This is a genomic window from Pseudomonas sp. LBUM1648, from assembly GCF_059716145.1.
This window is the reverse complement of the sequence record NZ_CP166808.1, coordinates 1107706-1164938: the sequence shown is the minus strand read 5'-3', so window position 1 is coordinate 1164938 and position 57233 is coordinate 1107706. Positions and strand designations below refer to the sequence as shown.

Sequence of the window (57233 nt, the reverse complement as noted above, 5' to 3'; positions counted from 1 at the left end):
CCTCGAGTTCGAGTTTTTCCAGGCTTTGACGAATCGCTTTGTCGGCCGCGTCATCGGCGACGGCAAAGGTACTGACCAACGCAATGGCTGCGGCGGCGAAAATCTGGGTCAGACGCATGAGAACTCCTGAAGGCGGACAAATGGATCGATCAGAACGCCCGTGCCGGAACACCGGGTCATAACCGTCCATCGTGCAAACCGGCAAAGCCTAACACATAAGGTCACGGTGGCCGAATGCGCCTGTCGCAAGAGACCACACCCTCTTCCTGCATGATCTTTGTTCAGCCACGCGGGTGATGTTTGGCATGCAGATCCTGCAACCGCGCCCGGGCGACGTGGGTGTAGATCTGCGTGGTCGACAGATCGCTATGCCCGAGCAGCATCTGCACCACGCGCAAGTCAGCGCCATGGTTGAGCAGATGCGTGGCAAATGCATGTCGCAAGGTGTGCGGTGACAGCGACTTGCCGATCCCGGCGACCTTGGCCTGATGCTTGATCCGGTGCCAGAAGGTCTGGCGGGTCATCTGTTCACCACGCTGGCTGGGGAACAGCACATCGCTGGGGCGCCCGCCAAGCAACTCGCCACGGCCGTCACGCATGTAGCGCTCGATCCAGACTATTGCCTCTTCGCCCATCGGCACCAGACGCTCCTTGCTGCCCTTGCCCATAACCCGCAATACGCCCTGGCGCAGGTTGACCTGTTCCAGCGTCAGACTGACCAGTTCGGTCACGCGCAAACCGCAGGCGTACAAGACTTCCAGCATGGCGCGGTCGCGCTGGCCGATGGCTTCGCTCAGGTCGGGCGCCTTGAGCAGTGCTTCGACATCAGCTTCTGACAGCGATTTGGGCAGCGGCCTACCCAGTTGCGGCATATCGACGCGCAACGTCGGGTCGACGGTGATCAGCTTTTCCCGCAGCAGATACCGATAAAAGCCACGCACACCGGAAAGAAATCTCGCCGTGGAGCGCGGCTTGTAGTTCTGCTCCAGACGCCACGCCAGGTGATCGAGGATCAGCTCGCGGCCGGCGTTGATCAGCTCAAGGTTCTTCTCCTGCAGCCAGCCGTTGAACAGCGCCAGATCGCTGCGATAGGCGCCACGCGTGTTGTCGGACAGGCCTTTCTCCAACCACAAGGCGTCGAGGAATTGGTCAATCAGTGGATGGTCAATGGCGGACATAGAGGCTCAAGTCAGGCAGCAACAGCTGGGGGGACAGTTTTTCACAGCGCACCCGATCACGAAACACTCAGGCGGAAAACCCTGGCAACACCGGCACTGGACGCTTGTCATCATCAATCGCGACAAAGCTGAACTGGCCATGAATCGCCTTCTCGCGACCATCGCAGCTCATGCTTTCAACAAACACTTCCACCTCGACCTTGAGGCTGGTGTTACCGACCTTGATCACCCGCCCGACCAGTTCGACGATGGAACCGGCCGGGATCGCGTGGTTGAAGTCGATACGGTCGGTGGACACGGTCACCAGCGGCAAACGGCAGAAACGTGTGGCAGTGATGAACGACACTTCGTCCATCCACGCCAGCGCAGTGCCGCCGAACAGGGTGTTGTGGTGGTTGGTGGTCGGCGGAAAGACGGCTTTGGTTACGCGAGTCACCGAGAGTTCGGTGCGGCGTTCGATTTCCTGGTCACGGATAGACATGTGGGATGACTCGTAAAAAGTAGACTGCAAATCGAAAGCAAGATCAAAAGATCGCAGCCTTCGGCAGCTCCTACAGGATGGGGGCAGTTTATTGCAGGCAACAAAAAAGCAGCCCGTAGGCTGCTTTTTTCTGCATCGGAAGCTGGACTTAAGCCAGTTTTTCCTTGATGCGAGCTGCTTTACCCGACAGGTCGCGCAGGTAGTACAGCTTGGCTTTGCGTACGTCACCGCGACGTTTAACAGCCATGCTGTCGATCTGCGGGGAGTAGGTCTGGAAAGTACGCTCTACGCCGACACCGTTGGAGATCTTACGAACGGTGAATGCACTGTTCACGCCGCGGTTACGCTTGGCGATTACAACGCCTTCGAACGCTTGCAGACGGGAACGATCACCTTCCTTCACTTTTACCTGAACGACGATGGTGTCGCCTGGGGCAAAGGTAGGGATTTCTTTGGTCATCTGCTCTGCTTCGAGTGCAAGGATGATTTTGTTGGTCATGCTGTGCTCCTAAGGTAAATCAACTGATCTACCATCGATACGTTGTTAACTATCGTCCCGCTCGCGGATGTATTCCTCGAGCAGCTTCTTCTCTTCTCCAGAAAGCGAGCGGCTTTCCAGAAGATCGGCGCGTCGTTCATAGGTCCTACCAAGGGACTGCTGTAAACGCCAACGCCGGATATGCGCGTGGTTGCCACTCAGCAACACGTCGGGTACACGCTGATCCGCATACACCTCAGGTCGGGTGTAGTGCGGGCAATCCAGCAGACCATCCGTAAAGGAATCTTCCTCGGCGGAGTCCGCATGCCCTAAAGCTCCAGGCAGCAGTCGTGTAACCGCATCGATCAGGACCATGGCCGGCAGCTCGCCGCCAGACAGTACATAGTCGCCAATCGACCACTCTTCATCGACATGAGCCTCAATAAAGCGCTCGTCAATGCCTTCATAGCGGCCGGCAATCAGGATCAATGCATCCGATTTTGCCAACTCGCGTACCGCCGACTGAGTCAGTTGACGGCCTTGGGGGGACAGGTAAATCACCTTCGCCGCCTCCCCGGCTGCTGCTTTGGCCTGAACCAGAGCATCTTCCAGGGGCTTGATCTTCATCACCATGCCTGGACCACCGCCAAACGGGCGATCGTCCACAGTGTGATGCCGATCCGTCGTGTAGTTCCGCGGATTCCAACAGGTCAGCTGCAAGAGCCCCTGTTTGACCGCACGACTGGTGATGCCGTAGTCGCCGATGGCGGAAAACATCTCGGGAAACAAACTGATCACTTCTACGCGCAAGTTAGCCACGCTTAGAAGTCCGCGTCCCAATCCACCTTCATCTCGCCCGATGCGAGGTCGACTGCCAACACGCATTGCTCCGTATAGGGCAACAGGCGTTCGCGATCATCCAGGCTGCCAGCGCAAGGCTTGACGACCATTACATCATTGGCGCCGGTTTCCAGAAGATGATCGATTTTCCCGAGCAATTGCCCCAGGTGATCAATGACCTTCAGACCTTCCAGCTGGTACCAGTAGTACTCGCCTTCGGTCAATTCAGCGAACAGGTTGCGCGGCACGCAGATCTCGTAACCGGCCAGAAGACGAGCTTCTTCACGATCATCAAGACCCTTGAGCTTTGCGACCAGGAACTTGTCGCTCCCGCGTCCACTGACCAGCTCGACCTGTTTGACATTGCCTTCACGCTTGAGCGTCCAGGTTTTGTACTGCAACAGGTTTTCAGTCGGATCAGTAAAGGAATAAACCTTCACTTCGCCGCGAACGCCATGAACAGAATAAATTTTGCCAATAACGATCAAATCATCGGCAACAGCAGGCGTCGCGTTCATATTGCTCAGGCCGCAGCCTTGGCAGATTCCTTCAACAACTGAGCAACGCGCTCAGAAGGTTGTGCACCAACGCTCAGCCAGTAGGCAACGCGCTCTTGGTTCACGGACAGACGGGTTTCCTGACCACGGGCAACAGGGTTGAAGAAACCAACCTGTTCTTTGTGGGAACCGTCACGCGGGTTGCGCGAGTCGGTTACGGTCAGGTGATAAAACGGGCGCTTTTTGGAGCCGCCAAGGGCAAGACGGATTGTTAGCATGTGAACATCGTTCCTGTAGTCGGTGCTGCAAATCTAAATGCACAGCGGGCATGGGTGCCCGAAAGGCCGCATATTCTAAGGAATATCCGGACTTTTGCAAATGACTTTTTCCGGCGCCTATGGCATGCCGTGCAGATTTGCATATAGAGCCGTCGATGAAAACGGCCAGTCAGCTCCCGCCGAGTGCGGGTTTGCTGTTGATCCCGCATCCTTGCGGGGCCTGCGCCGGTGCGACGACCGGCCAGTTATTTACATTTTTGGCATCCCGCCGCCGGGCAACATACCGCCCATGCCGCGCATCATTTTCGCCATTCCGCCTTTGGCGGTGAATTTCTTCATCATCTTCTGCATCTGCTTGTGCTGCTTGATCAAGCGACCGATGTCCTGCACCTGAGTGCCGGAACCCATGGCGATCCGGCGCTTGCGCGAACCGCTGATCAGCTCAGGGTCACGGCGCTCGGCCGGGGTCATGGAGTTGATGATGGCTTCCATCTGCTTGAATTGTTTCTCTGCCGCATTCTGGGCATTGCCCATCTGCGACAGGTTGACGCCGCCGATGCTCGGCAGTTTGTCCATGAGGCCGCCAAGGCCGCCCATGTTCTTCATCTGTTGCAACTGATCGCGGAAGTCTTCGAGATCGAAGCCCTTGCCCTTCTTCAGCTTCTTGGCCAGTTTGTCGGCCTTGTCCTTGTCGAGGGTCGCTTCGGCCTGTTCGATCAGGCTGAGCACGTCGCCCATGCCGAGAATCCGCGAAGCGATACGCTCAGGGTGGAACGGATCGAGCGCTTCGCTCTTCTCGCCCATACCGATGAACTTGATCGGCTTGCCGGTGATGGCGCGCACCGACAGGGCGGCACCGCCACGGGCATCGCCGTCGACCTTGGTCAGGATCACACCGGTCAGCGGCAGTGCATCACCGAAGGCCTTGGCCGTGTTGGCCGCGTCCTGACCGGTCATGGCGTCGACCACGAAGAGGGTTTCTACCGGGTTGATCGCGGCGTGCAGCGCCTTGATCTCGCCCATCATCTCTTCGTCGATGTGCAGGCGACCGGCGGTGTCGACGATGACCACATCAATAAACTTGAGCTTTGCTTCTTTTATAGCCGCAGTGGCGATGTCGACCGGCTTCTGGCTCAGGTCGGACGGGAAGAACGTCACGCCGATGTCGTTGGCCAGGGTTTCCAGCTGTTTAATAGCCGCGGGACGGTAGACGTCCGCCGACACGACCATGACCGACTTCTTCTTGCGCTCTTTAAGGAAGCGCGCAAGTTTGCCGGCGGTGGTGGTTTTACCGGCGCCCTGCAAACCGGCCATCAGAATCACGGCGGGTGGCACGGCGCTCAGGTTCAAGTCTTCGTTGGCCGCGCCCATCAGGCTTTCGAGTTCGGCCTGGACGATCTTCACGAACGCCTGGCCCGGCGTCAGGCTGCGCGACACCTCGGTGCCGACAGCGCGCTCCTTGACCGAATTGACGAAGTCCTTGACCACCGGCAGGGCGACGTCGGCTTCGAGCAACGCCATGCGCACTTCACGCAGGGTGTCTTTGATATTGTCTTCGGTCAGCTTCGCCTTGCCGGTGACATGGCGCAGCGTCTGCGAGAGACGGTCGGTTAAGTTTTCAAACATTGCGCGATCCTTTCAGGCCCTGTTTAGACCGGGATAATGGCGGCCCAGACCGGAATCAACATGTGCTCGGCGAGCCTGCGGCGTGGGCAGGTCGCGGATTATAGCGAAGACTGCGCCGGGCGGACACCTCGCACTTTCGTGGTGTGGCGGTTCTATGCCAAACTCAGCGCCTTTCGGGCTTGCCTAACAGGATTTATGCTCCCCTTGTCACCCAGTTTGCTGACCACACTCGCCGCCGCCCTTCTATATGCCGCTGCGACCCTTTATCAAGGCACTCGTCTGGCCACCGGCGCCAAGGCGAACAAGCGCCTGCTGGTTTCGCTCGGCGTCCTCGCCGTGCTGGCCCACAGCGCCAGCCTGCTCACCCACCTGCTGACGCCGATCGGTCTGGGCCTGGACTTTTTCAGCGCCGCCAGCCTGATTGCCGCCGCCGTGATTGCCCTGACATTGCTGGCGTGCTCGCGAATTCCGGTGGAAAACCTGCTGGTACTGCTGTTCCCGCTGGGCGCGGCCACCGTGCTGCTGGCGCAGTTTGCCCCGGCCGGCACCGTACAGATCATCGATGAAGAGCCCGGCATCCTCGCCCACATCCTGTTGTCGATCCTCGCCTACGGCATGTTCACCATCGCCGTATTCCAGGCCTTGTTGCTGCTGGTGCAAGACCACCAACTCAAGCACAAGCACCCGTCCGGCCTGATCAAGAACTTCCCGCCGCTGCAAACCATGGAAAGCCTGCTATTCGGTTTCCTCTGGGCCGGCTGGACGCTGTTGTCGCTGTCGTTGATCTCCGGCTGGTTGTTCGTCGAGAACCTGTTCGCCCAGCATCTGGTCCACAAAACCTTACTGGCGTGCCTGGCCTGGATTGTCTTCAGCGTGCTGCTGTGGGGTCGTAATCGTCTCGGTTGGCGCGGCCACAAGGCGATTCGCTGGACTCTCGCCGGTTTCTGCCTGCTGATGTTGGCGTACTTCGGCAGCAAACTGGTTCGTGAATACATCCTGCATATCTGACGGGCGGCAATAAATGGACGGTTTGCCCATAGGGCCGATGCTCGCGGTATTTGTCCTGCTGATTTTATGGTCGGGGCTGTTTACCGCCGTCGAAATCGCGCAGCAGCATCTGCTCGCGCAACGCACCGCCTCGCGCGCCAGCGATAAACCGCTGGCGAAGCTGAGCTTCCCGCTCGACAGCCTGATCCTGTGCAACACCCTGTGCCGTGCGCTCGCCGTGGTGATTGCGACGCTGCTGGCGATTTTCCTCTGTGAAGAAAACGGTCCTTGGGCGGCGTCCCTGGGTGCCGGCGCAATACTGCTGGTGTTCACCGATTACTTTCCGCGCACCCTCGCCCAGCGTTATCCCGACGCCGTACTGGCATTCGGCAATACCCTGCTGGCCGTGCCGCTCAAGATCATTTATCCGCTTGCCTGGCTGTTCAGCCGGATCAGCGCTTTGCTGATGCGTCCGTTTGCGCGCAAAGCCCAAGTAGTGCAACAAAGCGAAGACGATGTGCAAGCTGATCGACATGACGATCCCGAACACCCGATTCGCCTGCACCCGGTCTCGGGCATTCACGCGCTGGACAACATTACGGTCAACGACATTCTGGTACCGCGCAGTGACGTCGACGGCATCAATCTCGACGACCCGATAGAAGACATCATCGAACAACTGCGCAACACCAAGCGCACGCGCCTGCCGGTGTTCCACAGCGACATCAATCAGGTCGAAGCGGTGCTCAATACCCGGCAGATCCGCCACCTGTTGAACGACGATAGCCTGACCCGCGAAGCGCTGCTGGCCGCCAGTTACGAGCCTTACTTCGTCCCGGAAAGCACGCCCCTGCAACTGCAACTGCTGAATTTCCACAAGCAGCAGCGGCGTTTGGGCATGGTGGTGGACGAGTACGGCGAAGTGCTCGGCATCGTCACTCTGGAAGACATTCTCGAAGAGATCGTCGGCGAATTCGAAAGCGAGCACAGCCTCGATAATCCGCACATTCATCCGCAGCCCGATGGCCGCATGGTGATTGACGGCACCGCCTCGATTCGCGAATTGAACAAATGCCTGGGTTGGCATTTGCCCAGCGATGGACCGAAAACCCTCAACGGGTTGGTGACCGAGGCACTGGAAACCATTCCGGAGAGTGCGGTTTGCCTGAAGATCGGTCGATATCGCCTGGAGATTCTCGAAACCGAGGAGAACCGGGTTAGCAGGGTATTGATCTGGCATACGAGTTCGGTGCCCGCTCTGGTGCCTGCCAGGTAAAGATCAAAAGATCGTCCGAACGCGGCCGGAACCTTCGGCAGCCCCTACATGTGGAATGCGCCTGCAGGACCTGCCGAAGGCTGGGATCTTTTGCGCTTGTTCAATCGTTAGCCACCTTCCTATAATCGAGGCGCTTACCCAAGCGCCGCCGACCCTGTGCTTACCCAGCACTAAACAGGTCTCGACTGTTTCCGCATCACACCGACGACTGTTCCTACTCGAAACAGCGCTCGCGCCTCATCCCACATCCCTGGGTACTCCACCATAATAATTCGCTCCAACGGAGCATATGACTGTCAGGGATCACCGCATGACGACCAGTACCGCTTACAGCGACACCGCGCCTGCCCAGCCGACCAACTCCGCCACCCGCGTGGCCACGGCGAGCTTCATTGGCACGGCCATCGAGTTCTACGACTTCTACGTTTACGCCACGGCCGCCGCACTGGTGATCGGACCGGTGTTCTTTCCGCAGACCTCCGGCACCGCGCAGATGCTCTCGGCGTTTCTCACCTTCGGCATTGCCTTCCTTGCCCGCCCGCTAGGGTCGGCGCTGTTCGGCCATTTCGGTGATCGCATCGGACGCAAATCGACGCTGGTCGCTTCGCTGCTGTTGATGGGGGTTTGTACAACGCTGATTGGCGTGCTGCCGGGTTACGCCAGCATCGGGGCCTGGGCACCGATTCTGTTGTGCGTGCTGCGTTTCGGTCAGGGCCTGGGATTGGGCGGCGAATGGGGCGGAGCCGCATTGCTGGCCACGGAAAACGCGCCGAAGGGCAAGCGCGCGTGGTTCGGCATGTTCCCGCAGCTCGGCCCTTCGATTGGCTTTCTCGCGGCTAACGGCCTGTTCCTGACATTGGCCATGACGCTGAGCGACGAGCAGTTCCGCAGCTGGGGCTGGCGGATTCCTTTCCTGCTCAGCGCGGCACTGGTGATGGTCGGCCTGTACGTACGTCTGAAACTCCACGAAACCCCGGTATTCGCCAATGCCATCGCCCGTCAGGAGCGAGTGAAAGTGCCGCTGGTCGAGCTGTTCAGCCAGTATTGGGTACCGACGCTGCTGGGCGCGGCGGCGATGGTTGTCTGCTACGCGCTGTTCTATATCTCGACGGTGTTTTCCCTGAGCTACGGCGTGTCCACCCTCGGTTACAGCCGTGAGACGTTCCTTGGCCTGCTGTGCTTTGCCGTGCTGTTCATGGCGGCCGCGACACCGCTGTCGGCCTGGGCCAGTGACCGTTACGGGCGCAAACCGGTGCTGATCATCGGCGGCGTGCTGGCGATTCTGTCCGGATTCCTGATGGAACCGCTGCTGACTCATGGCTCGACCTGGGGCGTGGCGCTGTTCCTGTGTATCGAGCTGTTCTTGATGGGCGTGACATTCGCCCCGATGGGTGCGCTGTTGCCGGAGCTGTTTCCGACTCACGTGCGTTATACCGGCGCATCGGCAGCCTACAACCTCGGCGGCATTGTCGGAGCCTCGGCGGCGCCGTTCTTTGCGCAGAAACTGGTGGCGATGGGTGGTTTGAGTTATGTCGGCGGGTATGTGTCGGCGGCAGCGGTGCTGAGTTTGATCGCGGTGCTGTGTTTGAAGGAAACGAGGAATAACGATCTGAATCAGATTGCCTGACAGAAGATCAAAAGCTTCGCGAGCAGGCTCGCTCCCACATTTGGAATGCATTTCCCAGTGGGAGCGAGCCTGCTCGCGAATGCCGCGACTCGGTTTAGAGTTCTACGACAACAGCCTGAGCAGCGCGGGTCGCCTTGGCACGAGCGGCCTCGATCGACTCATCACGCGCCAATGCCACGCCCATGCGGCGCTGACCATTGACCTCAGGCTTGCCGAACAGACGCAGCGCGGTATCCGGCTCGCTCAGCGCAGCGCCAAGGTTGGCGAATGCCGTCTGGGTCGACTGACCTTCCACCAGAATAACCGCCGAAGCCGATGGCCCGAACTGACGGATCAGCGGCACTGGCAGGCCGAGAATGGCCCGAGCGTGCAAGGCGAACTGCGACAGATCCTGGGAAATCAGTGTGACCAGACCAGTGTCGTGCGGGCGCGGCGACACTTCGCTGAACCATACCTGATCACCTTTGATGAACAGCTCGACGCCAAACAGACCACGGCCGCCCAACGCCTCGGTCACGGCTTTGGCAACGCGCTCGGATTCCGCCAGCGCAATCGGGCTCATGGCCTGTGGCTGCCAGGATTCCTGGTAATCGCCCTTCTCCTGGCGGTGACCCACTGGCGCGCAGAACGTGGTGCCACCCATATGGCGCACGGTCAGCAGAGTGATTTCGTAGTCGAAATCGATAAAGCCTTCGATGATCACCCGACCCTTGCCCGCGCGGCCGCCCTCTTGAGCGTAGTCCCAGGCCTTCTGCACGTCATCGTTGCTGCGCAGCAGGCTTTGGCCTTTGCCCGACGAACTCATCACCGGTTTCACGACACATGGGAAACCCAAATCCTGAACGGCTTTGCTGTAGTCCTCGAAGGTGTCGGCAAAGTGGTACGGCGAGGTCGGCAGGTCCAGCTCTTCAGCGGCCAGACGACGGATGCCTTCGCGGTTCATGGTCAGTTGCGCGGCACGGGCGGTCGGGATCACGGTGAAGCCTTCAGCTTCCAGCTCGACCAGAGTGGCGGTGGCAATGGCTTCGATTTCCGGCACGATGAAGTGCGGTTTCTCGGCCTCGATGACTGCACGCAGGGCCGCGCCGTCGAGCATGTTGATCACGTGGCTGCGATGGGCGACTTGCATGGCCGGCGCGTTGGCGTAACGGTCGACGGCAATCACTTCAACGCCCAAGCGTTGCAGCTCGATCACCACTTCCTTGCCCAACTCACCACAGCCACACAGCAATACGCGGGTCGCGGTTGGCGACAATGGAGTTCCGATACGGGTCATCTCAGGTCCTCAAAGAAGCGGATCATCGAGGAAAGCAACGCCAGACGCGCTTTCCATGGGGAGAAAGCGCGGCATTTTACATGAACCCGAGGGTTTGGCTTCAGCTGGCGACGGCCTGTTTGCGATCACGCCAGGCCATGATCAGCCAGACGGCGGTGACGCCGGCAAATTTCGAGGCCAGCGCGGTGATGATCACGGGTGGCGTCAGCAGGTCGATCATGCCGAAAAAGATGAAGGTATCGAGGGGAATGCTCAGCGCCGAACTGATCCACAAACGGTCGCGCAACGGCCGCTTGGTGATGCTGAACACCAGCCAGTCGATGCACTCGGAAACCGCGAACGCCGTGGCGCTGGCCAGGGCAATGGACGGATCGGATGTGACGTATGACAACACCAGTGCCGCCAGCATCGCCACGATGGCGCCATGACCAAAGCGGGTTTGCACCATGTCGCGCAGCACGAACACCAAACCGCCCCAGGCCGACCAGATGATGTCCAGGTGGGGCGCAGTGGAGAAGGCGAAGTTGATCAGCACGACGCTGCTGATATAGGCGATGAGGAAAATCATGGGGGCGACCTGTCAGATTGGCGCACAGGTTACTGGACCCGCAGATCAAGAGCCACCCCCTCACCCCAGCCCTCTCCCCCAAGGGGGCGAGGGGGAAAGGGAGCAGATCGGGTGCGTTTCGAAACCTGAGTTCGACTCGGTATGCCAAGTCGGCGTATAGCGAAAGACACCTCGGTCAGTCCCCTCTCCCTCTGGGAGAGGGTTAGGGTGAGGGCATTCTCAAGTCGATCACGACTTCGAAGGGATCATCCACACCAACCCACTCGCCTTCGCCCGCTCATGACACAACCCCAACACTGCCCGCCGCTCGTCATTGCTCATCCGGCTCCAACGGGTAATCTCCTCGACCGTGCGCTGGCAGCCCGTGCAAATATCATCCTCGTCCAGCGCACAGATATTCACGCAGGGTGATTTCACAGGTCTTTCAGGCGTGTTCATTCTTCCTGCTCAACCAGATCACGCGCATAACGCTGGGAGTTATGCACATAGTGCGCGGCGCTGGCTTCGAGCATCTTCTTCTGTGGCTCGGTCAGTTCTCGCACGACTTTGCCCGGCGAACCCATGACCAGCGAACCGTCGGGAATTTCCTTGCCTTCACCGATCAGCGAGTTCGCGCCAATGATGCAGTTTTTGCCGATCTTCGCGCCGTTGAGAATCACCGCGTTAATGCCGATCAGGCTGTAATCGCCGACTGTGCAGCCATGCAGCATGGCGTTGTGGCCAATGGTCACGCCGGTGCCGATGGTCAGCGGAAAACCCATGTCGGTGTGCATCACCGTGCCGTCCTGGACGTTGCTGTTCTTGCCGATCAGGATCAGTTCGTTGTCGCCGCGCAGCACGGCGTTGAACCAGACGTTGGCGCCCTCTTCCAGCTTGACCTTGCCCACCAGCACGGCGTTGGGGGCGACCCAGCTCTGTGGATGGGTTTCGACACGGGCGTCGCCCAAGCGGTATTTCATCTTGTTTTCCTCAGGGCTCACGATGAAGGGCCATTCGAGCGATGGCTTTCAGGTGTTGATAAAGCTTTTAGGCGGCTGATGCAGGCTGATTTTCGCGTCATAGAGCAGATTGATCAACTCGACGATCATGATCGCTGTCAGCCCCCAGATCTTGAATTCACCGTATCGATAGCTCGGCACATACCAACTGCGCCCCTGATAGTCGATGCGATGGGTGTGTTCGCGAGGGTCTTTGCGGAAGAATTCCAGTGGCACACTGAATACGGCAGCGATTTCCGCATCGTTGGCCAGATATTCGACAAAATCGGGGATCACGCCGACATAAGGCGTGACCTTTATACCGTGCAGCGAGATCAGCGGACTGAGCGGGCCGATCACTTCGACCAGTCCCGGCGGCAGGCCGATCTCTTCTTCGGCTTCGCGCAGGGCAGTGAAAATCAGATCGGGGTCTTCGGGATCGCGGCGTCCACCGGGGAAGGCGACTTCGCCGCCGTGAGTCGAGAGACCGCTGGCGCGCAGGGTCAATACCAGTTCCGGCTCGTCACTGCGGGTGATCGGCACCAGAACGGCGGCCTCGGGGAAACGTGTGTCGGTCTCCAGCGTGCGCGGTGTGTGGTTGCTTACCCGATGCAGTAGCTCGTCCAGCATGAGTGTTCTCGATCTGTGCCTTGCCCTGCATCATGCACCAATCATTGCGACCGCCCAAGCCCCTGAATCTTGCCGTGTCGCGAAACGACAACTTGCCGACCGGCACCGCTGCACGCCAAGATAGGCGCAGCATTCAGGAACCCCAGCATGAAATTTTGCAGCCAGTGCAGTAACCCGGTGACACAGCGCATTCCCGAAGGCGACTCGCGGCTGCGATTTGTCTGCGATAGCTGTCAGACCATTCACTATCAGAACCCCAATATCGTTGCCGGTTGCGTCGCGACCTGGGGCACTCAAGTGTTGCTCTGCCGCCGCGCCATCGAACCGCGCCTCGGTTACTGGACGTTGCCCGCCGGATTCATGGAGAACGGCGAAACGATCGAGCAAGCCGCGACCCGCGAAACCGCCGAGGAAGCCTGCGCCCGGGTGCGTAACCTGAGCATCTATACCCTGATCGATGTGCCGCACATCAGCCAGGTGCATGTGTTCTTCCGCGCCGAACTGGTCGATCTGGATTTTGCCGCCGGCCCCGAAAGCCTGGAAGTACAACTATTCGACGAAGCCGACATCCCCTGGGACGAACTGGCTTTCCGCACGGTGGGCCGTACCCTAGAATGCTTCTTCGCTGACCGGCGCGCCGAGGTCTATCCGGTTCGTTCCGAATCGATTCCGCCGCTGGCCCAGCCTGCCATCACCTAAAAGCCTCTATAAATAAAATATCTGCGTCACTCCTTGGGGAATCGTTTCAATGCGCTGGTTGCTTGCCCTGTTTTGCCTGTCGTTCGTCACGGTCTCGCAAGCGTCATTCGTGACCACCATGACGCCGTCGAATACTCCTCTCATCGAAAAAGTACTGGTGCTTAAATCGGCTCATCAACTGCAGTTGATCGTCGACGGCAAGCCACTCAAGACCTATCGCATCTCTCTGGGCAAGGGAGCAAAAAAAGGTCCGAAACTGATTGAAGGCGACAAGCGCACACCTGAAGGCTTCTATTGGATCGACTGGCGCAAGACCAGCGAAAAATTCAATCTGTCGATGCACATTTCTTACCCGAACATCAGCGATTCGGCGCGTGCCCGGCGTGAAGGCGTCGAGCCTGGCGGCATGATCATGATCCACGGCACGCCGGACTCGGAAGAAACGCCCGAAGATCTGTTCCACACCCTGGACTGGACCGACGGCTGCATCGCCATGCGCAACATGGACATGCGCGAAGTCTGGGGCTTGGTGCCGGACGGCACGATGATCGAGATTCGCCCTTAACGACCGACCTTTGGTCGCTCTCGAAAAAATAAATCAAACGATCGCAGACTGCGTCAGCGCCTACAGGGTTGATACCACTTCCCACTGTAGGAGCTGCCGCAGGCTGCGATCTTTTGCTTTTTAAAGCCACCCGCTAATACCACTTAAAACCACTCCCCCTAAAACCCGCCATTTCATTGGGCCAACGGCCATTTCCCTGCGTTGACATGGTATTCAAGTGGTATTAATTTCCGCCTCACAAGCGCGCCACAACAATCCTATACTCGCGCCGGAAATGACCTACATGAATGACCTCCACGTCCTACGCCCTGACGATTCCCAGCCGACGCCGCTGTACCTGCAACTGGCGCGTAACCTGGAAGCGGCCATTCATGCCGGGCAGTGGAAAGCCGAACAGGCGATGCCATCCGAGCGCAATCTCAGCGAACAGCTGGGCATCTCCCGGGTGACAGCGCGCAAGGCACTGGAAGTTCTGCTCGATCAAGGTTTGATCCGTCGTTTGCAAGGTTCCGGCACCTTCATCACCCCACGTCTGGAGCAACCCCTCTCCCGCCTCTCCGGCTTCAGTGAAATGCTCCGCCTCAAGGGCTTCGTGCCCAGCTCGCAATGGCTGGAGCGGGAAATCACCCTGCCGACCCACGAAGAACTGATTCGCCTGAGCCTGTCGCCGAACGACAAGGTCGCGCGCATGAAACGCCTGCGCAAAGCCGACGACACCGTGATGGCCATCGAGATGAGCACCCTGCCCGCCTCGATCATGCCCAAACCGCAAGCGGTGGGCGATTCGCTCTACGAATACCTCGACGGCATCGGCAAACCGATCGTCCGCGCCTTGCAGCACATCCAGGCGATCAACGCCTCGGACGAGTTCGCCGCGCTGGTCGGCATCGCCCCCGGCACCGCCATGCTGCTGATGACCCGGGTCGGCTATCTGGAAGACAACACGCCGATCGAAGTCACCGACACCTATTGCCGCAACGACTACTACGACTTTGTTGCAGAGCTGCGCCGCTAACCGGGCGCAGACGTCAAACAGCGAGAACCGAAATGTCTGAAGACAACATCCTCACCGCTCACGGCTGGGTTCGCGGCCGGCTGATTCACGAACACGGCAAAGTCGTGTCGATCGAAGGCGTGCCTTGCGATCCGGCGGACAACGACCTGCCTTATCTGCTGCCGGGCTTCATCGACCTGCACGTTCACGGCGGTGGCGGCAAAGACATCATGGAAGGCGCCAGCGCTTTCGAGACCATCACCAAAACCCACGTGCGCTTCGGCACCACTTCGCTGCTGGCCACCACCATGACCGCACCGAGTGCCGAGATTTCCAGCGTACTCAAGGCAGTCGGCGAATTCTGCGAACAGCGCCCGGCCAACAGTGCCCGAGTCCTGGGCGTGCACCTCGAAGGCCCCTACATCAACCCCGGCAAACTCGGCGCGCAACCAAACTTCGCCCACACCGCGTTGATGGCCGAAGTCGAAGAATATCTGGCGTTGGCGCCGATCCGGGTCATCACCATCGCCCCGGAAATCGCCGGCCACGACGCTTTGATCCGTGAACTCAGCGGTCGCGGCATTCGCATGCAAATCGGCCACACCCTCGGCAGTTACGAGGAAGGCGTTGCCGCGCTCGACGCCGGCGCCACCAGTTTCACCCATTTGTACAACGCCATGAGCCCGCTGCATCACCGCGAGCCGGGGATCGTCGGCGCGGCACTGGCCCATGCCAAGTACGCCGAGCTGATTCCGGATTTGCTCCACGTACACCCCGGCGCCATCCGCGTGGCCCTGCGCTCGATCCCGTGCCTGTATTGCGTCACCGACTCGACCGCCGCTGCTGGCATGCCCGACGGTGAATACAAGCTCGGCAGCCACACCGTGACCAAATGCCTGGGCGGCGTGCGCCTGCCCGACGGCACGCTGGCCGGCAGCACCCTGACCATGGATCAGGCCCTGCGCAACCTGGTGAAGATCGGTTTGCCCATCGCCGAAGCCTCGCAACGACTTTCGCAATTCCCCGCCGACTACCTCGGCATCACCGAACGCGGGCGCCTTGAACCAGGCGCCTGGGCCGACTGCGTGCGGCTGGATCGCTCACTCACACTGACCGCCGTCATGGTCGAAGGAGAAGACATTGACTTCAAAAATGCTTGAAGAGGCGCTGTCCTCGTTCGAGGCCGTGCAGGCCCAACTGCAACAACTCGACCCGCAACTGATCGAGATCGCCGGGCGTCTGCGCCGTCAGCCGCCGCAAGTGGCGATGACCGTCGCGCGCGGCAGTTCCGACCACGCGGCGAGCTACTTCGCCTACCTGACCATGCAGCAATTGGGCGTGCCGGTGGCGTCGTTGCCGATGTCGGTGGTGACCATGCAGCAGGCGCCGCTGAAGGTTAGCGGACAGGTCGCCTTCGCGTTCTCGCAGTCCGGTCAGAGCCCGGATCTGGTCAACAGTCTGCGTCTGCTGCGCAAGCGTGGGGCGCTCAGCGTTTCCATGGTCAACGCCGCCGATTCGCCGCTGGAAGCCGCGTGTGAATTCAGCGTGCCGCTGCTCGCCGGTACTGAAAGCAGCGTCGCCGCGACCAAGAGTTTTATCGCCACCCTCAGCGCCAGCGCTCGTCTGATCGCGCACTGGAAAGAGGACAACGAATTGCTGCAAGCCCACAACGCCCTGCCCGAAGGCCTGCGCGAAGCGGCACAACAGGACTGGAGCGTGGCCATTGATGCCCTGCGCGATTGCGAACGCCTGATGGTGATCGGTCGCGGTGCCGGTTTTGCCATCGCTCAGGAAGCGGCGCTGAAGTTCAAAGAAACCTCGGCGATCCAGGCCGAAGCCTTCAGCAGCGCCGAAGTCCGTCACGGCCCGATGGCGCTGATCGACGAACACTACCCGCTGCTGGTCTTCGCACCACGCGGCGCCGAACAGGCCGGGCTGTTGAGTCTGGCGGCAGAAATGCGCCAACGCGGCGCCCGCGTCTTGCTGGCCGCGCCGGACGACATCAGCGAACGCGACCTGACCCTGAGCCGCGCCGAACACCCGGTCCTCGACCCGATTCTGGCGATCCAGAGTTTCTACGTGATGGCTGCCGGGCTCGCCGTAGCCCGAGGCATGGACCCGGATCAGCCGCGCCACTTGAGCAAAGTGACCCGCACGCATTAACCACAGATACACAACTCTGTAGGAGCTGCCGCAGGCTGCGATCTTTTGATTTTGACGTACCGAAAAACAAGATCAAAAGATCGCAGCCTTCGGCAGCTCCTACAGGGGCCAGCGAATTTCCTGATGAGACCGAGCCATGCACAACAACAATAAAGAGCTGACCCTCAGCGCCCCGCTCAGCGGCCCGTTGCTCACGCTCGCCAAAGTCCCGGACGCGGTGTTCGCCAGCGGCGCGATGGGCGATGGCATTGCCATCGACCCGTTGAACGACACCCTGTATTCGCCGTGTGCCGGGGTGATCATCCATGTCGCGCGTACCGGTCACGCCCTCACCGTGCGTGCCGACAATGGCGCGGAAATACTCCTGCACCTGGGTCTCGACACCGTTGAATTGAACGGCGAAGGCTTCTCGATGCTGGTCAAGGAAGGTTTGCGCGTCACCCAGGGTCAGCCGCTGTTGCGCTATGACCTGGACAAGGTCGGCCGGCAGTGCAAAAGCCTGGTCAGCCTGTTGATCCTGACCAACAGCCAGGATTTTCAAGTGCGGCCAATCACCCTCAAAGCGGTGAAGGTTGGCGAGCCGTTGTTGCACATCATCGCGCGCCACAGTGCGGCGACCAACGCTGAAGAACTCGGCGGGCCTGAGGTTCACGGGCATGTGCTGGTCGCTCATCGCGGCGGTTTGCATGCCCGCCCCGCCGCGCTGATTCGCCAGACCGCACAAGGCTTCAAGAGCCAGTCGCAGCTGCACTTCGCCGGCAAAACGGCGCCGTGCAACAGCCTGATCGGGTTGATGGGGCTGGCGGTCGGCGAGCAGGACGAAGTGCAAGTCAGTTGTCAGGGTCCGGACGCAGAAGCCGCGCTGCAAGCCTTGCTCACGGCTTTGGCCACTGCCCTGCCGGACGACCATCACGCAAGCGCACCGGTCAGCGCAGCACCGCGCAAACGCCCGGCCGAGGCTGGCGTGTTGCATGGCGTGTGCGCTGCGCCGGGGTTTGTCGGTGGGCCGCTGTATCGTTTGAACGCGATCAACTTGCCGGCGGATGCGGGCAATCATGCTCCGCTTGAGCAGTTGGAAAAACTTGAAGCCGCGCTGAATCAGGTACGCAGCGAAATCGACGGCACCCTCGCCCAGGCGAAAAAGCACAAAAACACCGACGAAGAAGCAATCTTCGCCGCACACATGGCGCTGCTGGAAGACCCGGCCCTGCTCGACGCTGCGCAACAATCCATCGAGCAAGGCACTGCCGCGACTCACGCCTGGAGCCAGTCGATTGATGTGCAGTGCGAAGTGCTCCAGCAAACCGGCAGCGCGCTGCTGGCCGAACGCGCCAACGACCTTCGCGACCTCAAGCAACGCGTGATGCGTGCCCTGCTCGGCGAAGCCTGGCATTACGACGTGCCGGCCGGCGCCATTGTCGCCGCGCATGAACTGACCCCGTCGGATCTGCTGCAACTCAGCGCCCAAGGTGTCGCCGGGTTGTGCATGGCCGAGGGCGGCGCGACCTCCCACGTAGCGATTCTGGCGCGGGGCAAAGGTTTGCCGTGCATGGTTGCTTTGGGTTCGGCATTGCTTGATCAACCACAAGGCCAAGCGGTGGTGCTCGACGCCGATAACGGTCGCCTAGAACTGACACCCAATGCAGAACGACTGGCCGAAGTTCAACAAGCGCAAATCGATCGCCAGCAACGCCGCGACGCGCAACAAGCCAAGGCGCACCTGCCGGCCGAAACACGCAATGGCGTGGCCATCGAAGTGGTCGCCAACGTCGCCTCCAGCGCTGAAGCAACGGACGCCTTTGCCAACGGTGCCGACGGCGTCGGTCTGCTACGCACCGAATTCCTGTTCGTCGATCGCCAGACCGCGCCAGACGTCGAAGAACAGCGCGCCGCCTATCAAGCCGTCATCGATGCGATGGGCGACAAGTCAGTGATCATCCGCACCATCGACGTTGGCGGCGACAAACAACTCGACTACCTGCCACTGCCCGCCGAAGCCAACCCGGTGCTCGGCTTGCGCGGTATTCGTCTGGCTCAGGCCCGCCCGGAAATCCTCGATCAGCAACTGCGCGCGCTGCTGCAAGTCAGCCCGTTGCAGCGTTGCCGAATCCTGTTGCCGATGGTCACCGAAGTCGACGAATTGCTGCACATTCGCGAACGCGTCGATGCGTTGTGCCTGGAACTGAACATCACACAACGCCCGGAAATCGGCGTGATGATCGAAGTCCCGGCCGCCGCACTGCAAGCCGAACAACTGGCTGAGCACGCAGACTTCCTGTCGATCGGCACCAACGATCTCTCCCAATACACCCTCGCCATGGATCGCGACCACGCCGGCCTCGCCGCACGAGTCGACGCTTTGCACCCGGCGCTGCTGCGCCTGATCGCCATGACCTGCGAAGGCGCGGCGGTGCACAAACGGTGGGTCGGCGTGTGCGGTGCGTTGGCCTCTGATCCACTGGCAACGCCGGTATTGATCGGCCTCGGCGTAACCGAGCTGTCGGTCAGCCCGGTGCAGATCGGTGAAATCAAAGATCGCGTGCGCCAGTTGCACGAAGCCGAATGCCAACGCCTCGCCCGTGACCTGCTCAAGCTGAGCAGCGCTGCGGCGGTGCGTCACACCTGCCATCAACATTGGCCTCTGCGCTAACAAAAAAGCGCTCTATAAAAGAGCAGGGAGAACCACCATGTACCAACTCTTCATCGAAGGCCTGCAACGCCTCGGCCGCGCGCTGATGCTGCCGATCGCGATCCTGCCGATTGCCGGTCTGCTGCTGCGTCTGGGTGACACCGACCTGCTGAACATCGCGATCATCCACGATGCCGGCCAAGTGATCTTCGCCAACCTGGCGATGATCTTCGCCATCGGCATCGCCGTCGGGTTCGCCAAGGACAACAACGGCACCGCAGGCCTGGCCGGGGTTATCGGTTATCTGGTGATGATCTCCACCCTCAAGGTGCTCGACGCGAGCATCAACATGGGCATGCTCGCCGGCATTGTCAGCGGCCTGATGGCCGGCGCGCTGTACAACCGCTTCAAGGACATCAAACTGCCGGAGTATCTGGCGTTCTTCGGTGGCCGGCGGTTTGTGCCGATTGTCACCGGCTTCGCCGCAGTGGGCCTGGGCGTGGTGTTCGGCTACATCTGGCCGCCGATCCAGCACGGCATCAACAGCTTCGGCGCCCTGATGATGGAAAGCGGCAGCCTCGGTGCCTTCGTCTTCGGCGTGTTCAACCGTCTGCTGATCGTCACCGGCCTGCACCACATCCTCAACAACATGGCGTGGTTCGTGTTCGGTAACTTCACCGATCCGACTACAGGCGCACTGGTGACCGGCGACCTGTCGCGCTACTTCGCTGGCGACCCGAAAGGCGGCCAGTTCATGACCGGCATGTTCCCGATGATGATCTTCGGCCTGCCTGCCGCATGCCTGGCGATGTACCGCAACGCGCTGCCGGAGCGGCGCAAGGTCATGGGCGGGATCTTCCTGTCGATGGCCCTGACTTCATTCCTGACCGGCGTGACCGAGCCAATCGAATTCGCCTTCATGTTTCTGGCGCCACTGCTGTTCCTGCTGCACGCGCTGCTGACCGGGTTGTCGATGGCGATTACCAATGCGCTGAACATCCATTTGGGCTTTACGTTTTCTGGTGGGTTTATCGACATGGTGCTGGGCTGGGGCAAGTCCACCAATGGCTGGCTGGTGGTCCCTGTCGGGCTGGCGTACGCGGTTGTGTATTACGTGGTGTTTGATTTCTGTATTCGTCGCTTCAATCTGAAAACGCCGGGGCGTGAGGATGTGGCGACCGCTGAGAAAGCCGTCCTCACCGAAAACCAACGAGCCGGGGCCTACATCAAAGCCCTCGGTGGTGCGGAGAATCTGCTGACCGTTGGCGCTTGCACTACCCGTCTGCGACTGGAGATGGTCGATCGCAACAAAGCATCCGATGCAGATCTGAAAGCGCTCGGCGCAATGGCAGTCGTGCGCCCGGGCAAGGGTGGCAGTTTGCAGGTGGTGGTCGGGCCGATGGCTGACAGCATTGCAGATGAGATTCGCCTGGCGATGCCGGCGTTGGGGCGTGCGGTTCTTGCCGAGCCTGTGGCGGTTGCCGATGAACCGAAAGCGGTTGTGGTCGCGGGTTCGGAAGCTCAGCAATGGCTGAATGCGCTGGGCGGCGGCGACAACGTGCTGCAACTCGATTGCATCGCCATGAGCCGGATTCGCTTGCTGCTGGCGGATGGCAAGGCGCTGTCCGAGGCGCAGTTGAAAGAGCTGGGTTGTCAGGGTGTCAGCCAGTTGGAAGGTGGGGTTTGGCATTTGCTGGTGGGGGATAAGGCTGCGGGTTTGAGTGGCGCACTTGAGGCGCTGGTCAATCGCAGTGAGGTCAGTGCCAAGGTTTAAAAGTCTGGTGTCTGGGCTGGCCTCATCGCTAGCAGGCTAGCTCCCACAAGGGAGTGCGTTTCAACTGTGGGAGCCAGCCTGCTGGCAATGAACGATGACGCGGTCGTCAGGTTTGTGGGTCGACTCGATCCAGTGCTCGGTTTACCGCCAGTTCGGCGAGCATGACGATTTGCTGGATGCCTAATACCGTGCTGCGCTGAGAACCGCTTAGCTCATTGGCGAAGTTGCTGGCGGCGGTGCTTGCCGAGGCTAATGACTCACAGGCATGGGCGAGCAGGCTTTCGGTGTCCACCTGGGGGCAGACCATGAACATGGAGCTCGGTCGGCGCGGCTTTGCGGGTTCGGGGCACAGGTAGAAGTCGAGAGCGCGTTTGATGGCTTCGCGGTTTCGGGCCTGGTCTTCGGCACGGAGGGCTTCTTCGAGTGGGGTTTTGGTTTCGGGTGGATCGGGTACGGGCTTGGTCATTGCAATGATCTCTAATCAAATGATTGAAGCCATCACTGGTCGTTTCTCACGCGACGAAGAGGTGGCAGCTATGTGCGGAGTGAGAAACCGGTAAGAGATCAACCCGGCCGAACCGAAGTCCGCCCGCACACAGCCGCCATAGAACATTGCCGGCAGCAAATAAGCTGGCGGCGATTATGGTGCTACTGACGTTTGATTAAAACCTCTTACCGGGTTCTCACACCCGATCACCGATTTGCGGTGACAGCCAAAGACTAGAGATCCGACGTCCGACGGACAACCTGAAAACCTTGTGGGAAGGTTCTGGTGATTTCACATCCAGTTAAACAACGCGAATCGCCTCCCTCGTGTAGGAGCTGCCGAAGGCTGCGATCTTTTGACTTTGACGTTTCAACATCAAAAGCAGGATCAACAGATCGCAGCCTTCGGCAGCTCCTACACGTGAGCCGGTGCATTCAGGAATGAAATCGCCCCCACATTGTCGGCACTGTCAACTGTCAGGTCTGACAGTTGACCGCCCTGAATGAGGTTATTACGTTGACGGAATCAGGCAGTTTTTATGTCGTAGCCTCGATAACCCTGCACTTAATTCATAAAGGATGGCTGCGACATGGCAAAGAAAATGACGGACGCAGAACAACTCGAGCATCTGAAAGAAACCTACAAAAATCTGGACACAAACAAGGACGGAATCCTTACTATCGAAGAGTTCGCCAAAGGCACCGAAGGCTATGCCAAAACGATGAGAGAGTTTGTTTGGAATGAGTACAACAAGGACGGGGACAAAGACTTGACCCTGGAAGAGTACCTGGCCAGCCAAAACCCATAACCTGCTAAATAGTTTCGTCACTACCAGGCTGCCATCGCTGGCAAGCTCCCACAGTTTTGATTTGCGCACAAACCATGCGGCAAAGCCGCCCCACTCAACAGGATGAGCGTTAGCTCGGCTGCAGCTCTTGATCTTGATCCACGGGCCCCGTCGGCAGGCTGAGTGGATGAAACCCGGAGCGAAGGAACCCCGAGCGTTAGCGAGTGGGCCGAACGTTGGGGCACAGACCTTTGGTTACTTTGGGGCGTTTGCCAAAGTGACTCGCTGTAAGAGCGAAACCGCCAGCGGCAGCACCCGAAGAAATGGATATTCACCCAGTTAGCCAGAACATGGTCGCCTGTCAGGGCGCCATCGCCAGCAGGCTGGCTCCCACATTTGAATGAGCTAACCCCTCAAATCGGGGGCAACAAAAAACCCGCTGAAATCACTCTCAGCGGGTTTCTTGTTTATGCAGCAGAAAGATCAGAAATCTTCCAGCCGCCACACTTCATAAGCCGGTGTCTCGTACGGATGACTGAGCTTCAACGCCGCCACAACAGCCACGATCAACTCATCCGCCACCACAAGCTCAACCTTCCATTCCTCAACCCGCTCGACCTGCCCCGCCTCACCAATAAACGGCTGACTGCCATCCAAAGGCCGAAACTGGCCAGACCCAAGCACCTGCCAAGCACAGTGGTCATAGTCACCGATCCGCCCACCACCGGCAGCGAACACAGCCCCTTTGACCACCTCGACATGACTGTCAGGAACAAAAAACCCAAGCTTGTACACGACGCTTAGTTAACCCACACACGAGCATTACGGAACATACGCATCCAAGGTGCATCCTCGTTCCAGTCTTCCGAACGCCACGAGTTCTGCACGGCGCGGAACACACGCTCCGGGTGCGGCATCATGATCGTCACACGGCCATCACGGCTGGTGAGACCAGTAATCCCGCGCGGCGAACCGTTCGGGTTGGCCGGATACGATTCAGTGACCTTGCCATGGTTGTCGACAAAACGCATCGCCACACAACCCGACAGATCCGCTTCCAGCAATGCTTCTTCGCTGGAGAACTCGGCATGACCTTCACCGTGAGCGATGGCGATCGGCATACGCGAACCGGCCATGCCCTGCAGGAAGATCGAGTTCGACTCCTGAACCTGAACCATCGCCACACGCGCTTCGAACTGCTCGGAACGGTTGCGCACGAAGTGCGGCCAGAACTCGCTGCCCGGAATCAGCTCGTGCAGGTTGGACATCATCTGGCAACCGTTGCACACGCCGAGGGTGAAGCTGTCGTTACGTTCGAAGAAGCCCTGGAACGCATCGCGAGCGCGGCTGTTGAACAGCGCCGACTTGGCCCAGCCTTCACCGGCGCCGAGTACGTCGCCGTAGGAGAAACCACCGCACGCCACCAGACCTTTGAACTCGTTCAGATCGACACGGCCGGCCAGAATATCGCTCATGTGCACGTCGATCGCGTTGAAACCGGCGCGGTCGAACGCGGCCGCCATTTCCACCTGACCGTTGACGCCCTGCTCACGCAGCACGGCAACCTGTGGGCGGATGCCTTTCTTGATGTAAGGCGCAGCGACGTCCTGGTTGACGTCGTAGCTGAGCTTGACGCTCAGGCCCGGGTTGTCTTCTTCCAGCAACACGTCGAACTCTTGCTCGGCGCAGTCGGCGTTATCGCGCAGACGCTGGATCTGGTAGCTGGTTTCAGCCCACTGACGTTGCAGCAGACGACGCTGGCCTTCGAACACAGTGTCACCGTTGAAGGTGATGTTGATCTGGCCATTGTTCATCGGCTGACCGATCACGGAAACACAGTCGCCCAGACCGGCAGCACTGAATTGCGCGAGGATGTCTGGCGTGGCGTCCTGACGAACCTGAATCACCGCACCCAGTTCTTCGTTGAACAGGATGGCGGCGATTTCGGCCGAGGATTCGGCAACGCTGTCGAGGTTCAGGCTCAGACCGCAGTGGCCGGCGAAGGCCATTTCCACCACGGAGGTCAGCAGACCACCGTCGGAACGGTCGTGGTAAGCCAGCAGGTGACCGTCGGCGTTGAGCCCCTGGATCACCGCGAAGAAGGCTTTCAAGTCTTCGGCGTCATCGACGTCCGGCGCGTGCTTGCCGAGCTTGCCGTGAACCTGAGCAAGGATCGAGGCGCCCATCCGGTTCTGACCGCGACCGAGGTCGATCAGGATCAGGTCGGTGGTGCCCTTGTCCATGCGCAGCTCCGGGGTCAGGGTCTGACGGATGTCAGCCACTGGCGCGAAACCGGTCACGATCAGCGACATCGGCGAGGTCACGGTTTTTTCTTCGCCGTTGTCATTCCAGCGGGTGGCCATGGACATCGAGTCCTTGCCGACCGGAATGGTGATGCCCAGCTCAGGGCACAGCTCCATGCCGACCGCTTTCACGGTGTCGTACAGACGCGCGTCTTCGCCCGGGTGGCCGGCAGCAGACATCCAGTTCGCCGACAGTTTGATGTCGGAGAGCTTGTTGATGCGCGAAGCGGCAATGTTGGTCAGGGTTTCGCCGATGGCCATGCGGCCCGACGCCGGGGCGTCCAGCAGAGCCAGCGGAGTACGCTCGCCCATCGCCATCGCTTCACCGGTGTAAACGTCGAAACTGGTGGCGGTCACGGCAACGTCGGCCACCGGAACCTGCCATGGCCCAACCATTTGGTCACGGGCCACGAGACCGGTGATGGTGCGGTCGCCGATGGTGATCAGGAAGCTCTTGCTCGCCACGGCCGGGTGATGCAGAACGCGTTCGATGCTTTCGGTGATGTCGAGGTTCGACGGATCGAAGTCATCGCCCAGCTCGGCTTCACGCACCACCGAACGGTGCATGCGCGGTGCCTTGCCCAGCAACACTTCCAGTGGCATGTCCACCGGGTTGTTGCCGAAGTGGCTGTCGGTCACGGTCAGTTGCGGCTCGGCGGTGGCTTCACCGACGACGGCAAACGGGCAACGCTCACGTTCGCAGATCGCCTGGAAGCGCTCGAAGTCTTCCGGGCCAACGGCCAGAACGTAACGCTCCTGGGATTCGTTGGACCAGATTTCGTGCGGGGCCATGCCCGGCTCGTCGTTTGGAATGTTGCGCAGTTCGAAACGACCACCGCGGTCGCCGTCGTTGACCAGTTCCGGAAAAGCGTTGGACAGACCGCCCGCGCCCACGTCGTGGATGAAACTGATCGGGTTCTTGTCACCCAGTTGCCAGCAACGGTCGATGACTTCCTGGCAACGACGCTCCATTTCAGGGTTTTCACGCTGCACGGAAGCGAAGTCCAGATCCGCCGAGCTGGTGCCGGTGGCCATGGAGGAAGCGGCGCCGCCGCCCAGACCAATCAGCATCGCCGGGCCACCGAGCACGATCAGCTTGGAGCCAACGACGATCTCGCCTTTCTTGACGTGTTCTTCGCGGATGTTGCCCATGCCGCCGGCCAACATGATCGGCTTGTGGTAACCGCGAACTTCGTCACCGTGCGGGGTGGTGATCGATTGTTCGAAGGTACGGAAGTAACCGGTCAGGGCCGGACGACCGAATTCGTTGTTGAACGCGGCGCCGCCCAGCGGACCTTCGATCATGATGTCCAGCGCAGTGACGATGCGCTCAGGCTTGCCGTACGGCACTTCCCACGGCTGTTCGAAGCCCGGGATTTGCAGGTTGGATACGGTGAAACCGGTCAGGCCAGCCTTTGGCTTGGCGCCACGGCCGGTTGCACCTTCGTCGCGGATCTCGCCACCGGAACCGGTGGATGCGCCCGGGAACGGGGCAATCGCGGTCGGGTGGTTGTGGGTTTCAACCTTCATCAGGATGTGCACCGGCTCCTGCACCGCGCCGTACTGGCGGGTTTCAGGGTTCGGGAAGAAACGGCCGGCAACGTTGCCGACGATCACCGAGGCGTTGTCCTTATAAGCCGACAGAACGCCTTCGCTGTGCATCACGTAGGTGTTCTTGATCATGCCGAACAGGCTTTTTTCCTGGTTCTCACCATCAATATCCCAACTGGCGTTGAAGATCTTGTGGCGGCAGTGCTCGGAGTTGGCCTGAGCGAACATCATCAGTTCGATGTCGTGCGGATTACGCTTGAGGCCATTGAAGGCATCGACCAGATAGTCGATCTCGTCTTCGGCCAGGGCCAGGCCCAGCTCGGTGTTGGCCTTTTCCAGCGCAGCGCGACCGCCGCCGAGGATGTCGATCGCGGTCAGCGGCTTCGGTTCGGCGTGGCTGAACAGACCGGCAGCCTGTTCGAGGTTGGCCAGAACGATCTGGGTCATGCGGTCATGCAGGACATCGGCAATCTGCTGCGCTTCGGCTTCGCTGAACTGACCGGCCACGTAGAACGCGATGCCGCGCTCCAGACGCTGGATCTTGCTCAGGCCGCAGTTGCGGGCGATGTCGCTGGCCTTGCTCGACCATGGCGAGATGGTGCCGAAACGCGGCAACACCAGGAACAGACGGCCGGTCGGCTCTTGTACCGGAACGCTTGGACCGTACTTCAGAAGGCGCGCAAGCACCTGCTGTTCGTCGCCGGTCAGGACGCCGGTGACTTCGGCGAAGTGAGCGAATTCAGCATACAAGCCACTGACAGCCGGAACCTTCTGGCTCAGTTGCTCAAGGAGTTTGCTGTGGCGAAAGGCAGAAAGGGCAGGAGCGCCGCGCAGGATCAACATCTTCGGGACAGCCTCGGGAAGGGGTGTGCTTTGAGGCCGTGCATTCTAGCCTAAACCGCCTTCAACATCACCCGAAACGCTACGCACGGTTGCACTCGCATGTCGATCTGTGTTTCTGATTCACGAGTCAAATTTAACCGGCCTGTGAAGACGGCTTATTTTTACTGTAACAAAATGCCCTTCGGCCCCATTTCTGCGGGGTTTTGTCCGGTTTTGTGATCTCTAGCAGACCTGCCCTGCGCTGTCGAGATATGGCGCCCGCAGTCCTTTGCGTATACTGCGCAAATGTTTTTCCCAACGGCTTTGCGTCCGCGGTACGCCAAATGGCTGATCGCAACCGGACTCTTCCTGATGCTCGGTGGCTGTGTTGATAAACCCAACACACTCGAGCGCGTAAAGGAGGATGGTGTGCTGCGGGTGATTACCCGAAACAGCCCCGCCACCTACTTTCAGGATCGCAGCGGTGAAACCGGCTTCGAATACGAGCTGGTGAAGCGCTTCGCCGACGATTTGGGCGTCGAACTGAAAATCGAAACTGCCGACAACCTCGACGATCTCTTCAACCAGATTGGCAAGCCGAACGGCCCGGTATTGGCAGCCGCAGGTCTGGTCAGCAGCGAACAACGCAAGACGCAGGTGCGGTTCTCCCACTCCTACCTCGAAGTCACCCCGCAGATCATCTATCGCAATGGCCAGTCACGGCCGACCGACGCTGGTGATCTGGTCGGCAAGAAGATCATGGTGCTCAAGGGCAGCACCCATGCCGAGCAACTGGCCGAGCTGAAAAAGAAAAACCCGGGCATCGAGTACGAAGAATCTGACGCCGTTGAGGTGGTCGACTTGCTGCGCATGGTCGACGAAGGCCAGATCGACCTGACGCTGGTCGACTCCAACGAAGTGGCGATGAACCAGGTGTACTTCACCAACATTCGCGTGGCCTTCGACCTCGGCGATGCGCGCAGCCAGAGCTGGGCGGTGGGCCCGGGCGAAGACAACAGCCTTCTCAACGAGATCAACAGCTATCTCGACAAGGTGCAGAAGAATGGCACCCTGCAACGCCTCAAAGACCGCTATTACGGGCACGTCGACGTTCTCGGCTACATGGGCGCCACCACGTTCGCCCAGCACTTGCAGCAGCGCCTGCCCAAGTACGAACAACACTTCAAGAGTTACGCCAAGAAAGAGAAAGTCGACTGGCGTCTACTGGCTGCCATCGGTTATCAGGAATCGTTGTGGCAACCGACAGTCACCTCGAAAACCGGCGTGCGCGGCTTGATGATGCTGACCCAGAACACCGCTCGGGCGATGGGCGTGTCCAATCGCCTCGATCCGAAGCAGAGCATCATGGGCGGCGCCAAGTACCTGGCCTATATGAAGGATCAGCTCGACGATTCGATCAAGGAGCCGGATCGCACCTGGTTTGCTCTGGCCGCCTATAACGTCGGCAGCGGCCATCTGGACGACGCGCGCAAACTGACCGCCAAGGAAGGGTTGAACCCGGACAAGTGGCTGGACGTGAAGAAGATCCTGCCGCGCCTGTCGCAGAAGCAGTGGTACAGCAAGACCCGCTACGGCTACGCCCGGGGCGGCGAGCCGGTGCATTTCGTGGCGAACATCCGTCGTTATTACGACATCCTCACTTGGGTAACCCAACCGCAGCTTGAAGGCGATCAAGTGGCCGAGGGCAATCTGCATGTGCCGGCGATCGACAAGTCCAAGCCGACCCAAGAGCCTGCTCCGCTTTAAAAGCAAAAGATCGCAGCCTTCGGCAGCTCCTACAGGTGATCACATGCGCCGCAAAATTGCGGGGTTAGCATGATCCCCCTGTAGGAGCTGCCGCAGGCTGCGATCTTTTGATCTTCAGCCCTTCAAGGCAGCCGCCAGAATCAGCGCCTTCATCTCAGACACTGCAGACTTGAAACCCACGAACAACGCATGCGCCACCAGCGCATGACCGATGTTCAGTTCGTTGATGCCCTTGATCGCCGCGACGGCTTCGACGTTGTGGTAATGCAGACCATGGCCGGCGTTGATGATCAGCCCCTGAGCCAGACCAAACGCTACACCGTCCGCCACACGCTTCAATTCTTCAGCGACTTCGGTCGGGGTCTCGGCGTCGGCATAACGCCCGGTGTGCAGTTCGATGGCCGGCGCACCAACACGCTTCGAGGCAGCAATCTGGCGCTCGTCGGCATCGATGAACAGCGACACTTCGCTGCCGATCTTCGACAGACGCTCGACCGCAGCCTTTATCCGCGCTTCCTGCCCCGCGACATCCAGACCGCCTTCGGTGGTCAGTTCCTGACGGGTTTCCGGGACCAGGCAGATGTGCGCCGGACGGATGAGCTCGGCGAACGCCATCATTTCTTCGGTGACGCCCATTTCGAAGTTCATGCGGGTTTGCAGCACATCCTTGAGCAAGAGCACGTCGCGCTCCTGAATGTGTCGACGGTCCTCGCGCAGGTGCACGGTGATGCCGTCGGCGCCCGCCTCTTCCGCGTCCAGCGCCGCCTTGACCGGATCCGGGTAGCGCGTGCCACGGGCCTGACGCAGGGTGGCGACGTGGTCGATGTTCACGCCAAGAAGAATGCGATTGCTGGTGGTCACGGATGCGCTCCTGAATTTAGAGATTCGGCGCACAGCATACGGGGTGATCAGGGCTTGCGAAACAGTTCGCGACTGACAAGCGGACGACCGCCCAAGTGAACAGCCAATGCTTGACGCATCAGACGTTTGGCGGCTGAGAGTGCGCCGGGGGCTGACCAGTCAGCTTCGGCCATGGCCAACAATTCAACACCGTTGAACAGGCCAGGTTGCAGCAGGTAAACGCGCTCAAGGCCAGCGTCCACTTGCAGACGATAGAGACCGTCCGGGGCGACAGGCTCGCCGTGGATGTCAGTGTTCATGGAGAAGCCATAACCGAGATCATCCAGCAGGCGCCATTCGAAGGAGCGCAACAAGGGCTCCAGCGGCCGACCTTCGGCCAGGGCCAGCAAGGTCGCGGCGTAGTGATCGAACACCGCCGGATGCGGATCTTCGGCGGGCAGCAAACGGATCAACAGCTCATTGAGGTACAGACCGCTGAACAACGCCTCGCCGACCATCCACGTCGCGTTACCGGCACTTTCCATGCGCCCGACATTCTTCAACTCACCCTTGCCGCGAAACTCGACTTCCAGCGGCACGAATGGTCGCGCCAACGTTCCGGCCTTGCCCCGCGCACTGCGCAACACCGCCCGCAGCCGACCTTGCGGCGTGAGGAAGTCGACCAACGCGCTGGTTTCGCGGTAGGCGCGAGAGTGCAGGACGTAGGCGGGTTGGGCGGGAGGTGGGCTTTGCGACATGAGCGCTTTTTCTCGGTCGGAGATTGCAAAAAAGATCGCAGCCTTCGGCAGCTCCTACAGGTTTACACAATCCACTGTAGGAGCTGCCGAAGGCTGCGATCTTTTGATCTTTTGAGCCGCTTACAGGTCGCCGTAACCCAGCGAACGCAGCGCACGCTCGTCGTCGGACCAACCGCCCTTCACCTTGACCCACAGGTTGAGCATGATCTTGGAGTCGAACAGCAGCTCCATGTCCTTGCGCGCTTCGGTGCCGATGCGTTTGATGCGCTCGCCCTTGTCGCCAATGATGATCTTCTTCTGGCCATCACGTTCGACGAGAATCAGCGCATGGATATGCAGGGTTTTGCCCTGCTGCTTGAACTCTTCGATCTCGACGGTGATCTGGTACGGCAGCTCGGCGCCCATCTGGCGCATGATTTTTTCGCGCACCAGTTCAGCGGCGAGGAAACGGCTGCTGCGGTCGGTGATCTGGTCTTCCGGGAAGAAGTGATCGTTTTCCGGCAGGTGATTGGCAATCACCTTTTCCAGCGCCTCAAGGTTGTGCCCGTGCTGCGCGGAGATAGGGATGATCTGCGCGTTCGGCAGCTGTTCCTGCAACCAGCTCAGGTGCGGCATCAGTTCAGCTTTGTCTTCGATGCGGTCGGTCTTGTTCAGTGCGACGATCAGCGGGCCGGTCACGTACTGCACGCGCTCCAGCACCATCTGGTCTTCTTCGGTCCACTTGGTGCGATCGACCACGAAGATCACGACGTCGACGTCTTTCAACGCCGCCGAAGCGGTCTTGTTCATGTAACGGTTGAGAGCCTTTTCGCCACCCTTGTGCATGCCGGGGGTGTCGACGTAGATCGCCTGTACGTCACCCTCGGTCTTGATCCCGAGCATGTTGTGACGGGTGGTCTGCGGCTTGCGCGAGGTGATCGCCAGTTTCTGACCGAGGATATGGTTCAGCAGCGTGGACTTGCCCACGTTGGGACGGCCGACGATGGCAACGTAGCCACAGCGAGTTGCGTTTGTATCAGTCATTGCCATTCTCCACGCCCAGGGCAATCAGTGCTGCGGCGGCCGCTACCTGTTCGGCAATACGACGACTCACACCCTGACCTCGGCTTTTTTCATTCAGTAAGACAACTTCGCACTCGACGAAGAAGGTTCGGCAGTGCGGCTCGCCCTGGATATCTACCACCTCGTAACGAGGCAGCTCGCAACCGCGCGATTGCAGATGTTCCTGCAGACGGGTCTTGGGATCCTTGTTGGTGTCCACCAGCGTCAGGCCTTCGAACTCGCCGGCCAGCCAGGCCAGGACGCGCTCGCGGGCCATGTCCATGCCGGCGTCGAGGTAGATCGCACCGATCAACGCCTCAAGGGCATCGGCCAGAATCGACTCGCGACGGAAACCGCCGCTTTTCAGTTCACCGGAACCCAGACGCAGGTAATCACCCAGGTCGAAACCACGCGCCAGTACGGCCAGGGTCTCACCTTTCACCAGGCGTGCGCGCAAACGCGACAACTGGCCTTCGCGAGCCAGCGGGAAGCGATCGAACAACGCCTCGCCAGCGACGAAGTTGAGGATGGCATCGCCGAGAAATTCCAGGCGTTCGTTGTTGCGCCCGGCAAAACTGCGGTGCGTGAGGGCCAGGACCATGAGTTCCTGATCCTTGAAGGTGTAACCGAGCTGACGCTCGAGACGGCTTAAAGAGGCGCTCACGGTTTACCCACGCTGAGATCAAAGCTGGATTCCACCGCCATCGCCGGGATACGGCGCAGGCCTGGGACAATTAACGCTGTGTTCAAAAATTACGTCCTGAATATCGTGGCTTCATGCCCTGGTGTCGATTGTAGCGACTCCAGAAATGCATTCGGCGCTGTGTTCAACAGCGCCGTGGTGATTACTTGATCAGGCCAACCCGCGAGAAATTCGGCAGGTGGCTGAGTTTCGGTTCCGGCCAGCTCATCCAGACCGCGAAGGCCTTGCCGACGATATTCCGGTCGGGAACCATGCCCAGCAGATCCTTGGGAATGTTCGGATCATCCCAGTAGCGACTGTCGTTCGAGTTGTCGCGGTTGTCGCCCATCATGAAGAAGTGCCCGGCTGGCACGGTCCAGGTATGGTCCGGCGTGGCGCGGTAACGGCTCATTTCCTTGCGGATCAGGTGTTCGGCAGCGCCGAGTTTTTCCTTGTAGAGCTCTGCGCTGCCCAGCGTGCCCGGCTCGGAACCGACCATTTGCTCGGCAATCGACTCACCGTTGACGAACAGACGCTTGTCAGCGGTGTAACGCACCGTGTCGCCCGGCAGACCGACCACACGCTTGATGTAGTTGACGTTCGGGTCGCTCGGGTAGCGGAACACCATCACATCGCCGCGCTGCGGATCACCGACTTCGATGATTTTCTTGTCGATCACCGGCAAGCGGATCCCGTAAGAAAACTTGTTCACCAGAATGAAGTCGCCGACGTCCAGGGTCGGTTTCATCGAGCCGGACGGAATCTGGAACGGCTCCACCAGGAACGAACGCAGCACCAGCACGATGAACAACACCGGGAAGAACGACTTGCCGTATTCGACCAGCAGCGGCTCTTTGTTCAGCTTCTCGACCACCACGACGTCGGGCTGGCTGACACTGCCTTGATAAGAGGCAATGGCAGCACGCCGGCGGGGCGCCAGAATCAGCAGATCGAGCAACGCCAACAGGCCGCAGACGAACACGGCGATGACCAGCAACAGCGGGAAATTTAGCGACATAGGACCTAACTATCCAACCTGAGCACTGCAAGGAAGGCTTCTTGTGGAATTTCCACGTTGCCGACCTGCTTCATGCGTTTCTTACCGGCCTTTTGCTTCTCGAGCAGTTTCTTCTTACGGCTGACGTCACCACCGTAGCATTTGGCCAATACGTTCTTTCTGAGAGCCTTGACGGTTGTCCGGGCGACAATCTGACCGCCAATGGCGGCCTGGATGGCCACGTCGAACATCTGACGAGGAATCAGTTCTTTCATCTTCTCGGTCAACTGGCGACCTTTGAAGTGCGAGTTGTCACGGTGCACGATCAACGCCAGGGCATCGACCTTGTCGCCGTTGATCAGCACGTCCAGTTTCACCAGATTAGCCGATTGGTAACGATCGAAATGGTAATCCAGCGAAGCATAGCCGCGGCTGGTGGATTTGAGACGGTCGAAGAAGTCCAGAACCACTTCGTTCATCGGCAAGTCGTAAGTGACTTGCACCTGATTGCCGAGGAACAGCATGTCGACTTGAACGCCGCGTTTCTCGATGCACAGGGTGATGACGTTGCCCAAGTGTTCTTGCGGCACCAGGATATTGGCGCGCACGATCGGCTCGCGCATGTCTTCGACGGCCGAGACATCCGGAAGCTTGGACGGGTTATCGACGTAAATCGTTTCACCGGTTTTCAGCACCAGTTCGAAGATTACCGTCGGCGCCGTGGTGATCAGGTCCAGATCGTACTCGCGCTCGAGGCGCTCCTGGATGATTTCCATGTGCAGCATGCCGAGGAAGCCGCAACGGAAGCCGAAGCCCAAGGCGTCGGAACTTTCCGGGGTGTACTGCAGCGACGAGTCGTTCAGTGTCAGCTTCTGCAGCGCTTCGCGGAAATCTTCGAAGTCGTCGGAGCTGACCGGGAACAGACCGGCGTAAACCTGTGGCTGGATGCGTTTGAAACCCGGCAGTACCGGAACATCCGGGGTCGAGCTCAGGGTCAGGGTGTCACCGACCGGCGCACCGTGAATGTCCTTGATGCTGGCGATGATGAAGCCCACTTCGCCGGCCTTGAGGTCTACGGTGGCGGTGTGTTTCGGATTGAAAACACCGACGCTGTCGACCAGATGGATCTTGCCGGTGGATTTCACCAGGATCTTGTCACCCTTCTTCACGCGGCCGTGACGCACGCGCACCAGGGAGACAACGCCCAGGTAGTTGTCGAACCAGGAATCGATGATCAACGCTTGCAGCGGATCTTCGATGTTGCCGGTTGGCGCAGGAATGGTGTGCACCAGACGCTCAAGCACTTCGTCGACACCCAGGCCGGTCTTGGCACTGCAGGTGACGGCGTCAGTGGCGTCAATGCCAATGATCTTTTCGATTTCGTCTTTGACGCGATCAGGATCAGCCTGTGGCAGGTCGATCTTGTTCAGGACCGGCATGACCTCAAGGCCCTGCTCAATCGCGGTGTAGCAGTTGGCCACGGACTGGGCTTCGACGCCCTGACCGGCATCGACCACCAGCAAGGCACCTTCACACGCGGCCAGGGAACGGCTGACTTCATAGGTGAAGTCTACGTGGCCCGGGGTGTCAATGAAGTTCAGCTGGTAGGTGACGCCATCTTTGGCTTTGTAATAAAGGGTAACGCTGTGGGCCTTGATGGTGATCCCGCGCTCACGCTCAAGATCCATGGAATCCAGTACCTGGGCTTCCATTTCACGCTCGGCCAGGCCGCCGCACATCTGGATGAAGCGATCGGCCAGCGTCGACTTGCCATGGTCAATGTGGGCGATGATGGAGAAATTGCGGATATGACTCAAATCACTCACGGATCAACACTCAAAAAGGCTGCAGGCATGGCCCGCCGAAAAATAGCCGGGAATTGTACCTGATACACGGCGCAAGCGTCACGTTCGCCTGTCACCCGGATTGCATGCAAAAACGCCCCGATCGGTTGATCGAGGCGTTTCCGGGGCTAAGCAGAGGATGAAAGCTTGTTCATCAACCGGCTCGTCTAAGCAGCCAGACACCTGCCAGCGCGCAGACACCGGCCGGCACCAGCACCGCAAACAGCGGCGAGAAACCGAACACCAGGCTCGACGGACCGAGCAAATCCTGGACGATGCGGAAGGTGAAGCCGACCAGCACACCGGTGAACACACGCTGGCCGAGGGTTACCGAACGCAGCGGGCCGAAGATGAAGGAAATCGCCATCAACACCAGCGCGGCTGTCACCAACGGCTGCAACACCTTGACCCAAAATGCCAGCCAGTAACGGCCGTTGCTCAGGCCCTGCTCCGACAGATAGTGGATGTAGCCCCAAAGTCCGCTGATCGACAGTGATTCCGGGGCCATCACCACAGTGCTCAGCAGTTGCGGGCTCAAGGCCACGTCCCAGCGCTCGCTCGGCGTGTTAACGACTTCGGTGCTGCGCTCATGGAACAAGGTGGTGGCCACGTCGGTGAGCTGCCATTGAGTGCCATCGAACTCGGCCTTCTTGGCGAAGCTGGAGCTCAGCAGGTGGCGTTCCTTGTCGAAGTGATAGCGAGTCACGCCATACAACAGGCCGTTGGGTTGCACGGCGTTGATGTGGATGAATTCTTCACCCTGACGGTGCCACATACCGTGCTTGGCGCTTTGCGCGTCGCCGCTGCCCTGAGCCAGAGAGCGATTGGCCTGGGCCATGCTTTCGGTGGCCGGGGCGACGTATTCGCCAATCAACACGCCTGCGAGCATCAGCACCAGCATCGGCTTCATCACCGCCCAAACGATCCGGCCGATCGACACGCCAGCGGCACGCATGACGGTCAGTTCGCTGCTGCTGGCCAGACTGCCGAGGCCGATCAGGCAGCCAATCAACGCGGCCATCGGCAACATTTCATAGAGCCGGCGCGGCGCGGTCAGCAGGACGAAACTCAGCACGTCTACCAATGTGTAGGTTTCGCTGACGTCACCCATCTCATCGATAAAGGCGAACAGGGTCGCCAGACCGAGAATGATTGCCAGCACGGCAATGATAGCCATGAACACGCTGCTGCCGATGTAGCGGTCGAGTTTAACCACGGGCCACCTCCAGCGCAGCAGCGCGACGGCTGGCCATCTTCAGACGCAGCGGCTCCCAATACAGCAGGCCGAGGCCGATGACCAGGAAGATCGCATGCACCCACCACAAGCCGAGCGCCGGTGGAATCTTGCCTTTTTCAAGGGCGCCGCGGGCGGCAATCAGGATGGTCAGGTAAGCCATATAAAGAAGAATCGCCGGCAGCAGCTTGAGGAAACGCCCTTGACGCGGGTTGACTCGCGACAGCGGTACCGCCATCAGGGTCACGATAAACACCAGCAACGGCAGGGACAGACGCCATTGCAGTTCGGTTTTGGAGCGGATGTCGTCACTGCCCAGCAGAGACGAAGTCGGCATGGCGTCACGATCGGTGACTTCTTCGCTGACGTCCGGTTTGGGCAGCAGCACACCATAGTTTTCGTAGTGAATGGCGCGGTAATCCGCCTGACCCGGACTGCCGTCATAGCGATAACCATTGTCGAGAATCAGGTAGCGATTGCCGTCGGGGCGGACTTCCTGACGGCCCTTTTCGGCCACAAGCACGGAAATCCCGCGATCCTTCTGATCGGCGCCGAGGTTCTTCTGCGAGATGAACACGCCGCCCAGGTTGACGCGATCGTCGCTCAACGTTTCGGTGTAGGTCACTCGGGTGCCGTCACGCAGGGCCTGGAAGCGACCCGGTTCGAGGGTATCGAACTCGGTCAGGGCGTCTTGCTTGTTCAGCAGCAACTGGAACTGATTGGCACCCTGCGGGGCCAGGCCCAGGCTCAGCCATGCCACGACCAGTGCCACCAGCGTTGCCGGAAACAGGGTCATGCGAAACAGCTTCTGCTGACTCATGCCGGTGGCCGAGAGCACGGTCATTTCGCTTTCCAGGTACAGGCGACCGTAGGCCAGCAGGATCCCGAGGAACAGACCCAGCGGCAGAATCAGTTGCAGGAAGCCCGGCAGACGAAAGCCCATGATCAGGAACAACGAACCCGGATCGAGCTGGCCGGCAGCGGCCTGAGCGAGGTATTTGATGAAGCGACCGCTCATGATGATGACCAGCAACACCGCACTCACGGCGCTGAGGGTCAACAGGACTTCGCGGGACAGATAACGGAAGACGATCAAACCAGACACTCCAGGGTTGTCAGGCTAAGGCGGCCAAACAAGCAAACACATCGACCGGCCCGCAACGCAGAGCCGTCGAAAAAAGATGCGGCATTATCCTGTGATTGGGGGCGCCTGTCACTGCGCACACTCATCCTCGCACGCAATCCGTTGAAGATCGTACAACCGAGGGTTGTCAGGCGCGGGGAGCGAGGTTCAAACTGCGGCCCTTGTCGCAGGCTTTGGCCTGCGCCTCTTCTATCTATAAGCAGGCGACTGCGGACACCGTCGAACGCCTGCGTGTTGACCATTCATTCAGGGATCCGGACATGGAACTGGTTGTAAAAAGCGTTAGCCCAGAAACGTTGAAAACCGCCACCCTGGTGGTTGCCGTCGGCGAAGGCCGCAAACTCGGTGTCGCCGCCAAACAGGTCGACGAGCTGAGCGGTGGCGCGATCAGCGCCGTACTCAAGCGTGGCGATCTGGCCGGCAAGGTTGGTCAAAGCCTGATGCTGCACAGCCTGCCAAACCTCAAAGCCGAGCGCGTGCTGCTGGTCGGCGTAGGCAAGGACGAGGAACTGGGCGACCGTCCGTTCCGCAAAATCGTTGCCGGCATCCTCAACACCCTCAAAGGCCTGGGCGGCAGCGATGCCGTGCTGGCACTGGATGAAGTCATCGTCAAGGGCCGCGACAGTTACGGCAAGACCCGCCTGCTGGCGGAAACCCTGGTGGACGGCGAATACACCTTCGACCAGTTCAAGAGCCAGAAGGCCGAACCGCGCGCCCTGAAGAAAATCACCCTGCTGACCATCAAGGCTGCACAAGCCGAAGTTCAGCGCGCCGTGAGTCACGCTACCGCGATTGCCAATGGCATGGCCTTCACCCGTGATCTGGGCAACCTGCCGCCGAACATCTGCCACCCGACTTTCCTTGGCGAACAAGCCAAGAACCTCGGCAAAGAGTTCAAGGATCTGAAAGTCGAAGTGCTCGACGAGAAGAAGATCAAGTCGCTGGGCATGGGCTCCTTCTACGCCGTTGGCCAGGGCAGCGAACAACCGCCGCGCCTGATCGTCATGCAATACAACGGTGGCAAGAAATCCGAGAAGCCATACGCACTGGTTGGCAAAGGCATCACCTTCGACACCGGCGGCATCAGCCTGAAGCCGGGCGCCGGCATGGACGAAATGAAGTACGACATGGGCGGCGCTGCCAGTGTGTTCGGCACCCTGCGTGCGGTCCTCGAACTGAAGCTGCCGATCAATCTGGTGTGCATCCTCGCCTGCGCCGAAAACATGCCGAGCGGCAATGCGACCCGTCCGGGCGACATCGTCACCACCATGAGTGGCCAGACCGTGGAAATCCTCAACACCGACGCCGAAGGCCGTCTGGTGCTGTGCGATGCCCTGACCTACTCCGAGCGTTTCAAGCCACAAGCGGTGATCGATATCGCCACCCTGACCGGCGCTTGCGTCGTAGCACTGGGCGCCCACACCTCGGGCCTGCTGGGTAACAACGACGAACTGATCGGCCAACTGCTCAGCGCCGGCAAGGCTGCTGATGACCGCGCCTGGCAACTGCCGCTGTTCGATGAGTACCAGGAACAGCTGGACAGCCCGTTCGCCGATATCGCCAACATTGGCGGGCCGAAGGCCGGCACCATCACCGCCGCATGCTTCCTGTCGCGCTTCACCAAGAACCTCAACTGGGCGCACCTGGACATCGCGGGCACCGCGTGGACCAGCGGCGGCAAGGACAAGGGCGCCACTGGCCGTCCGGTGCCACTGCTGACCCAGTACCTGCTGGATCGCGCCAAAGCCTGAAACCGATGACTGCGGGCGGCGCTTCTTTTTTGAGGCGCCGCTTTCAGCTCAGGAACCGCAATGACCAAAGTCGACTTCTATATCCTGCCCAGCGCCGATCCCTCGGCACGCCTGGACTTTGCCTGCAAGCTCACCGAGAAAGCCTGGCGCATGGGCCACCGCATCTACCTGCATTGCAGCGATGCCGCTCAGCGCGAAGATCTCGATGCTCGACTGTGGGCGTTCAAGGGCGAAAGCTTCGTGCCCCACGGCCCCGCCGACAGTGAACCCGAGGGGTTGATTGTGTTGGGGGTGGGCGATGACTGCGGTCAGCATCAGGATTTACTGGTCAATCTCGACCTGAAAGTCCCGGCCTTCGCCAACAAATTCGCCCGCGTGGCGGAAGTGGTGGTGGAAGATCCGACCATTCGCGCGGCTGCGCGGGAGAGTTTCCGTTTCTACCGCGAACAGGGCTATCCTCTGCAAGATCACCGTTTACAGCGACTCTGAGCACTCCAATGGACACTCCGAAACCGCAGCAAAAGTCCGCACACCTGCTGGACGATCTCGAATCGATCCGCCAGTTGCTCGGCGATGACAACCTGCAACCGCCACTGCTGACCGACACGGTCGATGACGGTGAACAGGAACAGATTCCGATGTTGTTCGATTCGGTCGGCGCCGAGGCGCCTGCCGTCGAGCCGCCACCGGCTCCACCCCCGACGCCTGCCGCGCAACCTGCTGCGCCCGTCGATAAAGGCCCGGACGCCCTGCTGCACCTGGACAGCGAACTGCGCGCCGCCGCGCAATTGATCATGCAAGACGTGATCGACGACTTCGCGCCACACATCGAAACCGAAATCAAACGCCGCCTCGATGCGCGGATGGAACGGCTGCTCAGCCAGTACGAATAACCCCACGACCCCCTGCAGGAGCTGCCGCAGGCTGCGATCTTTTGATCTTGACCTTAAAAAACAAAGTCAAAAGATCGCAGCCTTCGGCAGCTCCTACAGAAAGCTTGCGTCCACCCGCCCCTCCCCCGCTCGCCCTCGGCCCCATGCCCCGCTATACTTCCCGGCTTTTCCTGAATAAATGCCAATAGGGTCCCGCCGCGCATGGATAAGACCTACCAGCCGCACGCCATTGAAACTTCCTGGTACAACACCTGGGAGTCCGAGAACTATTTCGCACCGCAAGGCGCGGGCGATTCCTACACCATCATGATCCCGCCGCCGAACGTCACCGGCAGCCTGCACATGGGTCACGGTTTCAACAACGCGATCATGGACGCCCTGATCCGTTTCCGCCGCATGCAGGGTCGTAACACACTGTGGCAGCCGGGCACCGACCACGCCGGTATCGCTACGCAGATGCTGGTGGAGCGTCAACTTGAAGCCCAGGGCCAGAACCGTCACGATCTGGGCCGCGAAAAATTCCTCGAAAAAGTCTGGGAATGGAAGGATCAGTCCGGTGGCAACATCAGCCGTCAGATCCGCCGCCTCGGCTCGTCCGTAGACTGGAGCCGCGAGCGCTTCACCATGGACGACGGCCTCTCGGAAGCCGTTAAAGAAGCCTTCGTGCGTCTGCACGAGGACGGCCTGATCTATCGCGGCAAGCGTCTGGTCAACTGGGACACCAAGCTGCACACGGCGATTTCCGACCTCGAAGTGGAAAACCACGACGAGAAGGGTTTCCTGTGGAACCTGAAGTACCCGCTGGCTGACGGCGCGAAAACCGCAGAAGGCAACGATTTCCTGATCGTCGCGACCACCCGTCCGGAAACCATGCTCGGCGACTCCGCCGTCGCGGTAAACCCGAACGACGAGCGCTACAAAGCCCTGATCGGCAAGTTTGTCGAACTGCCACTGGTTGGCCGTCGCATCCCGATCATCGCCGACGATTACTGCGATCCTGAATTCGGCACCGGTTGCGTGAAAATCACCCCGGCCCACGATTTCAACGACTACGAAGTCGGCAAGCGCCACAACCTGCCGCTGCTGAACATCTTCGACAAGAACGCCAACGTGCTGCCTGCCGCTCAGGTGTTCAACCTCGACGGCACGCTGAACGACAGCATCGACGGCAAGATCCCGGCCGAGTACGCCGGCCTTGAGCGCTTCGAAGCGCGCAAGCAGATCGTCGCTGCGTTCGACGCTGCCGGCCTGCTGGTCAGCGTTGACGATCACAACCTGAAAGTGCCGAAAGGCGATCGCTCCGGCACCATCATCGAGCCATGGCTGACCGACCAGTGGTACGTCTCCACCAAGCCGTTGGCTGAACCTGCGATTGCTGCCGTTGAAGATGGCCGCATCCAGTTCGTGCCGAAACAGTACGAAAACATGTACTTCTCGTGGATGCGCGACATCCAGGATTGGTGCATCAGCCGTCAACTCTGGTGGGGCCACCGGATTCCGGCCTGGTACGACGAGTCGGGCAAGGTCTATGTCGGCCGTGATGAAGCCGAAGTACGTGCCAAGCACAACCTCGGCCCGGACGTTGCACTGCAACAGGACAACGACGTACTCGACACCTGGTTCAGTTCCGGTCTGTGGACGTTCTCCACCCTCGGCTGGCCTGAGCAAACCGAGTTCCTGAAGAAATTCCACTCCACCGACGTGCTGGTGACCGGTTTCGACATCATCTTCTTCTGGGTTGCCCGGATGATCATGCTGACGATGCACCTGATCAAGAACGAGGACGGCACGCCGCAGGTTCCGTTCAAGACTGTTTATGTGCACGGTCTGGTACGTGATGGCCAGGGCCAGAAGATGTCCAAGTCCAAGGGCAACGTCCTTGACCCGCTGGACATCATCGACGGCATCGAGCTGGAAGAACTGGTGCAAAAACGCACCTCCGGCATGATGCAGCCGAAACTGGCGAAGAAAATCGAGAAGCAGACCCGCGACGAGTTCGCCGAGGGCATCGCCAGTTACGGCACCGACGCCCTGCGCTTCACTTTCTGCTCGCTGGCGTCCACCGGTCGCGACATCAAGTTCGACATGGGCCGCGTCGAAGGCTATCGCAACTTCTGCAACAAGATCTGGAACGCTGCGCGTTATGTTCTGGACAAGGGCGAAGACTGCGGCCAGAACGGCGAAGCCTACGAGCTGTCGCTGGCGGATCGCTGGATCATCTCGCAGCTGCAACGCACCGAAGCCGAAGTGACCCGTCAACTGGATCAGTTCCGTTTCGACCTCGCCGCGCAAGCGCTGTACGAGTTCATCTGGAACCAGTACTGCGACTGGTACCTGGAGCTGTCCAAGCCTGTGCTGTGGGACGAAAACGCCCCGGTTGAGCGTCAGCGTGGCACCCGCCGCACGCTGGTTCGCGTACTGGAAGTGGCGCTGCGCCTGGCGCATCCGTTCATGCCGTTCATCACTGAAGAAATCTGGCAGCGCATCGCGCCGCTGGCCGGCACTCAGGGCAAGACGATCATGCTGCAACCTTGGCCGGTGGCCAACGAAGAGCGCATCGATCCGGCCGCCGAAGACGACATCGAATGGCTCAAAGAGCTGATGCTCGGCACGCGTAACATCCGTGGCGAAATGAACATTGGCCCAGGCAAGCCCCTGCCGATCTACCTGAAGAACGTCAGCGCTGAAGACCAGCGTCGCCTGACCGAGAACGAAGCACTGCTGAAGAAGCTGGCGCGTCTGGAATCGATCACCGTTCTGGCTGCTGGCGAAGAAGCACCGCTGTCCGCCACCGCGCTGGTTGGCGAGATGGAAGTGCTGGTGCCGATGGCCGGCCTGATCGACAAGGGCGCCGAACTGGCGCGTCTGGACAAGGAAATTCTGCGTCTGCAGGGTGAAGTCCAGCGTGTTGGCGGCAAGCTGTCCAATGCCGGTTTCGTTGACAAGGCCCCGGCCGAAGTCATCGAGAAGGAACGCGCCAAACTGGCCGAGGCTGAACAGGCCCTGGGCAAACTGGCCGAGCAGCACGCGCGGATTTCCAGCCTGTAAGGGCAAGCCGCAATGAAAAAGGGAGGCCCGCAACGGCTTCCCTTTTTTGTGCCTGAAACACCATCCGGCGTATACGTCGCCAATGTGGGACAATACCCGCCACTTTCAGCCATACCCGAATCGACCACGCCCATGAACGCCCCCCGCACACCCAAACCTGCGCGCAAGAAGCCTGACTCCGCGACCCCGGCCAAAGCCGTTGAGCCGCGTGAAAAGGCCAGCCTGCACCCGCGCAATCGCCATCAGGGTCGCTACGACTTCCCGGCGCTGATCAAAACCACGCCGGAACTGGCGAAGTTTGTGATCACCAACCCGTACGGCAAGGAAAGCATCGACTTCGCGAGCCCCGATGCGGTGCGCGTGTTCAACCGGGCGCTGCTCAAGGCGTTCTATGGCATCCAACATTGGGATATTCCGGCGGACTACCTCTGCCCGCCGGTACCGGGCCGTGCCGATTACGTGCACTTTCTCGCGGATCTGCTGGCCAGCATGAACGACGGCAAGGTTCCGCGCGGCGCGATCGTCAACGTGCTGGACATCGGCATGGGCGCCAACTGCGTTTATCCGCTGATCGGCAACAGCGAATACCGCTGGCACTTCCTCGGCTCGGAGATCGACCCGACCGCCGTGGCTGCCGCCAGAGCCATCGTTCAATCCAACGATCTGAGCAAAGTTATACAGCTGCGCCAGCAAGAAAATCGCAAGCACATCCTGATTGGTCTGCTGGAGCCGGGTGAACGCTTTGACCTGACCATGTGCAACCCGCCGTTCCACGCCTCGATGGATGAAGCGACCAAGGGCAGCGAGCGCAAATGGCGCGCGCTGGGCCGCGCCGACCCGAAACGCAAACTGCCGGTGCTGAACTTCGGTGGCCAGTCGGCCGAGCTGTGGTGTGAAGGTGGCGAAGCACGTTTCGTGACGCAACTGATCGCCGAGAGCGCGAACTTCCAGCACAAGGTGCTGTGGTTCAGCACGCTGGTGTCGAAAGCCTCGAACCTGCCCGCCATTGAGATCGCGCTGAAAAAGGCCGGCGTGCTGGAAAGTCAGGTGGTTGAGATGTCTCAGGGACAGAAACAAAGCCGCTTCGTCGCCTGGACCTTCCAGACCAAGTCCGAGCAGCAGATCTGGCGTCGCGAGCGCTGGGTTCGCTAACACACAGCAGATCCCCTGTAGGAGTGAGCCTGCTCGCTCCTACAAAGGTTCAGGGTGTACAGCCAAATCGCAGACACAAAAAAACCGTGCCCGGATCGCTCCGGAGCACGGTTTTTTTATCGCTGCGTCTTACTTGTTCACAGCGTCGGTCAGGCCTTTGGCCACAACCAGCTTGATCACTTTCTTTGCAGGGATTTCGATGGCAGCGCCAGTCGAAGGGTTACGGCCAGTGCGGGCAGGACGCTCGGTCACTTTCAGCTTGCCGATACCTGGCAAGGTGATTTCGCCGCCGTTTTCCAGCTGATCGGCAACGATTTGGCCCAGTTGGTCCAGAGCGTTACGCGCGGTGGTTTTCGGCGCGTCGATAGCTTCAGCGATGTCGGCGATCAGTTGGTCTTTAGTAAGAGCCATGTAGTGTTCCTTCCCTATCAAATTCATATGGATTGCAGAGTGCAGTGTCAGCCATCGAGCCCGATCTTCTGGATCTGGCACCCTCGGCGATAACCACGACGAGTCGGGGTTATAGATACCGAAATCAGGGTTTGGTTCGACCTGACAAATGCTGATTGCACGCTTAACGCAGTGACTTCGCGTAAGACCGGGCAAAACTAGCACAGAGACGGGGAAATATCCGCCTCTAGCTACCCATTTGGTCAGCTTTATTGCTCTAAATCGCTAAAAAACTGCATAAGGGCGATCACCTGCCCCGGATTTGCCCTCCACCCCGCGCCAAAACCAATGGTTGCGGTACACTGGGCGCTTTTTCGGGGGAGCCCGCCCTCCTCCCTTCCAACAGCCGAGAAGCCTATGCCGATCCGTCATTGCATCGTCCATTTGATCGACAAAAAACCCGACGGCACGCCCGCAGTTCTGCACGCCCGTGATTCCGAACTGGCTGAGTCCGCGGCCATCGAGAACATGCTCGCCGACCTCAATGAGAGCTACAACGCCAAACAGGGTAAAGCCTGGGGGTTGTTCCATCCTGAGTCCGGTGCATTCCCGTTCAGCGGCTGGCTGAAGGAATACATGGAGGGCGCACAGGACTTCACCGCGTTCAGCAAAGTGGCGGTCGAGCATCTGCAAAAACTGATGGAAGAGTCGAACCTGTCGGTCGGTGGCCACGTATTGTTCGCCCACTACCAGCAAGGCATGACCGATTACCTGGCGATCGCCCTGCTGCACCACAGCGAAGGCGTGGCCGTGACCGACTCGCTGGACGTGACGCCGTCGCGCCACCTCGACCTCGGCCAACTGCACCTGGCGGCGCGGATCAACGTCTCCGAGTGGCAGAACAACAAACAGTCCAAGCAGTACATCTCGTTCATCAAAGGCAAGAACGGCAAGAAGGTCTCCGAATACTTCCGCGACTTTATTGGTTGCCAGGAAGGCGTCGACGGCCCAGGCGAAACCCGCACGCTGCTCAAGGCCTTCAGCGACTTCGTCGAAAGCGAAGACCTGCCGGAAGACTCGGCCCGCGAGAAAACCAAGACGCTGGTCGATTACGCCAGCAGCCAGGCCAAACTCGGCGAGCCAATGGGCCTGGAAGAGCTCTCGGAGCTGATCGACGAAGAACGCCCGAAAGCCTTCTACGATCACATCCGCAACAAGGACTACGGCCTGTCGCCAGAGATACCGGCGGACAAACGCACATTGAATCAATTCCGCCGCTTCACCGGTCGCGCCGAAGGCCTGTCGATCAGCTTTGAGGCCCACCTGTTGGGCTCGAAGATCGAGTACGACGAAGAGAATGGCACCCTGATGATCAAGGGCCTGCCGACGTCACTCACCGATCAGTTGAAGCGCCGTAACTGATGCTCGGCAATGTGCTGAAGAAGGTTGCGCTGGTTCTACTGGTGGTCGTGGTCTATCAGAATTGGGGCAAGATCGAGCGCGTGTTCAATCCGTCGCAGATGGTTTCCGAGCAGACCCGCGCTCAGGCCAGTGTCGTGTTGTACGCCACCGAATGGTGCGGCTACTGCAAGCAGACCAAGCGTTTTCTCGACAGCAAGGGCATTCCGTTCAAGGAATTCGATATCGAGAAGGATGCCGATGCACGCAAGGCGTATGAGGCATTGGGGGGACGCGGAATTCCGCTGATTGACGTGAATGGCACGTTGATTCGCGGGTTTGATCCGGATGAGATTCTCGCTGCCTTGAAATAACACACACCTGTGGCGAGGGAGCTTGCTCCCTCGCCACAGGGTTAGTCGCTGTTACTTGGCTTCGATACGGAAACCGAAGCGTGGGAAGTGCACATGCACCACGCCGCCACGCTCGTCCTCACGACGCACGATCAGCTCTTCACTGCCTGCAAACAACAACTCTCCCACTACCGGATCAACCCCGTAATCCGTCGCGGCAATTGCTACTTGCTGCCCAGCCTTGAAACCGTTCGGGTCAACGAACTGCTCATCCGGCAATGCCGCCGGTGTCGTGTTGCGCGCAACCTCCAGCGCCTCTTCGGAGGTCATTTCGCTCGCCGCGCCATGACCGAAACCCAACACTCTGCCCAACCACGCCGCAACGGCCGGATATTCGTCCACCAATGGGGCGGTTACGTGAGTCGCCTTCAGGAACCACATCGGATGCGCCAACGCGAAGTCGGCAATCGACGGCTCACCGAACAGGAAGTCGCCCTGCTCACGCTGCAACTGCTGCTCCAGACGCGCCATGATCGTCGGCCATTGATGCTTGGCCTGCTCGGTGGATAAACGCGTCGCGCTACCACCGCTGAACAGCCCGGCACGGTCGGCCAGAAACGCCTTGATCGCTTCCGGCGGCAACTTGCCGAAACGCACCGCCACCGATTCCGGCTGGAACACCAGGCTGACGGCGTGCTGAAACACCACCGAATCGGCCCAGGTCGCGAAACTGGCGGTAATCATTTCCTGCCCTTCGGGGAAGAACGACGGCTGAGCCTTCTCCCGCTCCAGCCGGCGAGCGATCAACGAAGTGTCGCAATAGATATCTGCGCCGATTTGCAGCACCGGGGTTTTGCGATAGCCGCCGGTCAGAGCCGTCAGGTCAGGCTTGGGCATCACCGGCGAGATATGCACGGAGCGCCAGGACAAACCTTTGAACCCCAGCAGCAGGCGGGCCTTTTCGGCAAATGGAGAAGTCGGGTAATGATGGAGGATCAACTCGGACATGCTCGGCTCCGCCGCTCAAATAGTGAGTCGGCAGCTTAGCGCGCATTTGCTTAGCAGCCTACAGATCTGCCTGATGGGAACCCATCAGTCAGATTGATAAGACGCCACCAGGCATTCCTTGGCGCTCTTGCGCAATTTTTTGATCAGCCGTTCCTGGCGCAACGCATCGCTTTTGTCGCGACAAAGCTCGGTGTAGACCAGCGCCATGGCCGGGCTGGAGAGGAAGAAACGCGCACCTTTGCCGCTCTGATGCTTGGCGAAACGGCGGACGGGATCGTCGCTGATCCCGCAGTACAACGAACCGTTGGCGGCGCGAACGAGGTAGACGAACCAGGACTTGCTCACCGGTTCGGCAACATCGACGGATTTTTCGCTAAGGCTGGTCACTTTGGGATCAAGGCGTGTAGGAAACAGGCCGCGATCTTATCAGCGACCGGCCTGAAATGCTTTCAGTCCCTTGAGTGCCTGCGCACGTACGGCATTGCGTACCAGCGGCGTCCACCCCAGCAGCAGACCTTTGAAACCCAAGGCCTGACGCGACCATCGCCATAGATCAAAGTGATCGTGGTGCTCGCAGATCTTGCCGTCACGGAACACGAAGCGCGCCTGGATATCGTTGACAACCACGTTGCCGGTCTGGCTGAACAGATAAGTCGCCACCCAATGCGCGCCGCCGCTGCGCTCATCGGCGCGGACATTGTCGAAGGTCAGTGAGAAGTCCTTGGCCCGGGTGGTGAGCATGCGCCACATGTCGCCGGCATCGCGCCCGCGCAGTTCGCCGAAGGCCGGGTCGCTGAACACCACGTCATCGGTGTAGCAGGCGGCCATGGCCTCGGCATCGAGGCGCTGGAAAGCTTCGTAGAAACGGGTGATCAACGCAACGTGGGCTTCACTCATGGGCAATCTCCAGAATATGTACAGATTGCCAGCACGATAAGCTGCAAAACGCGGAAACACTATCGGCATTCGCATACCGAATACCCGCAGCACACAAATCCTATCTGGGAGCGAGCCTGCTCGCGAAGGCGGTGTGTCAGCAGAACTTCCACCAACTGACACTCCGCCTTCGCGAGCAAACTCGCTCCCACATTTGAAATCAGCGCACTCAGATCTTTTCGCTTTGCACTTGCACGTACAACGCACGCCCAGCACCAAGACCGGCGAGGATCGCGCCACAGCCAATGATGCCGAAGATCCACCCGACCGCATTCCAGCCGCCGGTCCAGTCATGCACCACGCCGACTGCGAACGGCCCCATCGAAGCCAGCGTGTAACCGAAGCCTTGAGCCATGCTCGACAAATTTGCTGCGACATGAGCGTCACGCGAGCGCAGTACGATCAACGTCAGCGCCAGACTGAATGCACCGCCCTGCCCCAGACCCAGCAGAATCGCCCAGCCCCACAGCCCTTCAATCGGTGCGTAGAGGCAGCCGAACAGACCGCCAAGGGTAAGCGCCATAACCACCATGATCGCCAAACGCTGATCCTTGCCACGGGTCGCCAGCCAGGGTGCCGCCAGCGAACTGGCGAGCTGGACGATCACTGAACCGGACAGCACCAGACCCGCCTGGGTCGGCGTCAGACCGCGACCGATCAGGATCGACGGCAACCAGCCAAACACGATGTAGGCCAGCGACGATTGCAGGCCCATGTACAACGTCACTTTCCAGGCCAGCGGATCTCGCAGCAGCCCGCGCACCCGATAAGCTACGTTGTGCGCACCGTGTTTCTGCCCGACTTGCGGCAACCAGAACGCAGCCGCGACCAGCGCCGGAATCACCCAGAAGCCGAGTCCCATGGTCCAGTTGTGATCGAAATGCTCACTTAACGGCACGCTCGAACCCGCCGCCATCGCCGCGCCCAGGCACAGGGCCATGGTATACACGCCGGTCATGGTGCCGGCGTGCTTGGCGAAGTCTCGCTTGACGATGCCCGGCAGCAGCACGCCGATGATGCCGATGCTGGCGCCGCCCAATACGCTGCCGGCGAACAGACCAATCTCCCCGAAATTGCTGCGCAAGATAATGCCGCCAGCAAGTGTCAGCAGAATGCCAAGGACTACGCGCTCGGCACCGAAACGCCGCGCCAGAATCGGCGCCAGCGGTGCGAACAAGCCAAGGCAAAGCACCGGCAGTGTGGTCAGCAAACCGGCCTGAGCCGCCGACAGGCCAAGGCTTTTCGACACATCACTGAGCAGCGGCGCCATGCTCGACAGGGCCGGACGCAGGTTCAGCGCCACCAGAATCAGCCCCAACAACAAGAGCCACGGACGCCGAACCAGCGGGTGACTTTGCTGCACCTGTTCGTCATCGGCCTCGGCATCGATCAACAGCTCTTCAAGCTCTGCCGTGCGTTTGGGGGTTGTGGATAAATCACTGCAGGACACGGGTTTCTCGGTTTCAAGGTTCATTGATCAACTGTCTCGACAAAGCTTTGGCCCGTTCCGGGTCACGTTGTTCGACGGCATCGAGCAACTCGATGTGCAGGTCGAACACTTCCTGACGGCGCGGGACGATGTTCAGGGTCTGACGCAATTGCGCGCCGACGATGCTGGAGAAATAGCGATACAGCTCGCTAAGGGTCGGGTTGTGCGCGGCGTCGACCAAACGGCGGTGAAACACCAGATCGCAGGCGATGTAGGTGTCGAGATCGCCGTGGTAATGGCTGCCGCTAGTGCCGAGCGCTTCACGCAACGCGGCGAGGTCTTCATCGGTACGGCGTAATGCCGCCAGGCCGATGGCCTCGACTTCAAGGATGTGCCGGGTTTCCCGGGCCTGCTCCGGCGAGCAACGGGACAGCGCCTTGAGCGTGTCCAGCGGGTCCACCACCGCACGCAGGTAACTGCCGTCGCCCTGACGGATTTCGATCAACCCGGAAAACGCCAGCACCCGCATGGCTTCACGCACGGTGTTGCGGCTGATGCCCAACTCGGCGCACAGCTCGGGTTCGGTCGGCAGACGCTCGCCGACCTGCCAGACGCCGCTGTTGATGCGCTGGCGCAACTGATCCAAGGCCTGATCGACCAGGGATCGCTTAATAAGTGGAGAAATTTCTGACATAGGATTCGCCCTCTCATCCAATCATAGGATGAATTTTCTGACATATTAGTCAGACTCGTGTAGGACGGCAACCACCTAGGGTCAATCGGAGACGCATGGAGCGGGATTTTCGATTGGTCAAAATTACCCTTTAAGGGTAATTTCAGGGAGAGGTTCAAGATTTCTTATGGAGAAGAACACACCCCACTACAACCTGGTGGTGATCAAGGAGGATGTCAGAAGGCTTGGGATAAACGCATTTACAGGGACTGCGCGCAAAAGCGGTCGAGACATGGGCCTGAGCCTCAGGGAAATGCTGGACGTCGTTTTCGAACTGCAAAACAGGATGTTGTACAAATCGATGACGACTTATAGCGACCATCGGGTTTGGCAAGACGTGTATCACATCACTTCGCATGATCTGGAGATCTACATCAAGGTCACTTATTGCTCAGGCGGTGAGCCTCCGGTGATCTCCTTCAAGGAGAAAAAACCATGAACACAAAACAATGCTTCAGTTGCGGAGCACCTGAAGGAATGCGGCACTTCGAGGGTCGCGCTGAAACCATGAGCGTAAAAGGCATGGAGCGTCGGCTTGATGATTTGTCTGGATGGGAATGTCAGGCATGCGGGGAGGTCATACTCGACCCCAATAGCGCGCAGCGTTATTCAGATGCGAGCGACGAGCTAGTCATTGCTGGCCGACAAATGATCGGTAACGAGATGAAGCGCATCCGCCGCAAGCTGCATCTGTCACAAAAGGAAGCGGTGCTGTTGTTGTCGGGTGGTGGACATAACGCATTTTCACGATACGAACGCGGCGACTCGCTCCCACCGAAAGCTTTGATAGTGCTGATGCGCTTGCTTGATCGTCACCCACACCTGCTCACCGATGCGCGCGCCTTGGGCGAAGGGGCAGATTTGAGAGGGTTCAAGGATACAGTGCACAAAGAAGACGAAACCCTGACCTTTTCCTGACCCCACAAAAAACAAACCCGGCACAAGGCCGGGTTCGTTTTCAAGCATCAACCATCAATGCAAGATCTGACTCAAGAACAGCTTCGTCCGATCATTCTGCGGATTATCGAAGAAGTCATTCGGCGCCGCTTGCTCAACGATCTCGCCCTTGTCCATGAAGATAACGCGATTCGCCACGGTGCGGGCGAAGCCCATTTCGTGGGTCACGCAGAGCATGGTCATGCCGTCTTCGGCCAGGCCGATCATGGTGTCCAGAACCTCTTTCACCATTTCCGGATCGAGTGCCGAGGTTGGTTCGTCGAACAGCATGATTTTCGGTTTCATGCACAGCGCGCGAGCGATCGCCACACGCTGCTGCTGACCACCGGACAGTTGCCCCGGGAATTTATGCGCCTGCTCCGGAATGCGTACGCGTTCCAGGTAATGCATGGCGATTTCCTCGGCCTTGCGCTTGGGCATCTTGCGCACCCACATCGGGGCCAGGGTGCAGTTCTGCAAAATGGTCAGGTGCGGGAACAGATTGAAGTGCTGGAACACCATGCCGACTTCACGGCGGATCGCTTCGATCTGCTTCAGATCGTTGGTCAGTTCCACGCCATCCACGACGATGCGGCCCTGCTGGTGTTCTTCCAGACGATTGAGGCAGCGGATGGTGGTCGACTTGCCGGAACCCGACGGGCCGCACAGCACAATGCGCTCGCCCTGCTTGACGTTGAGGTTGATGTCTTTCAGCACGTGGAACTGGCCGTACCACTTGTTGACGCCCTGCATCTGAATGATGCCTTCAGGACCCACAGGCTTTTTGATTGCTTCGCTCATTTACAGAGAACTCCTAACGCTTGTGGCCAGTGTCGAGCTTGCGTTCCAGATGCATGGAATAGCGCGACATACCAAAACAGAAAATCCAGAACACCAGGGCGGCGAACACGTAGCCTTCGGTGGCCATGCCCAGCCATTTCGGATCGGCAGCGGCTTGCTTGACGCTGTTGAGCAGGTCAAAGAGGCCGATGATGATCACCAGACTGGTGTCCTTGAACAGCGCAATGAAGGTGTTGACGATGCCGGGGATCACCATCTTCAGGGCTTGCGGCAGAATCACCAGGCCCATCGAACGCCAGTAGCCCAGGCCCATCGCAGCGGCCGCTTCGTACTGACCTTTAGGGATCGCTTGCAGACCGCCGCGCACCACTTCAGCCACGTAGGCCGACTGGAACAGGATCACGCCGATCAGCGCCCGCAGCAGCTTGTCGAAGTTCATGCCTTCGGGCAGAAACAGCGGCAGCATTACCGAAGACATGAACAGCACCGTGATCAACGGCACGCCGCGCCAGAACTCGATGAAGGTCACGCAAACCACACGAATCGCCGGCATGTTCGAACGACGACCCAGCGCCAGCACGATGCCAAGCGGCAAGGCTCCAGCGATACCGACGGTGGCGATCACCAGCGTCAGCATCAAGCCGCCCCACTGGCTGGTCGCTACGGTTTGCAAGCCGAATACGCCGCCGTGCAGCAGGCACCAGGCGACAATCGGATAGATCACCAGAAAGCTCAGCCCGTACACCGCTTTACGCGGGAAGCGCGAGATGAACAGTGGCGCCACGCCGATCACTGCCAGCCACACGGTCAGGTCCACGCGCCAGCGCAGGCCGGTCGGGTAGTAGCCATACATGAACTGACCGAATCGTTGCTGGATGAACACCCAGCAGGCGCCCTCCTTGGTGCAATCGGCCTGGGTGGTACCGATCCAGTTGGCGTCGATGATCGCCCACCCCAGAATCGGCGGAACGATCAGGTAGATCAGGTAGAACGCGAACAGCGTCAGCAAGGTGTTTAGCCAACTGGAGAACATGTTCGCGCGCATCCATGCCACTACGCCGATGCTACTGCTCGGAGGGGGCATGTCGGGTTTGAAAGTATGAGTACTCATGCGCTTTTCCTTACCGCTCGATCAGCGCAATGCGCTTGTTGTACCAGTTCATCAGCAGGGAAATGCTGATACTGATCGCCAGGTACACGCTCATGGTGATCGCAATCACTTCGATCGCCTGACCGGTCTGGTTCAGCACGGTGCCAGCGAACAGCGAAACCATTTCCGGATAACCGATACCGGCGGCCAGCGAAGAGTTCTTCGCCAGGTTGAGGTATTGGCTGGTCAGCGGCGGGATGATCACCCGCAGCGCCTGGGGAATGATCACCTTGCGCAGGGTCGGGCCTTCACGCAAACCGAGCGAACGGGCCGCTTCGGTTTGGCCGTGGCTGACCGACTTGATCCCCGAACGCACGATCTCGGCGATAAAAGCCGCGGTGTAAACGGTCAAGGCCAGGGTCAAGGCCAGCAGTTCCGGGATAAGCACCCAGCCGCCAACGAAGTTGAAGCCCTTTAGCTCGGGCATTTCCCAGTGCAGCGGAGCGCCGAAGATCAGCGCGCACAAACTCGGGATCACCAGCAATATCGCCAGACCCACCCAGAACTTGTGGAATGGCACACCGGTCGCTTCGAAGCGCTTGTTGGCCCAGCGGCACATCAGCACGACGCCGACGATGGCCACCACAACACTGATCGCGAATGCCCCGAAGCCGTCAGCCGCCAGCGCGGCCGGCATGTTCAGGCCACGGCTGCTGACAAAGAAAGTGTCGCCGAAGTTGTGGCTGTTGCGCGGTCCCGGCATGGTCAGGAACACCGCGAAGTACCAGAACAGGATTTGCAGCAGGGGCGGAATGTTGCGGAAGACTTCCACATACACGGTCGCCAGCTTGCTGATGATCCAGTTCGGCGAAAGACGCGCGACACCAATGATGAAACCCAGCAGAGTCGCCAGGATCACGCCGATGAAGGTCACCAGTAATGTATTGAGCAGACCGATCACAAACACGCGGGCATAGCTGTCCGCTTCGGTGTAGTCGATCAGGGTTTGAGCGATGCCGAACCCGGCACTGCGCTCCAGAAAGCTGAAGCCGGAGGTGATGCCCCGGTGTTCAAGGTTGGTTTGTGTGTTATCGAACAGGAACCAGCCCAGGGAGACGACGGCCACGATAGTGACGATCTGAAATACCCAGGCGCGCACTCGCGGATCGCTGAGGCTAAGCCTCTGCTTTGGTGCGCCGATTGAATTTTGCATGAAGTGCCCCGGAAAAAATGGAACAAGAACATCACCCGGCGGTTGGCCCGCCGGGTGATAGAACCATTAGCGCACTGGTGGTGCGTACTGAATGCCGCCGTTGTTCCACAGGGCGTTCAGGCCACGATCAATTTCCAGCGGAGTGTTCTTGCCGAGGTTTTTCTCGAACACTTCACCGTAGTTGCCGACCTGCTTGACGACCTGTACGACCCAGTCCTTCGGCAGTTTCAGGTCTTTGCCGTATTCGCCGTCAGCACCGAGCATACGAGCGACGTCCGGATTCTTGGTCGATTTGGCTTCGGCTTCGACATTCTTCGAAGTGATGCCGGCCTCTTCAGCGTTGAGCATGGCGTAGCCAGTCCAGCGCACCACGGCCAGCCACTCGTCGTCGCCGTTACGCACGACTGGACCCAGTGGTTCCTTGGAAATGGTTTCCGGCAGAACCACGTAGTCCTTCGGCGAAGCCAGTTTGCTGCGCTGGGCGAACAGCTGGGATTTATCCGAGGTCAGTACGTCGCAACGACCGGATTCCAGCGACTTGGCGCTTTCATCGGAGGTGTCGAACGTGATCGGGGTGTATTTCAGACCGTTGCCGCGGAAGTAGTCGGAAACGTTGAGCTCGGTGGTAGTACCGGCCTGGATGCAGATGGTTGCGCCGTCCAGCTCTTTGGCACTCTTCACGCCCAGCTTGTTGTTCACCAGGAAGCCGATGCCATCGTAGTAGGTAATGAAGCCCGGGAATTTCAGGCCCATGCCCGCATCACGGGAACTGGTCATGGTGGTGTTGCGCGACAGGATGTCGATCTCGCCGGACTGCAGCGCGGTGAAGCGCTCCTTGGCGTTCAACTGACTGAATTTGACCTTGGTCGCGTCGCCGAATACGGCAGCGGCCACTGCGCGGCAGAAGTCAGCGTCGATGCCGAGGATCTTGCCGGTAGCGTCCGGTACCGAGAAGCCCGGCAGACCGTCGCTCACGCCACATTGCACGAAACCTTTCTTCTGCACGGCATCCAGGGTTGCACCCGCCTGAGCGAACCCGCTGACGCCGAGAACTGTTGCTGCAGTCACGATCGCCAGAGTGGATTTCAACATCTTCATTCAAACCTCCAGTTTTGCTCTTGTTGTGTCGGAGCTTGAGTCCAGTCGCACCCTTTTGAGGCATTGCTGACCCGTGTTGGCTTTTTTTAGGGTCAACCGACGTAGGACCTTCGCTATGAGTCTAGTAGGAGAAAATCCACATCATGGACAACTCACTTCTCACCAATCGGCCGAACGGGCTGTAGCCCTTTCACGTTCGCTAAGCCCGTAGCGGCCATTGGCGAACATCCATCACCGGATTCGTTGCTATCCCGTCGCGAGTCGTACACTGATAGTGTTACCGACACCCGTAGGATGCTTCGTACAATGTCCTCCATAGCAAAGCCCGTACCACACCGGCCCCGGAAGCGGTTCAGCGACAGGTCAATAGCAAAACTTGTACCCTTGCGACATCTAATTAACGGATCACCCGGACGCGCACTCGAATCACGCACTCAATGAGAGCGCCCGCACATATTTGGAGCAACCATGACCGAGCCCTTGATTCTTCAGCCTGTTAAGCCCGCAGATGCCTGCGTGATCTGGCTGCACGGCCTCGGCGCCGATCGTTACGATTTCCTGCCGGTGGCTGAAGCGTTGCAGGAAAGCCTGCTCAGCACGCGCTTTGTCCTGCCGCAGGCGCCGACCCGTCCAGTGACTATTAATGGCGGATATGCCATGCCGAGCTGGTACGACATCAAGGCCATGAGCCCGGCGCGGGCGATCGACCGCGATGAGCTGGAAGCGTCCGCCGACCGCATCATCGAATTGATCGAAGAGCAACGGGCCAGCGGAATAGACGCCTCGCGGATTTTCCTGGCAGGTTTTTCCCAGGGCGGCGCTGTGGTGTTCCACACTGCGTTTTTGAAATGGCAGGGGCCATTGGGTGGTGTGTTGGCGCTGTCGACGTACGCGCCGACTTTCAGCGATGAACTGGAATTGTCCGCCAGCCAGCAGCGCATTCCGGTGCTGTCGCTGCACGGTCAGTTCGACAACGTGGTGCAGAACTCGATGGGGCGTACCGCCTATGAGTATCTGAAGGCCCATGGTGTCACCGTGACATGGCAGGAATACCCAATGGAGCACGAAGTGTTACCCGAAGAAATTCGCGACATAGGCGTGTGGCTGAGCGAACGCCTGCGCTGATCACGCGGGCTGTTTTCTCCCTCGGCAATCCCCTTTGATCCCTCCCCCTACGCCGCGCCCGTTTCTTGCATTACACTGG

Annotated in this window: 56 protein-coding genes (1 of these 56 running past the window's edge); 22 read left to right on the top strand and 34 right to left on the bottom strand. The window is 59.6% G+C overall.

Features of this window, described 5'->3' with window-relative positions; genetic code table 11:
• The 8 genes from dsbC to ffh form a co-directional block, all read right to left on the bottom strand.
• On the bottom strand, positions 1–118 hold the start of the coding sequence (gene dsbC, locus ACA043_RS05115) for a bifunctional protein-disulfide isomerase/oxidoreductase DsbC (RefSeq protein ID WP_489879157.1). Its footprint begins 614 nt before the window's first position; the window shows 118 of its 732 coding nt (coding positions 1–118); its start codon is at positions 116–118; its stop codon lies beyond the left edge, outside the window.
• Between the two features lie 163 nt (positions 119–281).
• Positions 282–1178, bottom strand: a complete 897-nt coding sequence (gene xerD / locus ACA043_RS05110; protein ID WP_187680005.1) for a site-specific tyrosine recombinase XerD — start codon at positions 1176–1178, stop codon at positions 282–284.
• Positions 1179–1245: 67 nt separating this feature from the next.
• Complete coding sequence (locus ACA043_RS05105; RefSeq protein WP_187680006.1) at positions 1246–1659, bottom strand: acyl-CoA thioesterase; 414 nt, start codon at positions 1657–1659, stop codon at positions 1246–1248.
• Between the two features lie 148 nt (positions 1660–1807).
• Complete coding sequence (gene rplS, locus ACA043_RS05100) at positions 1808–2158, bottom strand: 50S ribosomal protein L19 (RefSeq protein ID WP_003175895.1); 351 nt, start codon at positions 2156–2158, stop codon at positions 1808–1810.
• Positions 2159–2203: 45 nt separating this feature from the next.
• Positions 2204–2956, bottom strand: a complete 753-nt coding sequence (gene trmD, locus ACA043_RS05095) for a tRNA (guanosine(37)-N1)-methyltransferase TrmD (protein ID WP_187680007.1) — start codon at positions 2954–2956, stop codon at positions 2204–2206.
• Between the two features lie 2 nt (positions 2957–2958).
• Positions 2959–3495, bottom strand: coding sequence for a ribosome maturation factor RimM (gene rimM / locus ACA043_RS05090; RefSeq protein WP_497658727.1), 537 nt, complete (start codon positions 3493–3495; stop codon positions 2959–2961).
• Between the two features lie 5 nt (positions 3496–3500).
• Complete coding sequence (gene rpsP / locus ACA043_RS05085) at positions 3501–3752, bottom strand: 30S ribosomal protein S16 (RefSeq protein WP_016986371.1); 252 nt, start codon at positions 3750–3752, stop codon at positions 3501–3503.
• A 249-nt stretch (positions 3753–4001) separates the two neighbouring features.
• Positions 4002–5378, bottom strand: a complete 1377-nt coding sequence (gene ffh, locus ACA043_RS05080) for a signal recognition particle protein (protein ID WP_008081630.1) — start codon at positions 5376–5378, stop codon at positions 4002–4004.
• A gap of 195 nt (positions 5379–5573) precedes the next feature.
• Between ffh and ACA043_RS05075 the strand changes: the two genes are divergently transcribed.
• The 3 genes from ACA043_RS05075 to ACA043_RS05065 all read left to right on the top strand — a co-directional run bounded on the left by ACA043_RS05075 (position 5574) and on the right by ACA043_RS05065 (position 9268).
• Complete coding sequence (locus tag ACA043_RS05075) at positions 5574–6386, top strand: cytochrome C assembly family protein (RefSeq protein ID WP_187680008.1); 813 nt, start codon at positions 5574–5576, stop codon at positions 6384–6386.
• Between the two features lie 13 nt (positions 6387–6399).
• Positions 6400–7641 carry a transporter associated domain-containing protein gene (locus ACA043_RS05070; RefSeq protein WP_489879158.1) on the top strand — a complete coding sequence of 414 codons (1242 nt, stop codon included), beginning with the start codon at positions 6400–6402 and terminating at the stop codon, positions 7639–7641.
• A gap of 310 nt (positions 7642–7951) precedes the next feature.
• Positions 7952–9268 carry an MFS transporter gene (locus ACA043_RS05065; RefSeq protein ID WP_497658726.1) on the top strand — a complete coding sequence of 439 codons (1317 nt, stop codon included), beginning with the start codon at positions 7952–7954 and terminating at the stop codon, positions 9266–9268.
• A gap of 94 nt (positions 9269–9362) precedes the next feature.
• On the opposite strand, the gene purT is transcribed toward ACA043_RS05065, so the two are convergent.
• The 5 genes from purT to ACA043_RS05040 all read right to left on the bottom strand — a co-directional run bounded on the left by purT (position 9363) and on the right by ACA043_RS05040 (position 12719).
• Positions 9363–10544 (bottom strand): formate-dependent phosphoribosylglycinamide formyltransferase, encoded by a 1182-nt coding sequence (gene purT, locus ACA043_RS05060; protein WP_187680011.1) that lies wholly within the window; start codon positions 10542–10544, stop codon positions 9363–9365.
• A gap of 100 nt (positions 10545–10644) precedes the next feature.
• Positions 10645–11112 carry a preQ0 transporter gene (locus tag ACA043_RS05055; RefSeq protein ID WP_187680012.1) on the bottom strand — a complete coding sequence of 156 codons (468 nt, stop codon included), beginning with the start codon at positions 11110–11112 and terminating at the stop codon, positions 10645–10647.
• Positions 11113–11340: 228 nt separating this feature from the next.
• Positions 11341–11550 carry a DUF1289 domain-containing protein gene (locus ACA043_RS05050; protein WP_401271912.1) on the bottom strand — a complete coding sequence of 70 codons (210 nt, stop codon included), beginning with the start codon at positions 11548–11550 and terminating at the stop codon, positions 11341–11343.
• The gene (locus tag ACA043_RS05045) at positions 11547–12071 is read right to left on the bottom strand and encodes a gamma carbonic anhydrase family protein (RefSeq protein ID WP_034154816.1); all 525 of its coding nucleotides are present in this window, start codon (positions 12069–12071) and stop codon (positions 11547–11549) included. The genes ACA043_RS05050 and ACA043_RS05045 overlap by 4 nt, the downstream gene beginning before the upstream one ends.
• A 48-nt stretch (positions 12072–12119) precedes the next feature.
• Positions 12120–12719 (bottom strand): CoA pyrophosphatase, encoded by a 600-nt coding sequence (locus ACA043_RS05040; RefSeq protein WP_187680014.1) that lies wholly within the window; start codon positions 12717–12719, stop codon positions 12120–12122.
• Positions 12720–12866: 147 nt separating this feature from the next.
• Here ACA043_RS05040 and ACA043_RS05035 point away from each other — a divergent pair, with 147 nt between their 5' ends.
• The 7 genes from ACA043_RS05035 (at position 12867) to nagE (ending at position 21543) form a co-directional block, all read left to right on the top strand.
• Positions 12867–13418 (top strand): NUDIX hydrolase, encoded by a 552-nt coding sequence (locus ACA043_RS05035; protein WP_497658725.1) that lies wholly within the window; start codon positions 12867–12869, stop codon positions 13416–13418.
• A gap of 49 nt (positions 13419–13467) precedes the next feature.
• Positions 13468–13983 (top strand): L,D-transpeptidase family protein, encoded by a 516-nt coding sequence (locus ACA043_RS05030; protein ID WP_489879161.1) that lies wholly within the window; start codon positions 13468–13470, stop codon positions 13981–13983.
• Positions 13984–14266: 283 nt separating this feature from the next.
• Positions 14267–14998, top strand: a complete 732-nt coding sequence (locus ACA043_RS05025; RefSeq protein ID WP_370872606.1) for a GntR family transcriptional regulator — start codon at positions 14267–14269, stop codon at positions 14996–14998.
• A gap of 32 nt (positions 14999–15030) precedes the next feature.
• Positions 15031–16137, top strand: a complete 1107-nt coding sequence (nagA, locus tag ACA043_RS05020; RefSeq protein ID WP_305441560.1) for an N-acetylglucosamine-6-phosphate deacetylase — start codon at positions 15031–15033, stop codon at positions 16135–16137.
• On the top strand, positions 16118–17140 hold the full coding sequence (locus ACA043_RS05015; protein ID WP_497658724.1) for an SIS domain-containing protein: 1023 nt from the start codon (positions 16118–16120) through the stop codon (positions 17138–17140). The genes nagA and ACA043_RS05015 overlap by 20 nt, the downstream gene beginning before the upstream one ends.
• Positions 17141–17276: 136 nt before the next feature.
• Positions 17277–19790, top strand: a complete 2514-nt coding sequence (gene ptsP, locus ACA043_RS05010; RefSeq protein ID WP_497658723.1) for a phosphoenolpyruvate--protein phosphotransferase — start codon at positions 17277–17279, stop codon at positions 19788–19790.
• Positions 19791–19827: 37 nt separating this feature from the next.
• The gene (gene nagE / locus ACA043_RS05005; RefSeq protein WP_497658722.1) at positions 19828–21543 is read left to right on the top strand and encodes an N-acetylglucosamine-specific PTS transporter subunit IIBC; all 1716 of its coding nucleotides are present in this window, start codon (positions 19828–19830) and stop codon (positions 21541–21543) included.
• 106 nt (positions 21544–21649) lie between these two features.
• Here the strand turns inward: nagE and ACA043_RS05000 are convergent, their stop codons facing one another.
• Positions 21650–22009 (bottom strand): DUF6124 family protein, encoded by a 360-nt coding sequence (locus ACA043_RS05000; RefSeq protein WP_489879166.1) that lies wholly within the window; start codon positions 22007–22009, stop codon positions 21650–21652.
• Between the two features lie 610 nt (positions 22010–22619).
• Here ACA043_RS05000 and ACA043_RS04995 point away from each other — a divergent pair.
• Positions 22620–22838, top strand: coding sequence for an EF-hand domain-containing protein (locus ACA043_RS04995; protein WP_497658721.1), 219 nt, complete (start codon positions 22620–22622; stop codon positions 22836–22838).
• Positions 22839–23300: 462 nt separating this feature from the next.
• Here ACA043_RS04995 and ACA043_RS04990 read toward each other — a convergent pair whose 3' ends face one another.
• Both ACA043_RS04990 and purL read right to left on the bottom strand, forming a co-directional pair.
• The gene (locus ACA043_RS04990) at positions 23301–23612 is read right to left on the bottom strand and encodes a YqfO family protein (RefSeq protein ID WP_102356444.1); all 312 of its coding nucleotides are present in this window, start codon (positions 23610–23612) and stop codon (positions 23301–23303) included.
• Between the two features lie 5 nt (positions 23613–23617).
• Entirely contained in the window at positions 23618–27514 is a 3897-nt protein-coding gene (gene purL / locus ACA043_RS04985; protein WP_187680027.1) for a phosphoribosylformylglycinamidine synthase, read from the bottom strand.
• 285 nt (positions 27515–27799) lie between these two features.
• Between purL and mltF the strand changes: the two genes are divergently transcribed.
• On the top strand, positions 27800–29260 hold the full coding sequence (gene mltF, locus ACA043_RS04980; protein ID WP_489879169.1) for a membrane-bound lytic murein transglycosylase MltF: 1461 nt from the start codon (positions 27800–27802) through the stop codon (positions 29258–29260).
• Positions 29261–29374: 114 nt separating this feature from the next.
• On the opposite strand, the gene pdxJ is transcribed toward mltF, so the two are convergent.
• The 8 genes from pdxJ to lptF all read right to left on the bottom strand — a co-directional run bounded on the left by pdxJ (position 29375) and on the right by lptF (position 37752).
• A complete protein-coding gene (gene pdxJ / locus ACA043_RS04975; RefSeq protein WP_489879170.1) occupies positions 29375–30121 on the bottom strand; it encodes a pyridoxine 5'-phosphate synthase in 747 nt (248 codons plus the stop codon).
• A gap of 47 nt (positions 30122–30168) precedes the next feature.
• Entirely contained in the window at positions 30169–30858 is a 690-nt protein-coding gene (gene recO, locus ACA043_RS04970; RefSeq protein ID WP_497658720.1) for a DNA repair protein RecO, read from the bottom strand.
• 120 nt (positions 30859–30978) lie between these two features.
• Entirely contained in the window at positions 30979–31881 is a 903-nt protein-coding gene (era, locus tag ACA043_RS04965) for a GTPase Era (protein ID WP_489879172.1), read from the bottom strand.
• The gene (gene rnc / locus ACA043_RS04960; protein WP_187680031.1) at positions 31874–32563 is read right to left on the bottom strand and encodes a ribonuclease III; all 690 of its coding nucleotides are present in this window, start codon (positions 32561–32563) and stop codon (positions 31874–31876) included. Before rnc ends, era begins: the two co-directional genes overlap by 8 nt.
• Before the next feature lie 181 nt (positions 32564–32744).
• Positions 32745–33599 carry a signal peptidase I gene (gene lepB, locus ACA043_RS04955; RefSeq protein ID WP_187680032.1) on the bottom strand — a complete coding sequence of 285 codons (855 nt, stop codon included), beginning with the start codon at positions 33597–33599 and terminating at the stop codon, positions 32745–32747.
• Between the two features lie 5 nt (positions 33600–33604).
• Positions 33605–35404 (bottom strand): translation elongation factor 4, encoded by a 1800-nt coding sequence (lepA, locus tag ACA043_RS04950; RefSeq protein ID WP_187680033.1) that lies wholly within the window; start codon positions 35402–35404, stop codon positions 33605–33607.
• Positions 35405–35576: 172 nt separating this feature from the next.
• The gene (gene lptG, locus ACA043_RS04945) at positions 35577–36638 is read right to left on the bottom strand and encodes an LPS export ABC transporter permease LptG (RefSeq protein WP_187680034.1); all 1062 of its coding nucleotides are present in this window, start codon (positions 36636–36638) and stop codon (positions 35577–35579) included.
• Positions 36631–37752 (bottom strand): LPS export ABC transporter permease LptF, encoded by a 1122-nt coding sequence (gene lptF / locus ACA043_RS04940; RefSeq protein WP_401271857.1) that lies wholly within the window; start codon positions 37750–37752, stop codon positions 36631–36633. The genes lptG and lptF overlap by 8 nt, the downstream gene beginning before the upstream one ends.
• A 308-nt stretch (positions 37753–38060) precedes the next feature.
• Between lptF and ACA043_RS04935 the strand changes: the two genes are divergently transcribed.
• The 5 genes from ACA043_RS04935 (at position 38061) to rlmF (ending at position 44644) form a co-directional block, all read left to right on the top strand.
• Complete coding sequence (locus ACA043_RS04935) at positions 38061–39551, top strand: leucyl aminopeptidase (protein WP_497658719.1); 1491 nt, start codon at positions 38061–38063, stop codon at positions 39549–39551.
• A gap of 60 nt (positions 39552–39611) precedes the next feature.
• Complete coding sequence (locus ACA043_RS04930; RefSeq protein WP_187680037.1) at positions 39612–40040, top strand: DNA polymerase III subunit chi; 429 nt, start codon at positions 39612–39614, stop codon at positions 40038–40040.
• A gap of 8 nt (positions 40041–40048) precedes the next feature.
• Complete coding sequence (locus ACA043_RS04925; protein ID WP_497658718.1) at positions 40049–40444, top strand: DNA polymerase III subunit chi; 396 nt, start codon at positions 40049–40051, stop codon at positions 40442–40444.
• A gap of 201 nt (positions 40445–40645) precedes the next feature.
• Positions 40646–43492 (top strand): valine--tRNA ligase, encoded by a 2847-nt coding sequence (locus ACA043_RS04920; protein WP_497658717.1) that lies wholly within the window; start codon positions 40646–40648, stop codon positions 43490–43492.
• A gap of 132 nt (positions 43493–43624) precedes the next feature.
• Positions 43625–44644, top strand: coding sequence for a 23S rRNA (adenine(1618)-N(6))-methyltransferase RlmF (gene rlmF / locus ACA043_RS04915; protein ID WP_489879176.1), 1020 nt, complete (start codon positions 43625–43627; stop codon positions 44642–44644).
• A gap of 129 nt (positions 44645–44773) precedes the next feature.
• Here the strand turns inward: rlmF and ACA043_RS04910 are convergent, their stop codons facing one another.
• The gene (locus tag ACA043_RS04910) at positions 44774–45055 is read right to left on the bottom strand and encodes an HU family DNA-binding protein (protein ID WP_003221909.1); all 282 of its coding nucleotides are present in this window, start codon (positions 45053–45055) and stop codon (positions 44774–44776) included.
• Between the two features lie 396 nt (positions 45056–45451).
• On the opposite strand from ACA043_RS04910, the gene yejK reads away from it, so the two are divergent.
• Complete coding sequence (yejK, locus tag ACA043_RS04905; protein ID WP_187680041.1) at positions 45452–46456, top strand: nucleoid-associated protein YejK; 1005 nt, start codon at positions 45452–45454, stop codon at positions 46454–46456.
• The gene (locus ACA043_RS04900; protein ID WP_401271394.1) at positions 46456–46806 is read left to right on the top strand and encodes a glutaredoxin family protein; all 351 of its coding nucleotides are present in this window, start codon (positions 46456–46458) and stop codon (positions 46804–46806) included. Before yejK ends, ACA043_RS04900 begins: the two co-directional genes overlap by 1 nt.
• A gap of 51 nt (positions 46807–46857) precedes the next feature.
• On the opposite strand, the gene ACA043_RS04895 is transcribed toward ACA043_RS04900, so the two are convergent.
• The 5 genes from ACA043_RS04895 to ACA043_RS04875 form a co-directional block, all read right to left on the bottom strand.
• Positions 46858–47793, bottom strand: a complete 936-nt coding sequence (locus ACA043_RS04895) for a glutathione S-transferase family protein (RefSeq protein WP_497658716.1) — start codon at positions 47791–47793, stop codon at positions 46858–46860.
• Positions 47794–47877: 84 nt separating this feature from the next.
• Positions 47878–48180, bottom strand: coding sequence for a GIY-YIG nuclease family protein (locus tag ACA043_RS04890; protein ID WP_008083651.1), 303 nt, complete (start codon positions 48178–48180; stop codon positions 47878–47880).
• A 39-nt stretch (positions 48181–48219) separates the two neighbouring features.
• A complete protein-coding gene (locus ACA043_RS04885) occupies positions 48220–48690 on the bottom strand; it encodes a nuclear transport factor 2 family protein (RefSeq protein WP_187680046.1) in 471 nt (156 codons plus the stop codon).
• A 208-nt stretch (positions 48691–48898) separates the two neighbouring features.
• Entirely contained in the window at positions 48899–50203 is a 1305-nt protein-coding gene (locus tag ACA043_RS04880) for a CynX/NimT family MFS transporter (protein WP_497658715.1), read from the bottom strand.
• The gene (locus ACA043_RS04875; RefSeq protein WP_401271385.1) at positions 50193–50852 is read right to left on the bottom strand and encodes a FadR/GntR family transcriptional regulator; all 660 of its coding nucleotides are present in this window, start codon (positions 50850–50852) and stop codon (positions 50193–50195) included. Before ACA043_RS04875 ends, ACA043_RS04880 begins: the two co-directional genes overlap by 11 nt.
• 166 nt (positions 50853–51018) lie before the next feature.
• Between ACA043_RS04875 and ACA043_RS04870 the strand changes: the two genes are divergently transcribed.
• Positions 51019–51330, top strand: a complete 312-nt coding sequence (locus ACA043_RS04870) for a type II toxin-antitoxin system MqsR family toxin (protein ID WP_489879179.1) — start codon at positions 51019–51021, stop codon at positions 51328–51330.
• Positions 51327–51809: a type II toxin-antitoxin system MqsA family antitoxin gene (locus ACA043_RS04865; RefSeq protein WP_401271382.1), complete on the top strand. Its 483-nt coding sequence runs from the start codon at positions 51327–51329 to the stop codon at positions 51807–51809. Before ACA043_RS04870 ends, ACA043_RS04865 begins: the two co-directional genes overlap by 4 nt.
• 54 nt (positions 51810–51863) lie before the next feature.
• Here ACA043_RS04865 and ACA043_RS04860 read toward each other — a convergent pair whose 3' ends face one another.
• The 4 genes from ACA043_RS04860 to ACA043_RS04845 all read right to left on the bottom strand — a co-directional run bounded on the left by ACA043_RS04860 (position 51864) and on the right by ACA043_RS04845 (position 56029).
• The gene (locus ACA043_RS04860) at positions 51864–52628 is read right to left on the bottom strand and encodes an amino acid ABC transporter ATP-binding protein (RefSeq protein WP_003221897.1); all 765 of its coding nucleotides are present in this window, start codon (positions 52626–52628) and stop codon (positions 51864–51866) included.
• A 13-nt stretch (positions 52629–52641) separates the two neighbouring features.
• A complete protein-coding gene (locus ACA043_RS04855) occupies positions 52642–53739 on the bottom strand; it encodes an amino acid ABC transporter permease (RefSeq protein ID WP_150617206.1) in 1098 nt (365 codons plus the stop codon).
• Between the two features lie 10 nt (positions 53740–53749).
• Positions 53750–54931 carry an amino acid ABC transporter permease gene (locus tag ACA043_RS04850; RefSeq protein WP_187680049.1) on the bottom strand — a complete coding sequence of 394 codons (1182 nt, stop codon included), beginning with the start codon at positions 54929–54931 and terminating at the stop codon, positions 53750–53752.
• A gap of 66 nt (positions 54932–54997) precedes the next feature.
• Positions 54998–56029, bottom strand: coding sequence for an amino acid ABC transporter substrate-binding protein (locus ACA043_RS04845; protein WP_187680050.1), 1032 nt, complete (start codon positions 56027–56029; stop codon positions 54998–55000).
• A gap of 468 nt (positions 56030–56497) precedes the next feature.
• On the opposite strand from ACA043_RS04845, the gene ACA043_RS04840 reads away from it, so the two are divergent.
• Positions 56498–57154 (top strand): alpha/beta hydrolase, encoded by a 657-nt coding sequence (locus ACA043_RS04840; RefSeq protein WP_187680051.1) that lies wholly within the window; start codon positions 56498–56500, stop codon positions 57152–57154.
• Positions 57155–57233: the final 79 nt, after the last annotated feature.

Excerpts from the sequence above, each read along its gene's own strand:
- xerD (WP_187680005.1), bottom strand. The coding sequence starts at position 1,178 with ATGTCCGCCATTGACCATCCACTGATTGACCAATTCCTCGACGCCTTG.
- ACA043_RS05105 (WP_187680006.1), bottom strand. The coding sequence starts at position 1,659 with ATGTCTATCCGTGACCAGGAAATCGAACGCCGCACCGAACTCTCGGTG.
- rplS (WP_003175895.1), bottom strand. The coding sequence starts at position 2,158 with ATGACCAACAAAATCATCCTTGCACTCGAAGCAGAGCAGATGACCAAA.
- rimM (WP_497658727.1), bottom strand. The coding sequence starts at position 3,495 with ATGAACGCGACGCCTGCTGTTGCCGATGATTTGATCGTTATTGGCAAA.
- rpsP (WP_016986371.1), bottom strand. The coding sequence starts at position 3,752 with ATGCTAACAATCCGTCTTGCCCTTGGCGGCTCCAAAAAGCGCCCGTTT.
- ffh (WP_008081630.1), bottom strand. The coding sequence starts at position 5,378 with ATGTTTGAAAACTTAACCGACCGTCTCTCGCAGACGCTGCGCCATGTC.
- ACA043_RS05075 (WP_187680008.1), top strand. The coding sequence starts at position 5,574 with ATGCTCCCCTTGTCACCCAGTTTGCTGACCACACTCGCCGCCGCCCTT.
- ACA043_RS05070 (WP_489879158.1), top strand. The coding sequence starts at position 6,400 with ATGGACGGTTTGCCCATAGGGCCGATGCTCGCGGTATTTGTCCTGCTG.
- ACA043_RS05065 (WP_497658726.1), top strand. The coding sequence starts at position 7,952 with ATGACGACCAGTACCGCTTACAGCGACACCGCGCCTGCCCAGCCGACC.
- purT (WP_187680011.1), bottom strand. The coding sequence starts at position 10,544 with ATGACCCGTATCGGAACTCCATTGTCGCCAACCGCGACCCGCGTATTG.
- ACA043_RS05055 (WP_187680012.1), bottom strand. The coding sequence starts at position 11,112 with ATGATTTTCCTCATCGCCTATATCAGCAGCGTCGTGCTGATCAACTTC.
- ACA043_RS05050 (WP_401271912.1), bottom strand. The coding sequence starts at position 11,550 with ATGAACACGCCTGAAAGACCTGTGAAATCACCCTGCGTGAATATCTGT.
- ACA043_RS05045 (WP_034154816.1), bottom strand. The coding sequence starts at position 12,071 with ATGAAATACCGCTTGGGCGACGCCCGTGTCGAAACCCATCCACAGAGC.
- ACA043_RS05040 (WP_187680014.1), bottom strand. The coding sequence starts at position 12,719 with ATGCTGGACGAGCTACTGCATCGGGTAAGCAACCACACACCGCGCACG.
- ACA043_RS05035 (WP_497658725.1), top strand. The coding sequence starts at position 12,867 with ATGAAATTTTGCAGCCAGTGCAGTAACCCGGTGACACAGCGCATTCCC.
- ACA043_RS05030 (WP_489879161.1), top strand. The coding sequence starts at position 13,468 with ATGCGCTGGTTGCTTGCCCTGTTTTGCCTGTCGTTCGTCACGGTCTCG.
- ACA043_RS05025 (WP_370872606.1), top strand. The coding sequence starts at position 14,267 with ATGAATGACCTCCACGTCCTACGCCCTGACGATTCCCAGCCGACGCCG.
- nagA (WP_305441560.1), top strand. The coding sequence starts at position 15,031 with ATGTCTGAAGACAACATCCTCACCGCTCACGGCTGGGTTCGCGGCCGG.
- ptsP (WP_497658723.1), top strand. The coding sequence starts at position 17,277 with ATGCACAACAACAATAAAGAGCTGACCCTCAGCGCCCCGCTCAGCGGC.
- nagE (WP_497658722.1), top strand. The coding sequence starts at position 19,828 with ATGTACCAACTCTTCATCGAAGGCCTGCAACGCCTCGGCCGCGCGCTG.
- ACA043_RS05000 (WP_489879166.1), bottom strand. The coding sequence starts at position 22,009 with ATGACCAAGCCCGTACCCGATCCACCCGAAACCAAAACCCCACTCGAA.
- ACA043_RS04995 (WP_497658721.1), top strand. The coding sequence starts at position 22,620 with ATGGCAAAGAAAATGACGGACGCAGAACAACTCGAGCATCTGAAAGAA.
- purL (WP_187680027.1), bottom strand. The coding sequence starts at position 27,514 with ATGTTGATCCTGCGCGGCGCTCCTGCCCTTTCTGCCTTTCGCCACAGC.
- mltF (WP_489879169.1), top strand. The coding sequence starts at position 27,800 with ATGTTTTTCCCAACGGCTTTGCGTCCGCGGTACGCCAAATGGCTGATC.
- recO (WP_497658720.1), bottom strand. The coding sequence starts at position 30,858 with ATGTCGCAAAGCCCACCTCCCGCCCAACCCGCCTACGTCCTGCACTCT.
- era (WP_489879172.1), bottom strand. The coding sequence starts at position 31,881 with ATGACTGATACAAACGCAACTCGCTGTGGCTACGTTGCCATCGTCGGC.
- lepB (WP_187680032.1), bottom strand. The coding sequence starts at position 33,599 with ATGTCGCTAAATTTCCCGCTGTTGCTGGTCATCGCCGTGTTCGTCTGC.
- ACA043_RS04935 (WP_497658719.1), top strand. The coding sequence starts at position 38,061 with ATGGAACTGGTTGTAAAAAGCGTTAGCCCAGAAACGTTGAAAACCGCC.
- ACA043_RS04930 (WP_187680037.1), top strand. The coding sequence starts at position 39,612 with ATGACCAAAGTCGACTTCTATATCCTGCCCAGCGCCGATCCCTCGGCA.
- ACA043_RS04925 (WP_497658718.1), top strand. The coding sequence starts at position 40,049 with ATGGACACTCCGAAACCGCAGCAAAAGTCCGCACACCTGCTGGACGAT.
- ACA043_RS04920 (WP_497658717.1), top strand. The coding sequence starts at position 40,646 with ATGGATAAGACCTACCAGCCGCACGCCATTGAAACTTCCTGGTACAAC.
- rlmF (WP_489879176.1), top strand. The coding sequence starts at position 43,625 with ATGAACGCCCCCCGCACACCCAAACCTGCGCGCAAGAAGCCTGACTCC.
- ACA043_RS04910 (WP_003221909.1), bottom strand. The coding sequence starts at position 45,055 with ATGGCTCTTACTAAAGACCAACTGATCGCCGACATCGCTGAAGCTATC.
- yejK (WP_187680041.1), top strand. The coding sequence starts at position 45,452 with ATGCCGATCCGTCATTGCATCGTCCATTTGATCGACAAAAAACCCGAC.
- ACA043_RS04900 (WP_401271394.1), top strand. The coding sequence starts at position 46,456 with ATGCTCGGCAATGTGCTGAAGAAGGTTGCGCTGGTTCTACTGGTGGTC.
- ACA043_RS04895 (WP_497658716.1), bottom strand. The coding sequence starts at position 47,793 with ATGTCCGAGTTGATCCTCCATCATTACCCGACTTCTCCATTTGCCGAA.
- ACA043_RS04885 (WP_187680046.1), bottom strand. The coding sequence starts at position 48,690 with ATGAGTGAAGCCCACGTTGCGTTGATCACCCGTTTCTACGAAGCTTTC.
- ACA043_RS04880 (WP_497658715.1), bottom strand. The coding sequence starts at position 50,203 with ATGAACCTTGAAACCGAGAAACCCGTGTCCTGCAGTGATTTATCCACA.
- ACA043_RS04875 (WP_401271385.1), bottom strand. The coding sequence starts at position 50,852 with ATGTCAGAAATTTCTCCACTTATTAAGCGATCCCTGGTCGATCAGGCC.
- ACA043_RS04870 (WP_489879179.1), top strand. The coding sequence starts at position 51,019 with ATGGAGAAGAACACACCCCACTACAACCTGGTGGTGATCAAGGAGGAT.
- ACA043_RS04865 (WP_401271382.1), top strand. The coding sequence starts at position 51,327 with ATGAACACAAAACAATGCTTCAGTTGCGGAGCACCTGAAGGAATGCGG.
- ACA043_RS04860 (WP_003221897.1), bottom strand. The coding sequence starts at position 52,628 with ATGAGCGAAGCAATCAAAAAGCCTGTGGGTCCTGAAGGCATCATTCAG.
- ACA043_RS04855 (WP_150617206.1), bottom strand. The coding sequence starts at position 53,739 with ATGAGTACTCATACTTTCAAACCCGACATGCCCCCTCCGAGCAGTAGC.
- ACA043_RS04850 (WP_187680049.1), bottom strand. The coding sequence starts at position 54,931 with ATGCAAAATTCAATCGGCGCACCAAAGCAGAGGCTTAGCCTCAGCGAT.
- ACA043_RS04845 (WP_187680050.1), bottom strand. The coding sequence starts at position 56,029 with ATGAAGATGTTGAAATCCACTCTGGCGATCGTGACTGCAGCAACAGTT.
- ACA043_RS04840 (WP_187680051.1), top strand. The coding sequence starts at position 56,498 with ATGACCGAGCCCTTGATTCTTCAGCCTGTTAAGCCCGCAGATGCCTGC.